Origin of the sequence: Plantibacter sp. 2H11-2, from assembly GCF_050031945.1 — a bacterium.
Taxonomy (GTDB): Bacteria; Actinomycetota; Actinomycetes; order Actinomycetales; family Microbacteriaceae; genus Plantibacter; species Plantibacter auratus.
Genome location: NZ_JBNBBL010000001.1, coordinates 172579 through 229295 on the forward strand (window position 1 = coordinate 172579; position 56717 = coordinate 229295).

General features: G+C 69.2%; 52 protein-coding genes and 3 tRNA genes (2 of these 55 only partly in view). 21 read left to right on the top strand and 34 right to left on the bottom strand.

Annotated elements, in window-relative coordinates; translation table 11 throughout:
- The 4 genes in view from cydC to ACQG07_RS00760 are tightly spaced (at most 9 nt apart) and all read right to left on the bottom strand, a layout consistent with a single transcriptional unit that may run on beyond the window.
- Nucleotides 1-341: the start of a thiol reductant ABC exporter subunit CydC gene (gene cydC, locus ACQG07_RS00745; RefSeq protein WP_274499816.1), read on the bottom strand. Its footprint begins 1330 nt before the window's first position; 341 of the gene's 1671 nt are visible here — the first part of the coding sequence; it begins with the start codon at nt 339-341; its stop codon lies beyond the left edge, outside the window.
- Complete coding sequence (gene cydD / locus ACQG07_RS00750) at nt 334-2040, bottom strand: thiol reductant ABC exporter subunit CydD (RefSeq protein ID WP_426736897.1); 1707 nt, start codon at nt 2038-2040, stop codon at nt 334-336. Before cydD ends, cydC begins: the two co-directional genes overlap by 8 nt.
- 9 nt (nt 2041-2049) lie before the next feature.
- Nucleotides 2050-3054 carry a cytochrome d ubiquinol oxidase subunit II gene (gene cydB / locus ACQG07_RS00755; RefSeq protein ID WP_202939270.1) on the bottom strand — a complete coding sequence of 335 codons (1005 nt, stop codon included), beginning with the start codon at nt 3052-3054 and terminating at the stop codon, nt 2050-2052.
- 9 nt (nt 3055-3063) lie between these two features.
- Nucleotides 3064-4485 carry a cytochrome ubiquinol oxidase subunit I gene (locus tag ACQG07_RS00760; protein ID WP_426736898.1) on the bottom strand — a complete coding sequence of 474 codons (1422 nt, stop codon included), beginning with the start codon at nt 4483-4485 and terminating at the stop codon, nt 3064-3066.
- A gap of 201 nt (nt 4486-4686) precedes the next feature.
- On the opposite strand from ACQG07_RS00760, the gene ACQG07_RS00765 reads away from it, so the two are divergent.
- The 3 genes from ACQG07_RS00765 (at nt 4687) to ACQG07_RS00775 (ending at nt 7515) form a co-directional block, all read left to right on the top strand.
- Nucleotides 4687-5367 carry a DedA family protein gene (locus tag ACQG07_RS00765; RefSeq protein ID WP_124769201.1) on the top strand — a complete coding sequence of 227 codons (681 nt, stop codon included), beginning with the start codon at nt 4687-4689 and terminating at the stop codon, nt 5365-5367.
- Nucleotides 5368-5500: 133 nt separating this feature from the next.
- Nucleotides 5501-6466: an App1 family protein gene (locus ACQG07_RS00770; protein WP_079706285.1), complete on the top strand. Its 966-nt coding sequence runs from the start codon at nt 5501-5503 to the stop codon at nt 6464-6466.
- 8 nt (nt 6467-6474) lie between these two features.
- Complete coding sequence (locus tag ACQG07_RS00775) at nt 6475-7515, top strand: FUSC family protein (protein WP_124769200.1); 1041 nt, start codon at nt 6475-6477, stop codon at nt 7513-7515.
- 62 nt (nt 7516-7577) lie between these two features.
- Here the strand turns inward: ACQG07_RS00775 and ACQG07_RS00780 are convergent, their stop codons facing one another.
- On the bottom strand, nt 7578-8132 hold the full coding sequence (locus ACQG07_RS00780; protein ID WP_079705738.1) for a YceI family protein: 555 nt from the start codon (nt 8130-8132) through the stop codon (nt 7578-7580).
- 105 nt (nt 8133-8237) lie between these two features.
- Complete coding sequence (locus ACQG07_RS00785; protein WP_426736899.1) at nt 8238-9410, bottom strand: glycoside hydrolase family 3 N-terminal domain-containing protein; 1173 nt, start codon at nt 9408-9410, stop codon at nt 8238-8240.
- A gap of 116 nt (nt 9411-9526) precedes the next feature.
- Between ACQG07_RS00785 and ACQG07_RS00790 the strand changes: the two genes are divergently transcribed.
- Nucleotides 9527-10696, top strand: coding sequence for a hypothetical protein (locus tag ACQG07_RS00790; protein ID WP_274499813.1), 1170 nt, complete (start codon nt 9527-9529; stop codon nt 10694-10696).
- Between the two features lie 8 nt (nt 10697-10704).
- Here the strand turns inward: ACQG07_RS00790 and ACQG07_RS00795 are convergent, their stop codons facing one another.
- Nucleotides 10705-11562, bottom strand: a complete 858-nt coding sequence (locus ACQG07_RS00795) for a UbiA family prenyltransferase (RefSeq protein WP_079706284.1) — start codon at nt 11560-11562, stop codon at nt 10705-10707.
- 55 nt (nt 11563-11617) lie between these two features.
- Between ACQG07_RS00795 and ACQG07_RS00800 the strand changes: the two genes are divergently transcribed.
- Genes ACQG07_RS00800 through ACQG07_RS00810 form a run of 3 tightly spaced genes read left to right on the top strand, consistent with a single transcriptional unit; the run spans nt 11618 to nt 14615 of the window.
- Nucleotides 11618-12745 carry a type III polyketide synthase gene (locus tag ACQG07_RS00800; RefSeq protein WP_124769198.1) on the top strand — a complete coding sequence of 376 codons (1128 nt, stop codon included), beginning with the start codon at nt 11618-11620 and terminating at the stop codon, nt 12743-12745.
- Nucleotides 12745-13461: a class I SAM-dependent methyltransferase gene (locus ACQG07_RS00805; RefSeq protein WP_124769197.1), complete on the top strand. Its 717-nt coding sequence runs from the start codon at nt 12745-12747 to the stop codon at nt 13459-13461. The genes ACQG07_RS00800 and ACQG07_RS00805 overlap by 1 nt, the downstream gene beginning before the upstream one ends.
- Nucleotides 13458-14615, top strand: coding sequence for an FAD-dependent oxidoreductase (locus ACQG07_RS00810; RefSeq protein ID WP_426736902.1), 1158 nt, complete (start codon nt 13458-13460; stop codon nt 14613-14615). The genes ACQG07_RS00805 and ACQG07_RS00810 overlap by 4 nt, the downstream gene beginning before the upstream one ends.
- A gap of 21 nt (nt 14616-14636) precedes the next feature.
- Here ACQG07_RS00810 and ACQG07_RS00815 read toward each other — a convergent pair whose 3' ends face one another.
- Nucleotides 14637-16127 (bottom strand): DHA2 family efflux MFS transporter permease subunit, encoded by a 1491-nt coding sequence (locus tag ACQG07_RS00815; protein WP_274499810.1) that lies wholly within the window; start codon nt 16125-16127, stop codon nt 14637-14639.
- Nucleotides 16128-16289: 162 nt separating this feature from the next.
- Between ACQG07_RS00815 and ACQG07_RS00820 the strand changes: the two genes are divergently transcribed.
- Nucleotides 16290-17117 carry an aldo/keto reductase gene (locus ACQG07_RS00820; RefSeq protein ID WP_137241817.1) on the top strand — a complete coding sequence of 276 codons (828 nt, stop codon included), beginning with the start codon at nt 16290-16292 and terminating at the stop codon, nt 17115-17117.
- An 86-nt stretch (nt 17118-17203) separates the two neighbouring features.
- Here the strand turns inward: ACQG07_RS00820 and ACQG07_RS00825 are convergent.
- From ACQG07_RS00825 to rplU, 10 genes are all read right to left on the bottom strand, one after another.
- Nucleotides 17204-17276, bottom strand: a tRNA-Ala gene (locus tag ACQG07_RS00825).
- Between the two features lie 107 nt (nt 17277-17383).
- Entirely contained in the window at nt 17384-17761 is a 378-nt protein-coding gene (gene rsfS / locus ACQG07_RS00830; protein WP_079002329.1) for a ribosome silencing factor, read from the bottom strand.
- A gap of 55 nt (nt 17762-17816) precedes the next feature.
- The gene (locus tag ACQG07_RS00835) at nt 17817-18692 is read right to left on the bottom strand and encodes a hypothetical protein (protein WP_426736903.1); all 876 of its coding nucleotides are present in this window, start codon (nt 18690-18692) and stop codon (nt 17817-17819) included.
- A 398-nt stretch (nt 18693-19090) separates the two neighbouring features.
- Nucleotides 19091-19768 carry a nicotinate-nucleotide adenylyltransferase gene (gene nadD / locus ACQG07_RS00840; protein ID WP_426736904.1) on the bottom strand — a complete coding sequence of 226 codons (678 nt, stop codon included), beginning with the start codon at nt 19766-19768 and terminating at the stop codon, nt 19091-19093.
- Nucleotides 19719-19928, bottom strand: a complete 210-nt coding sequence (locus ACQG07_RS00845) for a hypothetical protein (protein ID WP_124769192.1) — start codon at nt 19926-19928, stop codon at nt 19719-19721. The genes nadD and ACQG07_RS00845 overlap by 50 nt, the downstream gene beginning before the upstream one ends.
- A 49-nt stretch (nt 19929-19977) precedes the next feature.
- Nucleotides 19978-21246, bottom strand: coding sequence for a glutamate-5-semialdehyde dehydrogenase (locus ACQG07_RS00850; protein WP_274499808.1), 1269 nt, complete (start codon nt 21244-21246; stop codon nt 19978-19980).
- 42 nt (nt 21247-21288) lie between these two features.
- A complete protein-coding gene (gene proB, locus ACQG07_RS00855) occupies nt 21289-22068 on the bottom strand; it encodes a glutamate 5-kinase (protein WP_079002325.1) in 780 nt (259 codons plus the stop codon).
- The gene (obgE, locus tag ACQG07_RS00860) at nt 22065-23639 is read right to left on the bottom strand and encodes a GTPase ObgE (protein ID WP_079705726.1); all 1575 of its coding nucleotides are present in this window, start codon (nt 23637-23639) and stop codon (nt 22065-22067) included. Before obgE ends, proB begins: the two co-directional genes overlap by 4 nt.
- A gap of 91 nt (nt 23640-23730) precedes the next feature.
- Nucleotides 23731-23988: a 50S ribosomal protein L27 gene (gene rpmA / locus ACQG07_RS00865; protein WP_056006626.1), complete on the bottom strand. Its 258-nt coding sequence runs from the start codon at nt 23986-23988 to the stop codon at nt 23731-23733.
- 20 nt (nt 23989-24008) lie between these two features.
- Nucleotides 24009-24317 (bottom strand): 50S ribosomal protein L21, encoded by a 309-nt coding sequence (gene rplU, locus ACQG07_RS00870; protein WP_079002324.1) that lies wholly within the window; start codon nt 24315-24317, stop codon nt 24009-24011.
- A gap of 335 nt (nt 24318-24652) precedes the next feature.
- Between rplU and ACQG07_RS00875 the strand changes: the two genes are divergently transcribed.
- Entirely contained in the window at nt 24653-24943 is a 291-nt protein-coding gene (locus ACQG07_RS00875) for a DUF4031 domain-containing protein (RefSeq protein WP_064295598.1), read from the top strand.
- A 10-nt stretch (nt 24944-24953) separates the two neighbouring features.
- Here the strand turns inward: ACQG07_RS00875 and ACQG07_RS00880 are convergent, their stop codons facing one another.
- Entirely contained in the window at nt 24954-27368 is a 2415-nt protein-coding gene (locus ACQG07_RS00880) for an Rne/Rng family ribonuclease (protein WP_426736905.1), read from the bottom strand.
- 312 nt (nt 27369-27680) lie between these two features.
- Between ACQG07_RS00880 and ACQG07_RS00885 the strand changes: the two genes are divergently transcribed.
- A complete protein-coding gene (locus tag ACQG07_RS00885) occupies nt 27681-28280 on the top strand; it encodes a vitamin K epoxide reductase family protein (protein ID WP_159878484.1) in 600 nt (199 codons plus the stop codon).
- A gap of 87 nt (nt 28281-28367) precedes the next feature.
- On the opposite strand, the gene ndk is transcribed toward ACQG07_RS00885, so the two are convergent.
- The 5 genes from ndk to ACQG07_RS00910 form a co-directional block, all read right to left on the bottom strand.
- Nucleotides 28368-28784 (bottom strand): nucleoside-diphosphate kinase, encoded by a 417-nt coding sequence (gene ndk, locus ACQG07_RS00890; protein WP_079705723.1) that lies wholly within the window; start codon nt 28782-28784, stop codon nt 28368-28370.
- A gap of 2 nt (nt 28785-28786) precedes the next feature.
- Complete coding sequence (locus tag ACQG07_RS00895) at nt 28787-29161, bottom strand: DUF4233 domain-containing protein (protein ID WP_064295611.1); 375 nt, start codon at nt 29159-29161, stop codon at nt 28787-28789.
- A complete protein-coding gene (locus ACQG07_RS00900; RefSeq protein ID WP_426736906.1) occupies nt 29158-30537 on the bottom strand; it encodes a bifunctional folylpolyglutamate synthase/dihydrofolate synthase in 1380 nt (459 codons plus the stop codon). The genes ACQG07_RS00895 and ACQG07_RS00900 overlap by 4 nt, the downstream gene beginning before the upstream one ends.
- On the bottom strand, nt 30527-33895 hold the full coding sequence (gene ileS / locus ACQG07_RS00905; RefSeq protein WP_426736907.1) for an isoleucine--tRNA ligase: 3369 nt from the start codon (nt 33893-33895) through the stop codon (nt 30527-30529). Before ileS ends, ACQG07_RS00900 begins: the two co-directional genes overlap by 11 nt.
- Nucleotides 33896-34134: 239 nt before the next feature.
- Nucleotides 34135-34785 carry a TetR/AcrR family transcriptional regulator gene (locus ACQG07_RS00910; protein WP_079705719.1) on the bottom strand — a complete coding sequence of 217 codons (651 nt, stop codon included), beginning with the start codon at nt 34783-34785 and terminating at the stop codon, nt 34135-34137.
- Between the two features lie 208 nt (nt 34786-34993).
- On the opposite strand from ACQG07_RS00910, the gene ACQG07_RS00915 reads away from it, so the two are divergent.
- From ACQG07_RS00915 to ACQG07_RS00930, 4 genes are read left to right on the top strand one after another with little or no spacing between them, the layout of a single operon-like run.
- Entirely contained in the window at nt 34994-36613 is a 1620-nt protein-coding gene (locus ACQG07_RS00915; RefSeq protein ID WP_241160870.1) for an ABC transporter substrate-binding protein, read from the top strand.
- Nucleotides 36610-37587 (top strand): ABC transporter permease, encoded by a 978-nt coding sequence (locus ACQG07_RS00920; protein WP_274499804.1) that lies wholly within the window; start codon nt 36610-36612, stop codon nt 37585-37587. The genes ACQG07_RS00915 and ACQG07_RS00920 overlap by 4 nt, the downstream gene beginning before the upstream one ends.
- Nucleotides 37584-38462 carry an ABC transporter permease gene (locus ACQG07_RS00925; RefSeq protein WP_124769182.1) on the top strand — a complete coding sequence of 293 codons (879 nt, stop codon included), beginning with the start codon at nt 37584-37586 and terminating at the stop codon, nt 38460-38462. The genes ACQG07_RS00920 and ACQG07_RS00925 overlap by 4 nt, the downstream gene beginning before the upstream one ends.
- Nucleotides 38459-40132 (top strand): dipeptide ABC transporter ATP-binding protein, encoded by a 1674-nt coding sequence (locus ACQG07_RS00930; RefSeq protein WP_426736908.1) that lies wholly within the window; start codon nt 38459-38461, stop codon nt 40130-40132. The genes ACQG07_RS00925 and ACQG07_RS00930 overlap by 4 nt, the downstream gene beginning before the upstream one ends.
- On the opposite strand, the gene ACQG07_RS00935 is transcribed toward ACQG07_RS00930, so the two are convergent.
- Nucleotides 40112-42316, bottom strand: coding sequence for an acyltransferase family protein (locus ACQG07_RS00935; RefSeq protein ID WP_426736909.1), 2205 nt, complete (start codon nt 42314-42316; stop codon nt 40112-40114). The two genes, ACQG07_RS00930 and ACQG07_RS00935, sit on opposite strands and share 21 nt — an antisense overlap.
- 132 nt (nt 42317-42448) lie before the next feature.
- On the opposite strand from ACQG07_RS00935, the gene valS reads away from it, so the two are divergent.
- The 4 genes from valS to ACQG07_RS00955 are packed head-to-tail and all read left to right on the top strand — an operon-like array spanning nt 42449 to nt 47814.
- Nucleotides 42449-45046, top strand: a complete 2598-nt coding sequence (gene valS / locus ACQG07_RS00940; protein ID WP_426736910.1) for a valine--tRNA ligase — start codon at nt 42449-42451, stop codon at nt 45044-45046.
- Nucleotides 45043-45489, top strand: a complete 447-nt coding sequence (locus tag ACQG07_RS00945) for an N-acetyltransferase family protein (RefSeq protein ID WP_426736911.1) — start codon at nt 45043-45045, stop codon at nt 45487-45489. The genes valS and ACQG07_RS00945 overlap by 4 nt, the downstream gene beginning before the upstream one ends.
- Complete coding sequence (locus tag ACQG07_RS00950) at nt 45489-45746, top strand: hypothetical protein (RefSeq protein ID WP_426736912.1); 258 nt, start codon at nt 45489-45491, stop codon at nt 45744-45746. The genes ACQG07_RS00945 and ACQG07_RS00950 overlap by 1 nt, the downstream gene beginning before the upstream one ends.
- Before the next feature lie 34 nt (nt 45747-45780).
- Nucleotides 45781-47814, top strand: coding sequence for a M3 family metallopeptidase (locus ACQG07_RS00955; RefSeq protein ID WP_426736914.1), 2034 nt, complete (start codon nt 45781-45783; stop codon nt 47812-47814).
- A gap of 72 nt (nt 47815-47886) precedes the next feature.
- Here ACQG07_RS00955 and clpX read toward each other — a convergent pair whose 3' ends face one another.
- The 6 genes from clpX to ACQG07_RS00985 all read right to left on the bottom strand — a co-directional run bounded on the left by clpX (nt 47887) and on the right by ACQG07_RS00985 (nt 52914).
- A complete protein-coding gene (gene clpX / locus ACQG07_RS00960) occupies nt 47887-49164 on the bottom strand; it encodes an ATP-dependent Clp protease ATP-binding subunit ClpX (RefSeq protein WP_064295154.1) in 1278 nt (425 codons plus the stop codon).
- Nucleotides 49165-49275: 111 nt separating this feature from the next.
- Nucleotides 49276-49944: an ATP-dependent Clp protease proteolytic subunit gene (locus ACQG07_RS00965; protein ID WP_071260849.1), complete on the bottom strand. Its 669-nt coding sequence runs from the start codon at nt 49942-49944 to the stop codon at nt 49276-49278.
- Nucleotides 49945-49974: 30 nt separating this feature from the next.
- On the bottom strand, nt 49975-50568 hold the full coding sequence (locus ACQG07_RS00970) for an ATP-dependent Clp protease proteolytic subunit (RefSeq protein ID WP_056006680.1): 594 nt from the start codon (nt 50566-50568) through the stop codon (nt 49975-49977).
- A gap of 144 nt (nt 50569-50712) precedes the next feature.
- Complete coding sequence (locus ACQG07_RS00975) at nt 50713-51219, bottom strand: tetratricopeptide repeat protein (protein ID WP_426736915.1); 507 nt, start codon at nt 51217-51219, stop codon at nt 50713-50715.
- An 84-nt stretch (nt 51220-51303) separates the two neighbouring features.
- Complete coding sequence (tig, locus tag ACQG07_RS00980) at nt 51304-52785, bottom strand: trigger factor (protein ID WP_426736916.1); 1482 nt, start codon at nt 52783-52785, stop codon at nt 51304-51306.
- A gap of 55 nt (nt 52786-52840) precedes the next feature.
- Nucleotides 52841-52914, bottom strand: a tRNA-Pro gene (locus tag ACQG07_RS00985).
- A gap of 193 nt (nt 52915-53107) precedes the next feature.
- On the opposite strand from ACQG07_RS00985, the gene ACQG07_RS00990 reads away from it, so the two are divergent.
- Together ACQG07_RS00990 and ACQG07_RS00995 are read left to right on the top strand one after the other, a co-directional pair.
- A tRNA-Gly gene (locus tag ACQG07_RS00990) sits at nt 53108-53178 on the top strand.
- Nucleotides 53179-53377: 199 nt separating this feature from the next.
- On the top strand, nt 53378-53569 hold the full coding sequence (locus ACQG07_RS00995) for a hypothetical protein (RefSeq protein WP_079705708.1): 192 nt from the start codon (nt 53378-53380) through the stop codon (nt 53567-53569).
- Here ACQG07_RS00995 and ACQG07_RS01000 read toward each other — a convergent pair.
- Complete coding sequence (locus ACQG07_RS01000) at nt 53566-54102, bottom strand: gamma carbonic anhydrase family protein (protein ID WP_426736917.1); 537 nt, start codon at nt 54100-54102, stop codon at nt 53566-53568. The genes ACQG07_RS00995 and ACQG07_RS01000 overlap by 4 nt on opposite strands.
- 215 nt (nt 54103-54317) lie before the next feature.
- Between ACQG07_RS01000 and ACQG07_RS01005 the strand changes: the two genes are divergently transcribed.
- Nucleotides 54318-54806, top strand: a complete 489-nt coding sequence (locus tag ACQG07_RS01005) for a Dps family protein (RefSeq protein WP_064295149.1) — start codon at nt 54318-54320, stop codon at nt 54804-54806.
- 81 nt (nt 54807-54887) lie between these two features.
- Here ACQG07_RS01005 and ACQG07_RS01010 read toward each other — a convergent pair whose 3' ends face one another.
- Together ACQG07_RS01010 and ACQG07_RS01015 are read right to left on the bottom strand one after the other, a co-directional pair.
- Nucleotides 54888-55484, bottom strand: a complete 597-nt coding sequence (locus ACQG07_RS01010) for a response regulator (protein WP_426737330.1) — start codon at nt 55482-55484, stop codon at nt 54888-54890.
- Between the two features lie 85 nt (nt 55485-55569).
- Nucleotides 55570-56717 carry the 3' portion of a sensor histidine kinase gene (locus ACQG07_RS01015; protein WP_426736919.1) on the bottom strand. It continues 226 nt past the right edge of the window, so only the last 1148 of its 1374 coding nucleotides appear in the window; its start codon lies off the right edge, out of view; its stop codon occupies nt 55570-55572.

Consider the following 56717-nt stretch of genomic DNA (forward strand, 5'->3'; position numbering starts at 1 on the left):
CCCCGGCCGGTCAGCTGCAGTCCGTCGGGAGCCACCGGGATGACGCGTTCGATCATGCCGGCGCGCAGCTGCGCCAATTGACGGAATGCAGCATCGTGGCTCAGCAGGCGTTCGAGGTACCGGAAGGACGCCCGGGCCAGCGCGAACGCGCGCACCCCGACGACGGCGACACCCAGCTCCACGATCGAGGGCTGCTCGGCTGCCTTCGTGATGAGGAACGCGCTCGAAGCGAGGAGGGCGACGGCGGCACCCGCGGAGAGGATGCCGGCCAGGAGTCCAGGGACGAAGCGGCGCGCCGGCGGCTGCGCCAGTCGGATGATCTGTCGGACGCGGTCATCCATGGAGCATCACCTCGTCGCCCTGGACGCGTTCCGACCGCACGCGGATCTCGAGCACGGCATCCGCGTGTTCGACGATCGACGGTCGGTGGGTGATGACGATGACGGCCGCCCCGGCCCGAGCGGCGTCGCGCGCAGCGTCGATGACGAGCGCCTCGGACGCGGCGTCGAGCGCCGAACTCGGTTCGTCGAGCAGCAGCACCGGCGTTCCGGCATTCGCCGGGGTGCGCCGCAACCGGTAGAGGGCCCTCGCGATCGCGATCCGTTGCGCCTGCCCACCGCTCACGCCGTCGCCGACCGCGCCGATGGGGTGCCCGAGCGGCAGCGCGGACAGCCCGAGTGCCGACAACGCCTCGACGATGAGCGCCTCGTCGGGTGCGTCATCGCCCAGCGCGACGTTGCTGCCGACCGTCCCCGCGATGAGGACCGGACGCTGCGGCGCCCACGACAGCCAGCGTCGTCCACCAGGCGTGGGCGACATGCGTCCTCCGTCGTGCAGGATCGATCCGGTGGCGTCCACGAATCCGAGGATCGCCGACGCCATGCTCGTCTTCCCGGCTCCGCTGGCGCCGACGACAGCCGTCACCACGCCGGCCGGGAACGTTGCGTCGAGGTCGTCCAACACCCGCAGCTCGTCGTATTGCACGCCGAGACCGTCGAGCACCAGGCCAGACGTCCGGCGAACGGAGTCGCCTGCTGTCGCCGGTGCGCCGAGCTGATCAGGAACGGACGGGGATTCGCGGACGGCCTTCGCCTCATCGAGGATCTCGAAGACCTCGTCGGCGGCGGTGACCCCCTCCGCGGCAGCGTGGTAGTTCGCGCCGACGTTCCGCAGTGGCAGGAAGGCCTCCGGGGCCAGGATCAGGACGAAGAGCCCCGTTCCGAGGAGGAGCGAGCCGTCGAGGAGCCGGAGGCCGATGCCGACCGCGACCACGGCGACGGCGAGACTCGACAGCAGTTCGAGGGCGAAGCCGCTCACGAACGAGAACCGCAGGACCTTCATGGTCTCGACGCGGTACTCCTCGGTGACGGTTCGGACCCGCTGCACCTGCCGGTGCTGCCGACCGAACAGCTTGAGGGTCGCCATGCCCGCGACGAGCTCGAGGAACCCGCGCGACAGATGGGCCAGGGTCTCCCACTGGCGCCGCTGCACCGCCTGGGTCGCGAATCCGATGAGGATCATGAAGACGGGGATCAGCGGGAGTGTCACGATCACCGTGATGCCGCTGAGCGGGTCCTGGATGAAGATCACCGCAGCGATGATCGGCATGGCGATCGCCGTGAGGATGAGCTGCGGGACATAGCGACCGAAGTACGCGTCCAGGGCGTCGAGCCCGCGGCCAGCCACGGTCGTCAGGGCGGCAGAGCTCCGACGCGAGACCCAACCCGGCCCGAGCGTCTCGAACGCGCCCGCGAGGGCCCGCCGCAACTGACTGCGGACGATCGCGGAGCCACGGGCGTTCACCGAGTCGGATGCCAGGACGGTCCCGGCACGCAGCACCACGATGCCGATCAGCAGCCAGAGCGACGGCAGGAGCTCCTCGACCGGATCCCCCGCGATCGACCGGGACACGAGCTGGGCCACGAACCAGGCGAACCCGAGCGTGCAGGCGGTCTGGACGAGCGCGATGACCGCGCCGAGTCCGAGGATCGACCGGGCTCCGCGGGCATAGCGGAGCAGTCGCGGATCGAGGGGGCGCACGATGACAGGTTAGTGCGCGGCGGCTTCGATGTGCTTCCGCGTGATGCGCTTGCGGAACACCCAGTACGTCCATCCCTGGTAGGCGAGGATCAGCGGCAGGAAGATCAGGGCGGTCCACGACATCACCGTGAGGGTGTACTCCGTCGAGGAGGCGTTCGCGATCGTCAGGCTGTTCGCCGGGTCGTTGCTCGCCGGCATCACCGCTGGGAAGAGCGCGGTGAACAGGGTGAGCACGGCCGCGGCGACGGTCACGGCCATGAGCGCGAACGCACGGCCTTCCAGCCCACGGCTGTTCGCGAACCAGGCGCTGATGAGCGAGACCGCTGCGATGGCCGCGAGGATCAACACCGGGAGCGAGAAGTGCGCCAGGACGGTCCACCCGAGGAACGACGCGGCGAGCAGGATGGCGACGAGCCCGGCGCGGCCCGCGAGGCGGCGAGCGCGCTCGCGGATGTCGCCCTCGGTCTTCAGCGAGGCGAACACGGCTCCGTGGGCGAAGAAGAGCACGAGCGTCGTGAGACCGCCGAGGATGCCGTACGGGTTGAGCAGGGTGAAGAGCGTACCGGTGAAGTTGTGGTCGGCATCGAGCGGGACGCCCTGGACGATGTTCGCGAAGGCGACGCCCCAGAGGAAGGCCGGCAGGGCCGAGCCCACGATGATCATGAGGTCGAAGCGCCGTTTCCAGGAGGCTTCCGGCCGCTGGTGCCGGTACTCGAACGACACCCCTCTGATGATGAGCGCAAGGAGGATGAACAGCAGCGGGAGGTAGAAGCCGCTGAACAGGGTCGCGTACCACTCGGGGAAGGCGGCGAAGAGGCTCGCACCGGCGACGATCAGCCAGGTCTCGTTGAGGTCCCAGACCGGCCCGATGGTGTTGATGAGCATCCGGCGGTCAGTCTCGTCCTTCCCGAGGAAGGGGATCGTCATGCCGACGCCGAAGTCGAAGCCGTCCAGGACGAAGTAGCCGACGAACAGTGCGGCGATGATCCAGAACCAGAGAATCGTGAGGTCCATGATGTGCTCCTAGTAGACCGTGGTCGCGGGGGCGGCGGGCTTCTGCACGCCGTCCTCGTCGGGTTCGGACAGCTCGATCGGGTCGGGCCCGGCCTTGATCGTCTTCTTCAGGAGACCGAACTCGACGACGAGCAGCGATCCGTAGACGACGGTGAAGGCGATCAACGAGATCAGGACGTCGAGGCCGGTGGTGTTCGGCGAGACCGCGTCCTCCGTCTTCAACAGGCTGAAGACGATCCACGGCTGGCGGCCCATCTCGGTGAAGACCCAGCCCATGGTCATGGCGAGGAACGGCATCGGGACCGCCCAGACCGCGACGCGCCACATCCAGCGCTTCGGCTCGCGGCCCTTGCGGGTGAACCAGAGACCGGCTGCCGCGACGAGCATCGAGGCGAGGCCGAGGCCGATCATCCAGCGGAACGCCCAGTAGGTGACCCAGATGACGGGCGAGTAGTCGCCCGGACCATAGAGCTGGGTGTGCTGCGCCTGCAGGTCGTTGATGCCCTCCACCGTGCCGTCGAAGGTGTGGGTCGAGAGGAACGACAGGAGGTACGGGATGCGGATCGAGAAGAGCTCGTGGACGCCATCGGGCGTGCCGAGGGTGAAGATCGAGAACGAGGCGTCGGCACCGCTCGCCGTGTTGTACATCGCCTCCGCAGCCGCCATCTTCATCGGCTGGGTCTCGACCATGGCGAGGCTGAGCTGGTCGCCGGCGAGCATGGTGGCACCACCCGCGAGGAGCATGCTCCACGCACCGACCTTGAGCGCCGGGCGCATCGCCTCGACGTGCTGGCCCCGGGCGAGGTGCCAGGCGGCAGCAGTGATGATGACGGCTGCGGAGACCATGAAGCACGCGAAGATCGTGTGAGGGAAGGCGGCCAGGGCGACCTTGTTGGTCAGCAGCTCCCAGATGTTCGTGAGCTCGGCGCGGCCTCGCTCCTCGTTGATCCGGAAGGCGACCGGGTTCTGCATGAAGGCGTTCGCCGCGATGATGAAGTAGGCCGACAGCACGGTGCCGAGCGCCACGATCCAGATGGTGGCGAGGTGGAGCTTCGGTGACAGCTTGTCCCAGCCGAAGATCCAGAGTCCGATGAACGTCGCCTCGAGGAAGAACGCGAGCAGGCCCTCGAGTGCCAGCGGTGCGCCGAAGACGTCGCCGACGAACCTGGAGTAGGTGGACCAGTTCATGCCGAACTGGAACTCCTGGACGATGCCCGTCACGACGCCCATGGCGAAGTTGATGAGGAAGATCTTCCCGAAGAACCGCGTGAGCTGCAGGTAGTGCAACTTGCCGGTCCGGACCCAGGCGGTCTGGAACCCGGCGACCGTCACGGCCATGCCGATGGTCAGCGGCACGAAGATGAAGTGGTAGACGGTGGTGAGGCCGAACTGCCAGCGGGACAGCAGTAGCGGGTCGAGTAGGTCGTTCACGATGAACACTCCATTTTTCGCGGCATCCAGGGAAGGCGGCGCAGGTGCGGCCCGATCGGGGTGGTCATCCCCGTGGCTTCGATCCATGTCGTCGACACCAATCGTACCCGAATTCGCGCCTGTGGTCAGACCACACATCCAAGGGTGTCCTAACAGGGGTTTCGGAGCCCGTCCCACACCTGCCGCACTAGGCTTCGATCCGTGAACGACGTGCTCGGCTGGCTCCTCGACCTGGTGCAGAGCGTCGACCCCGTGACGCGCACGATCCTCGCCGGCGTCGGCATCATGCTCGAGACCTCGGTCCTCGTCGGCCTCGTCGTCCCGGGCGACACGGTCGTCATCGTCGCCAGCACCGCCGTCGTCGGACCCGTCCAGTGGATCTCGATGATCCTCGTCGTCATCACCGGAGCGCTCATCGGCGAGTCCGTCGGGTTCGCGCTCGGCCGCTTATTCGGCCCGCGCATCCGTACCAGCAGACTCGGCCGCCGCATCGGCGAGCGGCACTGGGCCCGTGCTGAGCGCTATCTCGACCGGCGGGGCGGCATCGCCGTCTTCATCTCGCGGTTCCTCCCGGTCCTGCACTCACTCATCCCCCTCACGGTCGGGATGAGCACGATGAGCTACCGACGCTTCATCTCCTGGACGCTGCCCGCCTGCGTCATCTGGTCCTCGGCCTACGTCTCCGTCGGCGCATTGGCCGCGGGCAGCTATCGCGAGCTGTCGGACCGCCTCCACTGGGCGGGCTACGTCTTCGTCGGCATCATCGTCGTCTTCGCCGTCGTGGTCCTCGTCGTGAAGCGACTCCTCCAGCGGAGCGAGGAGCGACACATGCTGGCCCAGGAGGACGCGACACCACCCGACGACGGCTCGACGCCCCAGTAGCAGACGACCGTCATCGCCGCGAGACGGCGGGCCGGACGCACCGGCATGACAGACTGAACGCGTGAAGGCATCCGACGATCGTCCAACGGCCTCCTCCGACGCCGCCGAGCAGATCCGGCACTTCGCCGCACGGATGGAGGACGCCGTCCAGTTGCGCCGCCAGCGTCGTGCGAGGCGGCACGGGCGCGAGGCGGCGGTCATCCCCTTCACCGGCTACGGATCGACGTCCTGGATCCGTGTCCTGGCCAGGGTCGTCCTGGCGGAACCGGGCAAGACCACCGTCCAACCGCAGCAGAAGGTGCGCGGCTGGAAGAGCTTCTTCGCGCTGAGCATCGCCGACCCGACGGTCGAGGTGGAGGTCGACGGACAGCGTCACACGGTGACGGGCGACCGGGGCGGAGTGGTCGACGCGGTGGTCCAGGTGTCACTCACCCCCGGCTGGCACACCCTCCGCCTGAGTTCGGAGGGCAGCGACCCGGTCGAAGCGCCGGTCTTCATCGTCGCCGACGACATCGAGTTCGGCATCGTGTCCGACATCGACGACACCGTGATGGTGACGGCGCTCCCCCGCCCACTCGTCGCGGCCTGGAACACCTTCGTCCTCGACGAGCACGCCAGGACACCGGTGCCCGGCATGGCGGTCTTCCTCGAGCGCACGGCCCGCGAACACCCGGGCTCCCCGATCATCTACCTCTCCACCGGCGCCTGGAACGTCGCCCCGACGCTCACCCGGTTCCTCTCGCGCAACCTCTACCCCGCCGGCGCCCTCCTCCTCACCGACTGGGGTCCGACGCACGACCGCTTCTTCCGCAGCGGTCGCGAGCACAAGCGCAACAACCTCGACCGGTTCGCCGAGGACTTCCCGCGTCTGCGGTGGCTGCTCGTCGGCGACGACGGACAGCACGACGAAGCCCTCTACCGGAGCTTCGAGGAACGCCACCCCGACCGCGTCGCCGCCGTGGCGATCCGTCAGCTCTCCCCCGGTGAGGCGGTCCTCGCCGGTGGGCGCTCGAAGGTCGGTGCCCAGCACGAGGGCGCCCCCTGGGTCTACGCGGGGAACGGCGCAGAACTGCTCGACCAGCTCCACGACAAGCTCTGACGGCACCGATGTCCGTCGTCCCCGTCCTGCGCATCAGATCGCGGCTGCCCCTGCTCCAGGTACTGAAGACGGCGCTGGCCGCCGTCGCGTCCTGGATCGTCGCGATCACGATCATCCCGGGCCAGCTCCCGGTCTTCGCCGCCATCGCGGCGATCCTCGTGGTGCAGCCGAGCGTCAACCAGTCGTTCGGGAAGGCGCTCGAGCGCAGCCTCGGGGTCATCACGGGCGTCATCCTCGCGACGGCCATCGGGATCGTCTTCGGACACTCCGCCTGGATCGTGCTCCTGGCCATCGTCATCTCCATCCTGCTCGGATGGGTCCTCCGCCTCGGGCCCGGATCCGCCAACCAGATCCCGATCAGCGCGATGCTGGTGCTGTCGATCGGCGCTGCGACCCCGGACTACGCGGTCGCGCGGATCGTCGAGACCGTGCTCGGCGCGGGCATCGGACTCCTCGTCAACGTCGTCCTCGTCGCACCGGTCCTCCTCGCTCCCGCGAAGGAGGCGGTGACCACCCTCGCGCTCGCGTGCGCCGACACCCTGGACCATCTCGCCACCTCACTCACGCGTGCGAACACGGACGCGGAGCTCGTGGCGCTGCTCCAGGAGGCCCGGGCGTTGAAGCCCCTGCGAGACCGGGCGATCGCCGCGGTGAAGGAAGGCGATGACAGCCTGCTGCTCAACCCTCGTCGATCGAGGCACCGTGACGAGCTCGACCGTCAGCGCCTGCTGCTGCGTCGACTGGAGCCGGTCGTCACGAGGACGCTGGGCATGGCGCGCTCGGTGCACGATCACGACGACCCGACCCTGCATGAGGAGCCGACGGTGGCGGACATCGCCGTCGAACTGACGCGGGCGGCCCACGATCTCAGGCTGCTGGTGAACGGTCGTGCCGCGTCCGACGAGCCGCCGACCGAGACCGCGGAGATCCCGGCGCTGACCGCTCCCCTCGTGATCGCCCGCCCGCACCCCCAGCACTGGATCCTCATCGGATCACTCATGGAGGACCTCCGTCGCGTGCGCGACGAGATCGTCGGCGAGCCGACCTGAGCCGGCCGGATACACGAAGGGCCGGTGGAGCGATGCTCCACCGGCCCTTCGACGTCCTGGGGCTACGCCTGGTGCGCGGCCTGCAGTTCGATGGTGATCGTGACGTCGTTGCCGAGCAGCACGCCGCCGGTCTCGAGCGCCGCGTTGTAGGTGAGGCCGAAGTCCTCGCGGTTGATCTTGGTGGTCGCCGTGGCGCCGAACTTGTAGTTGCCGTAGGGGTCGGTCGCGAAGCCGCCGAACTCGACGGTGAAGGTGACGGGCTTGGTCACGCCCTTGATCGTGAGGTCGCCGTCCACCAGGAAGTCGTCGCCCTTGGCGCGGGCGCCGGTCGAGACGAAGTCGATCGTCGGGTAGGTCTCGGCGTCGAAGAAGTCGCCGGTGCGGAGGTGACCGTCGCGGTCGGCCTGGTTCGTGTTGATCGATGCGACCTCGGCGGACGCGGTGATCTTCGTCTCGAGGGGGTTCTCCGGCGTGACGAACGTCGCGTTGAAGCGCTCGAACTTGCCCTTGACCTTCGAGACCATGATGTGGCGGATGCTGAAGCCGACCTCGCTGTGCGTGGCGTCGACCTCCCAGGTGCCAACCTTGTAGCCGGGAATCGTCAGGGTGTCGGTCATGCGGTACTCCTTGCGTCGATGTGCGGCGCGCTCGCGCCACGTTCTATTCAAACGCACGGACCTGGGAGCTATTCCCGCATCCCCGAGAAATTCTCCTCACCGACATCAGCGCGACATCGGCCGGAGCGACGGCAGGCCGAGCCGGACGCGCAGCAGTCGGTGCGCCGCGTCGGCGACCGTCGACTCCGGAATCCTCCCGGACCTGACCGCGGCGGCGATGTCGGCGACGAGCACGGCCGGATCGACACCGGTCGACGACGGCTCCGCCCCGAGGACGTAGAGCAGCATCGTGTTGCCGGCGGCCACGGCGCGGATCGCGTTCTCCGAGGGATTCTGGTACTCCGGCAGACCCGTGTGCTGCAGCATGAGCATGTCGTCGGTGATCGTGACACCGGTGAAGCCGAGGTCGTTCCGGAGGCGCTCGTGCCAGGCCGCCGACAGCGTCGCCGGTACGGCGTCGACCGCCGAGTAGACCAGATGGCCGAACATCACGACCTCGGCCCCGGCGTCGATACCGGCGACGAACGGCAGGGCATCGGTCGCAGCCCAGTCCGCGGCACCGATGGCGGTCGTCGGGACCGTCGAGTGCGAGTCTCCCGGCGCCTGGCCATGGCCGGGGAAGTGTTTCAGCGTGCTGAGCACCGCACCCCGCTCACCACGGACGGCCGCGGCAACCCGCTCCGCCGAGGCGTCCGGCGTCGTCCCGAGGGCACGGTCGTAGATGAAGGAGGTCGGATCGGCGGTCTCGTCCGCGACGATGCCGAAGTTCACGGTGCAGCCGGCACCGGCGAGCATCACAGCGCGTTGGCGGAACGCCTCCTCGCTCGCAGCGGCCGGTTGCGACTTCAGGGTGTCGGCAGCGGCGAAGACGTCCTCGTCGATGCGCCGGACATCGCCGCCCTCCTGGTCGATGCCGATGAGCAGCGGCATGGTCGGGTCGGGGCTGAGGGCGCTCGTCACCGCGGGCAGCCCCGCGAGACCCGGCACGTTGTCGCCCATGATGATGAACCCGCCCGGCTGATACCGCTCGACGAACGCCCGGAGCGTGCCCGGGTCGGTGCCCGGGGCATGGAGCATCAACATGGATGCGATTCGCTGCTCGAGGGTCATCGCGGCGAGTTCAGCGGCCGCACGCTGGTCGGCGACAGCCGGAGTCGTGCTGGTGGGACGGCTCGACGGCTTCGGGGATCCGGGCTCCGTGCACCCGGACAGGCCGAGGACGGCACCCGCCGCCATCGAGGCGCCGATTGCGAGAAACCCTCGTCGTCCCAGCTGCACCGACCCACTCTAGGCTCGGATCTTCCACACAGGCTGGGCGTCGCTCCCGGTGTGGCAGGAGTGACGAATGTGACATCGGCGGCTACACTTGCGTGGGTGACCGCCAGGATGGACGCATGCGCAAGCCGCTGACAGCCCTCTCGCCCCGCTCGAGGGGCGTCTCGCGAGCCGCCGCCCTCGGCGCCGCGCTCGTCATCGCGGTGTCGGTCGCAAGCCCGGCGGCCGCCGTGACCCCCACCTCGTTCCGGACCGCCGACTACCCGAGCTGGGACGACGTCCAGGCGGCCAAGGCGAACGAATCGACCGCGCAGGCCGAAGCCGACCGGATCGTGTCCCTCCTCGACGGACTGCGCGACGAATCCGCCCGGCTCGGCGATGAAGCCGTCCGCCAGGGTGCGGCGGCAGGTGAGGCCAAGGCGGCGTTCGACGCGCAGGCCGCCGTCGCCGACACGATCAGTGCGCAGGCGACCGCAGCAGCTTCGGCAGCGACATCGAGCAAGCGTCAGGCCGGAGCGGTCATCGCCCAGATGACCCGCACCGGCGGTGTCGACCCGACGCTCTCCCTCGTCCTCTCCGGCGCGGCCGACGACGACCTCCTCTCCAAGCTCAGCGCGATCAGCAAGCTGAGCGAGACCTCGGCTCAAGACCTCGCGTCCGCGACCGCCGCGAGCAACACGGCGACCGCGCTCGCCGAACAGGCGACTGCGGCCGAGACCGAACGTCAGCGACTCTCGGAGGCGGCGGACGCCAGCTACGAGACGGCGCAGTCTGCGAGCGACGCCGCCGATGCGGCGGTCGCCGAGCAGCAGGCCAACCGCGACCGGTTGTACCAGCAGCTCGCCGTCCTCAAGAACACCACCGCGGCGGTCGAACAGGCCTACGCGCAGAGCCAGGAGGCGATCGCCGCAGAAGAGCAGCGACGCAACGAGGCGACCGGTGGCGAGGGATCCACGAGCGCCCCGCCGCCGGACCTCGCAGCCGACCCGGCCGGCGCGAAGGCGTACGCGCAGTCCGCGATCGGCGCCTACGGCTGGGGCAGCGGAGAATTCCAGTGCCTGCTGCAGCTCTGGACCCGGGAGTCGAGCTGGCGCGTCAACGCCTACAACGAGTCCAGCGGCGCCTACGGCATCCCACAGTCCCTGCCCGGGAGCAAGATGGCCAGCTCCGGCGACGACTGGCGCACCAATGCGGCGACGCAGATCAACTGGGGCCTGAACTACATCGACAGCCGGTACGGCTCCCCCTGCAGCGCGTGGGCGCACTCGGAAGCGACCAACTGGTACTGACGCCCGTCTCAACCGACCTCGGCCGCGCCGAGATTCGTCCCGGCCACCGCCAGCACCACGGTGACGAGCAGGGCGGCCCCGATGATGAGCCGGAACAGCAGACGGTCCGGCGCTCGGGTTCCGACGAGCACGAGCCCCCATACGACGAGCGCGAGGACACCGACGGCGCCCACCACCCCGACGATCGGCGGTGCGGTCGGCCTGCCGACGAAGATCCCGCTCTGTCCGAGGACGGCGACCACACCTGAGACGCCGAGGGCGACGAAGGCCGTCCGACCGGCGGTCCGCGCGCCGAGCCGGTGCGGCAGACCACGGACGCCGGTCCGTAGGTCGTCCTCGAGATCGGGCAGGGCGTTCGTGAAGTGGATCGCCACACCGAACAGACCACCGACAGCGAGCGTCCACGCGGCCGGCACGATCGGCGGGACGGCAGCGAAGGTGACCACGGCGGGCAGTGCGCCGAACCCCACGATGAACGGGACGACCGACCAGGCCGTCGCCTTGAGACCCAGGTTGTAGGCCCATCCGCAGACGAGGAACAGCAGGTGCGAGGCCGCCGACGCCCAGCCGAGTGATGCCGAGAGCGGAATGCTCGCCGCACCGGCCAGCAGCGCCGCCGCCCGGACTGCCGAGACGCTGAGGTCGCCGCGCGCGACCGGCTTGTCCTGTCGTCCCGAGCGACGATCCCGCCTGGCGTCGAGCCAGTCGTTGGACCAGCCGATCGAGAGTTGCCCGACGAACACCACCACGCCGAGCAGGGCCGTCCGGAGGGGTGGCAGGCCGACGGCCGATCCGAGCACGACCGCGAGAACGGTCACCGCGACGGTCGGCCCGGGATGCGAGGACGCGAACAGACGACGGACCATGGAGAACACCGCCTCAGCTTAGGGTGACACCCGGGCCACGGCGGTACACTGCAGCATGACCGTCTCCGTGAGGGCGATCGGCGTGGCCGTTCCTCAGACCATCCTCCATCAAGACGAGATCAGGGATGTGTTCCGCGACCAACCCGGGCGGACCCGGCTCGCCCAGCGTCTCATCGGCGCCGCCTTCGACGCGTCCGCGATCGACACCAGGCACACCGTCATCGACGCCTTCGACCATGAGGTCGAGACGACCACGGCCGCCTTCTACGACGCGGCGCAGCGGCAGGTGCTCTCCCCGCCCACCGGCGTGCGGAACGACGCCTACATCGAGCACGCTCCCCCGCTGCTCCTCGAGGCCGCACGGCGGGCACTGGACGCCGCCCCCGGCCTGTCGGCGGCGGACGTCACCCACGTCGTGACCGCGTCCTGCACCGGGTTCTTCGCGCCCGGCCCGGAATACCTCCTCGTGCGCGACCTCGGGCTGGACCCGGGCACGGAGCGCTACCACCTGGGGTTCCAGGGGTGTTTCGCCGCGTTCCCCGCCCTTCGCGCCGCAGAGGCGTTCTGTACAGCCGACCCCGACGCCGTCGTCCTCGTGGTCTGCATCGAGCTCTGCTCCATCCACCTCCGTTCCTCCGACGACCCCGACGTGATCCTCGGTTCCTCGGTGTTCGCCGACGGTGCTGCGGCCGCCGTCGTGACCGGTCGGGACACCGGATCCTCCGCGCCCGCGCTCGAGTTCGACGGCTGGTCCACCGCGCTCGTGCCGGACGGCGAGACGGAGATGGCCTGGACGATCGGCGATCACGGGTTCGAGATGGTCCTGAGCGGCGCGGTGCCCAAGCTGATCGGCGAGCACCTCGAGATCGCCCTCCGCCCACTCCTCGCCGCAGCCGACGACGCCCCGGTCTCATCGATCGACCGGTGGGCGATCCATCCCGGTGGCCGGAGCATCCTCGACCGGGTCCAGCGCGGATTCGGGCTCGACGACGAACTGCTGGCTCCGTCGCGCACGGTGCTCCGCGAGTACGGCAACATGTCGAGCGCGACCGTGCTCTTCATCCTCCAGCGCCTGCTCGACGGCGCGCCGACCGATGCCGATGAACGAGTGTGCGCCCTCGCCTTCGGTCCGGGACTGACGATCGAGAGCGCGCTGCTCCGGCTCCGGGCCGGCCGAGCCTGATGCTGCCCGACCTCGGCCGCCGTGCGACGGATCTCCTCGAACTGATGGACGATCCCGACTGCGATCCCGCGCTGCTGGACGCCACCTACGCCAGGTTCGCGACGGTGAACCGGCTCGTCTCGGGCTGGCGTGGTCTGTACCGGTCGCGCATCCGTCCACTCCTCCACCCGTCCCGGACCACGACGATCCTCGACATCGGCTTCGGTGGTGGCGATGTCGCCGTGGCCATCGCCGACTGGGCGCACGCCGACCACCTCCCCGTGCAGGTGGTCGGGATCGATCCCGACGAGCGGTCCGTGGCCTTCGCCCGTCGCCGGTACCCGGATGGCCCCGTCGCCTTCCGTCCGGCGCACAGCAGTGACCTCGTCGCCGCTGGCGAGGAGGCCGACATCGTCCTGTCCAACCACGTGCTCCACCACCTCGATCCCGCGGGCCTGTCGAGCCTGCTCGCCGACAGTTCACGGATCGCCAGACGACTCGTCCTGCACAGCGACCTCGAGCGCAACCGACTCGCGTACGCGGTCTACGGGCTCGCCACCCGTGCAGGACGAAGGCGTTCCTTCCTGCACGTCGACGGGCTCCGCTCGATCCGTCGCAGCTATCGCCAGGAGGAGCTGCAGCGCGTCGTGCCCGACGACTGGACCGTCGAGCGCAGCTTCCCCATGCGACTTCTGCTCTCGCAGACCGTCTCGTCGGCAGCGGACGGCCCACGATGACCGAGGTGCTCGTCATCGGTGGCGGACCGGTCGGCCTCGTGTCGGCGATCCTCCTCGCTCAGGCCGGCGTCGACGTGACCGTCTGGGAGCGACGGTCGGACTCCCCCTCCGGAACCCGGGCGATCGGGATCCACCCGCCGTCGCTCGACCTGTTCGAGCATCTCTGTGTCCTCGACGAGATCCGCCGCGACGCGGTCCGGATCGACCAGGGCGAAGCCTGGAACGCCGGACGACGCCTCGGGGCGGTCGTGTTCCGTGATCGGCCCGTCCCGCACCCCTACGTCGCCGCGCTCGAGCAATGGCGGACCGAACGGATCCTCCGTGCTCGACTCGAGGCCGTCGCGCCGGGATCGCTCCGGACGGGGACGAGCTGTACGCGGTTGACGCCGGCCGAGGACGGCGTCCTCGTGTCCGGCAGTGACGCCGATGGAACGGTGAGCACCCGCGCAGCCGTCGTGGTCGTCGCAGCAGGAGGACGCGCCACCGTCGACGGGATGCCGGCTCCAGGCCCCCTGCACCGATACCGGGACCGGTACCTCATGGGCGACGTCGCGGATCGGAGTGGGGCAGGTTCCATCGCCAGGGTGCACCTGCACCACCGAGGGGTCGTGGAGTCCTTCCCGCTCCCCCATGGCATGCGACGATACGTCGTGCACACCGGGTACTCGGACGATCAGGACGCCGCCCGCCCGGAACCCACCGCGTCCGACCTCGCGGCCCTCGTCGCCGACCGGACCGGCGACGACGTCGATCCGGCGACGAACACCATGCTCAGCGCGTTCGGCGTGCTTCGTCGACGACGGAAGCGCGTCGTCGACGGTCGGGTCGTCTATCTGGGCGACGCCGCCCACGAGATCAGCCCGATCGGCGGCCAGGGCATGAACCTCGGCTGGTCCGACGCACGGGTCTTCGCGCCACTGATCGCCCGCATGACCACCGGGCATCTCTCGACACAGCACGACGTGGCCGCGGCCGTCTCCCGCCAACAGCGCGCGATCCGTCGGGCCTCATGGCAGGCGGAGCTCAACATGCGCTTGGGGCGTCCGTTGCCGGGCCCGCTCGTCGGGATCCGGGACCTCGCGCTGCGGACCGCACTCAACGGCCCCGCGATGCCGATCCTCGCCGACGCCTACACGATGCGCTGGCTGCGCTGACGCCGTCCGAGGTCGTGCGTCTCAGTGACCGACGTGCACGCCCGCCGAACCCTGGTCCGTCCGCCGGATGAGGAACGACGCACCGATCGCCAGCAGCGAGAGCACGGCGCCGCACATGAACGCAGCCTGCACGCCGGCTGCCGTCGCGTCGACCGCGGAACTCCCGACCGCCGCACGAGCCGCCGCGGTGGTCGACATCATGGTGATGAACAACGCCGTCCCCGCTGCACCGGCCAGTTGCTGGACCGTGCCGACGATGGCGCTGCCGTGCGGGTAGAGCTCGGGCCGCAGTGAACCGAGCGCCGAGGTGAGGAGCGGTGTGAACATGAACGCGAGACCGGCGCTCAGCAGCACGTGCACGGCGATGATCATGACGATGGCGCTGTCGACGCCGAGCATCGTCAGCAGCCAGAGCGCAGCACTCACGGCGAAGGCCCCGGGGATCACCAGCGGACGCGGACCGAACCGGTCGAACAGCGACCCGACCAGCGGCGCCAGAGCGGCCATCGTCAGGCCGCCCGGCAGCAGCATGAGGCCCGTGGTCAGGGTGTCGACCTGGAGGACGGTCTGCAGGTAGATCGGCAGGATGATCAGCGAGCCGAACAACGCCATCATCACGATGGCCACGAGGATGATCGAGACGGTGAACGAACGGTTCGCGAACGTGCGCAGGTCCATGAACGCTCGATCGTCGCGCGCCAGCCCGCGCTGCCGGAGGACGAACCCCAGGAGGGCCAGGACGCCCACCGCGAGCGGGATCCAGACGGGCATGAGCGCGTGTCCCTCGGCGGACTCGCCGATACTGCTGAGACCGAAGATGAGGCCACCGAACGCGAAGGCGGAGAGGACGAGCGACAGCACGTCGAAGCGGACCCGACGCGGCTCGGTCACGTTCCGCACGAGGACAGCGCCGAGCACCAGCGAGGCGACGGCGATGGGGAGGACGATCCAGAACATCCAGCGCCAGTCGAGCACGCTGAGGATGAGGCCGGAGACGGTCGGCCCGACCGCCGGCGCGACCGAGATGACGATCGAGATCGCACCCATCGTCCGGCCGCGTGCCGAGACCGGCACGACGTTGAGCACGGTCGTCATGAGCAGCGGCATCATGATGGCGGTACCGCTGGCCTGGACGACGCGACCGAGCAGGAGGGTGCCGAATCCCGGGGACAGCGCGGCGATGAGCGTACCGAGGCTGAACAGCACCATCGCGGTGATGAACATCGTCCGGAGGGAGAACCGCTCCAGGAGGAACCCGGTCGCGGGGATCACGACGGCCATGGTGAGCATGAAGCCGGTGGTCAGCCACTGGGCGGAACTCGCCGTGATGTCGAGGTCCTCCATGAGTCGCGGCAGGGCGACGCTCATGATCGTCTCGTTGAGGATGACGACGAAGGCCGACACGAGGAGCAGCCCGATCAGGAGCTTGGACCCGGGTGGAAGGCGGTCGTCCGAGGGCTTCCCGGTCGTCGGGACGGAACCGGTCGGATTCGGCACGGTTTCAGTCGTCATAGCGGTGTCATCCTTCTCAGGCCTCGGCCGTCGTACGGGCAGACGCCTGCCCTCTCGAAAGACAAGCGCCGTGTCGCCGCGGGTATTCCCATGCGTGTCGACCGGTTACGCGCAGGGCGAAGACCCGTTCCGGACGGACGGTTCCGGTGCCAGCATGAGGACATGACAGTTCCCACCATCACCCTGAACGACGGCCACACCATCCCTCAGCTCGGCTTCGGCGTCTTCCTCGTCGACCCGCAGGAGGCTGAGCGCATCGTCTCCGACGCGCTCGAGGTCGGCTACCGCCACATCGACACCGCTGCCATCTACAAGAACGAGGAGGGCGTCGGCGCCGCCATCGCGAAGTCGGGCATCCCCCGCGACGAACTCTTCATCACCACGAAGCTCTGGAACGACCGCCACCAGAAGGCGTCCGCGCACACCGCCATCGACGAGAGCCTCGACAAGCTCGGGCTCGACCACGTCGACCTGTACCTGACCCACTGGCCGACCCCGGCCAAGGACGACTACCTCGAAGCGTGGCTCGCCCTCGAGGAGATCAAGGCGGCCGGCAAGGCGCGTTCGATCGGCGTGTCGAACCACCAGGTCGAGCACCTCGAGAAGCTGATCGCGGGTTCCGAGACGGTCCCTGCGGTCAACCAGATCGAACTCCACCCGGCGTTCGCCCAGCGCGAGCTGCGCGCCTTCGGTGCCGAGCACGGCATCCACATCGAGTCCTGGGGCCCGCTCGGTCAGGGCAAGTACGACCTCTTCGGCGAGCAGGCCGTCTCCGCTGCAGCCGAGGCGCACGGCGTCACTCCGGCGCAGGTCGTCATCCGGTGGCACCTGCAGAACGGGCTCATCGTCTTCCCGAAGTCGAACTCGCGCGAGCGCATCGCCCAGAACTTCGACGTCTTCGGCTTCGAGCTGTCCGCCGACGAGATCGCGTCCATCGACGCCCTCGACTCGGGCAAGCGCGTCGGCAGCCACCCCGACGAGGTGAACTGACCTCACGGCCTCGCCCAACCTAGAGTCTCAACAACGCAGAAGTCCCCGTCAGCTGTTCGGCTGACGGGGACTTCTCGGTGTTCGGGTGGATCTGAGGGGACTCGAACCCCTGACCCCCTGCATGCCATGCAGGTGCGCTACCAGCTGCGCCACAGACCCGTATTCAACTTGATTCCCCCTGCTGTTTCAGCGGAAGCAACTTGAATAGGTTACTACATCTTGAGAGCGGTTGTGACCACTTTCGGTGCTCGGCACCGACGGGATGGTCAGTTCGCGGGCTGCGGTGCGGACGAGACCAGCGGAATCACCGGGCAGTCCTTCCACAGACGCTCCAGCGAGTAGTACATCCGCTCCTCCTCGTGGAAGACGTGGACGACGACCTCGCCGAAGTCGAGCAGGATCCACCGCCCCTCGGACTTGCCTTCGCGTCGCAGCGTCTTCACGCCGCTCGCGTTCAGGCGGTCTTCGACCTCGCCGGCGATGGCGACGACGTTGCGCTCACTCCGACCGGTGACGAGGAGGAAGGCGTCGACGAACGGCAACGGACCGGAGACATCGAGCGCGACGAGATCCTCGCCGCCTTTGGACTCGGCTGCGGTCGCTGCGAGCTGGACGGCGTCCAGTGTGGTGTCGGACAGGGTCATGTGGTGTACTCCTCTGGCGATCGCATGGTGCGCGATCGGATGAATGTCGGCAGGGCTAGAACGCTCCGCCGAAGAAACCGATGATGAGCACCGCGATCACGCCGGCGGCGAGCACCGCGGCGGCGATCGCGAGCGTCATCAGCAGCTTGTTGCTCTGGTTGGTGGTGGCCGGGACGACGTCGCGGGTGGAACCGTGGCTACTGACCGCGCGGCTGGCCGCGACCGGGGACGCTGCGGTGACCGAGGCCGGCAGCTCATCGCCCTCGATCAGTCGGTCGATCCCTGCACCGTCGAAATGGTTCGGGTCTTGACCGGCGGAACCCAGTCCGCGGGGCAGATCGATGGTTCCGGTGATGAGGATCTCGCCCGTGGAGTTGGATGTGGCACCCGCCTCAGCCTGCGCCGGAGCGACGGGGATGATGAGCGAGCTCGTGGTGATCTGCCCCGTGCTCGTCATGCCGCTTCCGAGGAGGTCTTCGAACGCGACCTCGTTGTCGGCCTGCGAAGCCTTCTCGGCTTCGAGTGCCGCGACGAGCATGGAGTCACGCCCGAACCCCTTCGACAGGGTCGACGCGGGGTCCTCGGAGATGTCGTCGCGGTCGGAGACGTCGAAAAGCGAACCGGTGGCCACCGGTGTCGTGGCGGCGGGGGTCACGGGAGGCGTCGGCGCCTCGGCGGACCGGGCCTTGGCTGCGCGCTCGTCGGCGGCGGCCCGCTCAGCGGCCTTGCGTTCAGCCGCCTTGCGTTCCTCAGCCTGCTGTTCTTCGGCCTTGCGCTCGGCGGCCTTGCGCTGCTCAGCCTGCTTGGTGGCCTCGGCCTCGCGACGTTCCTGCTCAGCTGCAGCGGCAGCCTTGGCGTCCGCTTCCTGCTGAGCGAGCTTCGAGGCCTGCTGACGGGCCGCCTTGTTCTGCTTCTGGGGTGGAGCGACCACCTGGTCTGGCGTCCGCGGCGGCAGGGCGACCGAAGGGACCGGCTGTTCGACCGGAGGAGCGACCGGCGCTGCCGGGGAGCCCACCTGCTCGATCGATCCGGTGCGCTCGAGTTCTCGCAACTGACGGCGCGTGAGTCCACCGGTCGGGGTCGGAGCAGGTGCACCGGATGCCGGAGCACTCGACGACGGCGCGGGTGACGTGGACGAAGGCGTTGGAACACTCTCGTCGCGCGACGTGGCCTGCTCGGGGATCGCCCCCCCGGCGACGGGTTCGGATGTCGACGCGCGTCGTGTCCGTGGTGCAGCAGCGTCCGGCGTCGCTTCGTCAGCGGACGTCGACGGCTGCTGGCTCGCTCGAGCCTGTCGCCTGGTCAGGGGCGCATCCTCTGGCAACGCGGTCATGTGGCTTCACTCCGATACAGGTGGTGCTTGGTGATGTACTGCACGACACCGTCGGGAACCAGATACCAGACCGGAAAGCCTTTGCTCACCCGGCTCCGGCAATCCGTCGACGATATCGCTAGGGCCGGAACTTCCAACAAGCTTACGTCGTGCTGTGGTAATCCGGAAACGTTCAAATCGTGTCCCGGTCTACTCACAGCGACGAAGTGAGCGAGGTCCCAGACCTCTCTGACGTCTTTCCAACTGAGGATCTGGGCGATCGCGTCCGCACCAGTGATGAAGAACAGCTCGGCATCGGGACGCTTGCGGCGCAGATCGCGCAGCGTGTCGATCGTGTACGTCGGTCCGGCTCGGTCGATGTCGACCCGGCTGACGGTGAAGCGGGGGTTCGCTGCGGTGGCGATCACGGTCATGAGGTAGCGGTGCTCGCTGTCGCTCACGCCCGACTTCCGGTACGGCATGCCGGTCGGGACGAAGACGACCTCATCGAGGTCGAAGTGCTGCGCGACCTCCGAGGCGGCGACGAGGTGCCCGTGGTGGATCGGGTCGAACGTCCCGCCCATGACCCCGATCCGAGGACGACGGGTGGTCGTCTCGGTGACGGGCGCGCTCACGCCGGACAGCTTAGTGGCCGTGCTCGCCGTGGGCGGCGGCCGACTCGCCCTTGTCGGCATGGCGGTTGGCGACGTCGCGGTAGCTGAAGGTCACGGCGCCGAGGATGGCGAACAGCACGAGGGCGACCGCGCCGAACACCCAGGTCGGTGCGGCGAGTTCGACGGCGTGCTCCGATTCAGCCAGGACGGCGGTGGCCAAGACGGACGCGGCAATCGACATGATCTCTCCTTCTATGCGACGCCTCGTGACGCCCATACCAGTCTAGCGACTACCGACGGGTGTGGCCCGAACCACGCACGAGCCACTTCGTACTCGTGAGTTCCGGCAGTCCCATCGGTCCCCGGGCATGGAGCTTCTGCGTCGAGATGCCGACCTCGGCGCCGAATCCGAACTCGGCGCCGTCGGTGAAGCGGGTCGAGGCGTTGACCATGACGACGGCCGAATCGACCTCGGCGAGGAACCGGTCGGCGTTCACCACGTCGTTCGTGATGATCGCGTCGGTGTGTCCGGTGGAGTATCGGTCGATGTGCTCGAGCGCGGCGTCGAGGTCGTCGACCACGCGCACCGAGAGCTCGAGCGACATGTGTTCGGTGGACCAGTCCTCCTCGACGGCGGGCACGACGTCGGCGAAGACCTCGCTGGCACGTTCGTCCGCGTGGATGAGCACCCCGTGCTCGCGCAGGTCGCCGAGCACGGCGGGCAGCACGCGCGCAGCCGCCGCGCGGTGGACGAGGATCGTCTCCAGCGCGTTGCAGACCGATGGGCGCTGCACCTTGGCGTTGCGCACGATCTCGACGGCCCAGTCGAGTTCGGCACTCTCGTCGAGGAACACGTGGACGACGCCGGCGCCGGTCTCGATCACGGGGACCGTCGACTCTCTGACGACCGTCTCGATGAGTGACGCGCTCCCCCGCGGGATGAGGACGTCGATCAGACCCCTGGCGTTCATGAGCTGCTTCGCACCGTCGCGACCGAACTCATCGATGGTCTGTACCGCGTCCCCGGGAAGGCCGACGGACTCGAGCGCCGACCGCAGCAGCCCCACGAGGACCACGTTCGAGTGTTCCGCCGCGGACCCGCCGCGGAGCACCACGGCGTTGCCGCTCTTGATCGCGAGGGCGGCGATGTCGACAGTCACGTTCGGGCGCGCCTCGTAGATCGCGCCGACCACGCCGAACGGGACGCGTACCTGCTCGAGCTTCACCCCGTCCGGAGTGTTGCTCCCGCGGACCACCTGGCCGACCGGGTCGACGATCGCGACGACGTCGCGTACCGCCACCGCGAGCCCGTCGATGCGGCCCCGGTCGAGGCGAAGACGATCTTGCAGGCCGACACTGATGCCCTGCTCGCGTCCCGCGACGAGGTCGCGCTCGTTGGCGGCGATGACCGCATCCGCGCCCTCGACGATCGCGACGGCGATGGCCTCGAGGGCCCGGTTCTTCTGCGCGGTGGTCGCCTGGGCGAGGACCCGGGAGGCACGCTTCGCAGCGGTGAGACGATCCGCGAGTGGCAGCACGGTGGTGATTGGCGACGACATGCGTCGATTCTACTCAGCGGCGTCTGGTGGACGCTCTCCGCGTCACGCTGGTTGGAACCAGGTGCCGAGGTGCTCACCGCGGAGGGCGGACGCGACGTTCGTGGTCGACGTCACGAGGACGGACGTCCCCGCCTCGGCGGCCAACCGGGCGGCCGACACCTTCGTGCCCGCTCCCCCGGTGCCGACGCCCGCGGAGCCGATGTCGCCGAAGGTGACGCCCGAGAGGGTGTCTCCGAACGGGACCTCCTCGATCCGCTCGGCACCCGCTTCGTGCGGAGGGCGGGTGTACAGCGCATCGACGTCACTCAGCAGGACGAGGACGTCGGCCGCGACGAGGACCGACACGAGGGCGGCAAGGCGGTCGTTGTCGCCGAACCGGATCTCGTGCGTCGCGACGGTGTCGTTCTCGTTGACGATCGGCAGGATGCGCAACCCGAGGAGGCGTTCCATCGCCCGCTGGGCATTGCTCCGGTGACTGGGGTTCTCGAGGTCGCCGGCGGTGAGCAGTACCTGGCCCGCGACGATGCCGAACCGGTCGAGGCTGTCCTGGTACCGGTAGATCAGCACGTTCTGCCCGACGGCGGCAGCCGCCTGCTGCGTCGCCAAGTCGCTCGGACGGGCGTCGAGGCGGAGGTAGGGCATCCCAGTCGCGATGGCGCCCGAGGACACGAGGATGACCTCGGTGCCTCGGGCGTGCGCCTCGGCCAGAGCCTCGACCAGCGCAGTGATCTGCCCGGCGTTGTCGCCACTGATCGAGGAGGACCCGACCTTCACGACGATGCGTCGCGCCGACGGGATGCCACTGCGCTGGTGGATGGTCACCGGTCGTCGTCCTCCGTCGTGACACCCTCGTCCTGCTGTGCGTCGGCCGGCACGGAGCCGACCTCGAAGCCCTCGTCGTCGTTCCAGAGACCGGCCGCACGTTCGCGGAGCAGCTCGGCACGGGCCTCGGCCTTGGCGTCCATGCGCTCGAAGTACTCGTCGCGACGCTGGTTGCGCGTCGGGCGGTGGCTCGCGTCGAGACGCGGGTCCGTCCCACGCGGCTGCGTCAGCAGTTCCGCAGTGCTCGTGAGTGTGGGCTCCCAGTCGAAGACCACACCGCCACCCGCGCCGATCATCACGGTCGCGCCGGCGACGGCACCGGCCTTGAAGAGCGCCTCTTCGACGCCGAGCTTCGCCAGGCGGTCCGCGAGGAACCCGACGGCCTCCTCGTTGTTGAAGTCCGTCTGCTGCACCCAGCGTTCCGGCTTCGCGCCGAGGATGCGGTAGAGGTTGCCGTAGGTGCCACCCTCGACCGTGACGGTGAACTTGGAGTCGTCGACCGGCTTCGGGCGCAGCACGATCCGAGGCTTGGCGGCCTCGAGGGCTGCGCGGGCGCGGCTCTCCTCGACGAGCTCGCTCAACGCGAACGAGAGCTGTCGGAGGCCTTCGCGCGAAACCGTCGAGATCTCGAAGACCTTGTAGCCGCGCGCCTCGAGGTCGGGACGCAGGAACTCGGCGAGCTCCCTCGCCTCCGGGACGTCGATCTTGTTGAGCGCGATGAGCTGCGGACGCTCGACCAGCGGCGTCTGCCCCTCCGGCACCGGGTAGGCGGCGAGCTCGGCCAGGATGATGTCGAGGTCGCTGATCGGGTCGCGTCCCGGTTCGAGCGTCGCGCAGTCCAGCACGTGCAGGAGCGCGGAGCAGCGCTCGACGTGACGCAGGAACTCGAGACCGAGGCCCTTGCCCTCACTGGCGCCCTCGATGAGCCCGGGGACGTCCGCCATGGTGTAGCGGACCTCGCCGGCCTCGACGACGCCGAGGTTCGGGTGCAGGGTGGTGAACGGGTAGTCCGCGATCTTGGGCTTCGCCGCGGACATCGCCGCGATGAGGCTGGACTTGCCGGCGGAGGGGTACCCGACGAGCGCGACGTCGGCGACGGTCTTCAGCTCGAGGAGGACGTCGCCTTCCCAGCCGGGCGTGCCGAGCAGCGCGAAGCCTGGTGCCTTGCGCTTGGTCGAGGAGAGCGCCGCGTTCCCGAGGCCGCCCTGGCCGCCGGGAGCGACGACGAACTCCATGCCGGGCTCGACGAAGTCGACGAGTTCGACGCCGTCGACGTCCTTGACGACCGTCCCGACAGGGACCGGCAGGATGAGCGTCTCGCCCTGGAACCCGTTGCGGTGGTCGCCCATGCCGAAGCCGCCGGTGTCGGAGCTCCGGTGCGGTGACCGGTGGTACCCGAGCAGCGTCGTGATCTGAGGATCGGACACGAGCACGATGTCACCACCGTGTCCGCCGTTGCCGCCGTCGGGGCCGGCCAGCGGCTTGAACTTCTCGCGCTTCACGGAGACGCAGCCGTTGCCGCCGCCGCCCGCTCGCAGGTGCAGTGTGACCCGGTCGACGAATGTGACCATGGACGCTCAGCCCCTCTCTGGATCATGGAACTCGGTTGTACGACAGCAGGGGGCGGGCCGAAGCCCGCCCCCTGCTGGAAAGACGTTGTTGCTACTCTGCAGCAGCGACGATGTTGACGACCTTGCGGCCGCCCTTGTTGCCGAACTGCACGGAGCCGGCCTCGAGGGCGAACAGCGTGTCGTCGCCGCCACGACCGACGTTGGCGCCGGGGTGGAAGTGCGTGCCGCGCTGACGGACGAGGATCTCGCCCGCGAGGACGACCTGGCCGCCGAAGCGCTTCACACCGAGACGCTGTGCGTTGGAGTCACGACCGTTGCGAGTGGAACTCGCACCCTTCTTGTGTGCCATCTCTTCTTCTCCTCGATGCCTTACTTGATGCCGGTGATCTTGACGCGCGTGAGCTCCTGACGGTGCCCCTGACGCTTCTTGTAACCGGTCTTGTTCTTGAACTTCTGGATGATGATCTTCGGACCGCGGAGGTTCTCGAGCACCTCGGCCGTCACCGTGATCTTCGCGAGCGACTTCGCGTCGGAGATGATCTTCTCACCGTCGACGTGGAGCACCGCGGGAAGCTCGATGTTGCCATCCTTGTCGGCCTTGACCCGGTCCATCGTGACGATGGTTCCGATCTCGACCTTCTCCTGCCGTCCTCCGGCGCGCACAACTGCGTAAACCACTACGTACCCGTTCTTTGGGGAGCGAAACGCTCCGACTGACTGTTGCTGGAAGTTACTGCTCGGAAAGGCTCGAACACGTGGGACACCTTGATGGCAGAAAACCGTTGGGCGTGGCATTGAAAACTCAATGCACACCAACGGTCGAGTTTACTTCATCGTGCAGTCCAGGTCAAACCAGTGGGCACAGAACCTCGTGACCGAGGCTGTTCCTCACGGCTCCCACACCGGACGCACTCGACCAGTGTACCCCGGGGGCTCCTGAACGCCGGCCGGGTGCCCGGCGCGTCCGACCACGGACGGGAATCGCGCGAGAGGCTCGATGGTTGGATGGAGGCATGACGGTGCTCATCGATCCCCCGCTGTGGCCGGCGCACGGCACGCTCTGGTCCCACGTGGTGAGCGACAGCTCCCTGGAGGAGTTGCACGCCTTCGCCGGACGCACCGGGCTCCCGCCGCGATCGTTCGACCTCGACCATTACGACGTCCCCGCCGAGCGCCATGCGTCGCTCGTGGCGGCCGGCGCTGTCGCGGTGACCGGCGGCGAACTCGTCCGTCGACTCATCGCCAGCGGCTTGCGCATCACCGCACGCGAACGGCGCGCCTCCCGAGGAGACGCGCCGTCCTGATGCGACCGGACTATTCGGCCTGACGCTGCGCGCCGTCCGAACCGACGGCCTGTCCGCCCGCGAGTGAAGCTGTCGACACCCGGCGGCTGCGGCCGCGACCCTGACCCGGCTGCTTCGGCTCGGGGAGCGCGTCGAGGACGGACTCGAGCAGGTGCTCGGGGTCCGCGACGGCCGCGCGACGCGGCTTGTCGGCGACGGGTGCGATCGGCAGGTCGAGCAAGGCCAGCGCCGGGGCCGCGGATTCGCTTGGCGCCTCGGTGGGGCGTTCCTCCGAAGAACCCCGGCGGGACCCGTCACCGCCGCGACGGCGCGGTTCGCGCTTCTCGCGCCGGCTCCGACGACCGTCGTGCGACCCGGACTGATCCTCCGGTGACGTCGTGGACTCGTCCGCGACCGACTCTTCGGAACCCTGCGCCTCGGTGTGCTGCGACTGCGTGTGCTGCGCCTCGGCCACGACGGCGTCGGCCACGGCCTCGGCGGCGGCGAGCTCCTCGTGGTGCAGCGTGCGCGCCGCGATCAGGGCGAGCGCGTTCTTCGCGTCGTCGGTGATCCCGTGCGTCTGTCCGGCCGGCTTCTGCTGGGCGCTCTGGCCGTTCGAGGACGGCTGCCCGCCCTGTGACCCACCCTTGCCGCGCCGGCGCTGCTGCTCCGGCTGCGGCGTCTGGCGGTGCTTCACGACGGGGTCGTGGTGCACGACGACGCCGCGTCCGGCGCAGACCTCGCAGGGCTCGCTGAACGTCTCGAGCAGGCCGAGACCGAGCTTCTTGCGCGTCATCTGCACGAGACCGAGCGAGGTGACCTCGGCGACCTGGTGCTTCGTGCGGTCGCGGCTGAGGCACTCCACGAGGCGGCGCAGCACGAGGTCGCGGTTCGACTCGAGCACCATGTCGATGAAGTCGACGACGATGATCCCGCCGATGTCGCGCAGCCGCAGCTGACGCACGACCTCCTCAGCGGCCTCGAGGTTGTTCTTGGTGACCGTCTCCTCGAGGTTGCCGCCGGAACCGACGAACTTCCCCGTGTTGACGTCGACGACCGTCATGGCCTCGGTGCGGTCGATCACGAGGGATCCGCCGGACGGCAGCCAGACCTTGCGGTCGAGCGCCTTCTCGATCTGCTCGGCGATGCGGTAGTCCACGAAGGAGTCGCCCGAGCCGTCGTACGGCTCGACCCGCTCGAGCAGGTCGGGGGCGACGCCGCGCAGGTAGCTCTGGATGTCCTGCAGCGCATCCGAGCCCTGGATGACGAGCTTGTGGAAGTCCTCGTTGAAGACGTCGCGGATGATCTTGATGAGCAGGTCGGGCTCGCTGTGCAGCAGTGCCGGCGACTGGACCGTCTCGATCTGACGGGAGATCTCCGACCACTGCGACTTCAGTCGCGTGACATCGAGCGTGAGCTGCTCCTCGGTCGCGCCCTCGGCGGCCGTGCGGACGATGACGCCGACGTTCTCCGGGAGGACCTCCTTGAGGATCTTCTTCAGGCGGGCGCGCTCCGTGTCGGGCAGCTTGCGCGAGATGCCGTTCATCGAGCCGTTCGGCACGTAGACGAGGTACCGACCGGGGAGCGAGACCTGACTCGTCAGGCGCGCACCCTTGTGCCCGACCGGGTCCTTCGTGACCTGGACGAGGACCTTGTCGCCACCCTTGAGCGCGAGCTCGATCCGGCGAGGCTGGTTGCCCGTCTCCACGGAGTCCCAGTCGACCTCGCCGGAGTAGAGCACCGCGTTGCGTCCGCGACCGATGTCGACGAACGCCGCCTCCATGCTGGGCAGGACGTTCTGCACGCGGCCGAGGTAGACGTTGCCGATGAGCGACGCCTCCTGGCTCCTGGCGACGTAGTGCTCCACGAGCACGCCGTCCTCCAGCACGCCGATCTGCGTCTTGCCGTTCTTGGAGCGGACGACCATGACACGGTCGACCGATTCGCGGCGGGCGAGGAACTCGGCCTCGGTGACGACCGGACGACGACGACCGGCGTCGCGTCCGTCACGGCGACGCTGCTTCTTGGCCTCGAGCCTCGTCGAGCCGCGCACCTTCTGCGGTTCGGTGATGAGTTCCGGCTCACGCGGCGTGCGGACCTTGACCACGTTGCGGGTGTCGGGGCGCGAGTCGCCACCCCGCTCGGCCTGCTCCGGTCCGTCCTCGCCGGCACGACGACGCGTGCGACGCCTCGACGAGCTGAGCTCCGCCTCGAGCGGTTCGTCATCGCGGTGGACGATCGGCGGCAGGTCGGGCGCCTGGAACAGCAGCATGGTGGTCGGTGGACGCACCGGTGCGGCAGGTGCCGACTGCTCGTCGGGCCCGGCCGCCTGGGCGTCCGTCTCGGTGCTGGCCGACTCGTCCGCCGTCTCAGGCGTCGTGAGGTGCTGGTCGGTCGGTTCGTGCTCGGTCCCCGGCGTGGCCGGATCCTCGGTGTGCTCTTTCACCATTCCTGGTGTACTCCCCTATGCCGGGTCGGTGGCCGCGCCACCCTCCGGTTCTTCGTCTCGTGCGTGCGGCCGCGGGTGCAGCCGTTCGCAAATCCTGTGTGATCGCTGGCTCTCGGAGCTCTCACGATCGTGCCGGCACGTGCCGGCGGGTCCTGGGCTCTCATTGCCCAACAAGCCTGTTGTGTCGTGCGGTCGAGCGCGGCTCGGGCACCACCCCACGATTATCGCACGAACAGGGCCGACGGTCCTGAGTACGGACCACCCGGGCATGTCCCGCCGCCGTTCAGGCGGGCGTGCGAGAATCAGGGCGTGTCAACTCCGGTCATCGACGCGCGCCCCAAGGGCCTCGCCATCTTCCTCATCGTCGCAGGTGTCATCGGGTGGATCGCGGCGTTCGCGCTCACCCTCGACAAGTTCCAGCTCCTGCAGGATCCGAACGCCCAGCTCGGCTGCAATCTGAGCATCCTCGTGCAGTGCGGGGTCAACCTGAACTCCTGGCAGGGTGCCATCCTCGGATTCCCGAACCCGATCATCGGTCTCGCCGCCTGGATCGCCCCGATCGCCGTCGGCGTCGCGGTCCTCGCCGGAGCGCAGTTCGCGCGGTGGTTCTGGATCGCCTTCAACATCGGGTTCCTCGGCGCCCTGGGATTCGTCATCTGGCTGATCTCGCAGAGCATCTTCGTCCTCGGCACGCTGTGCCCGTGGTGCATGGTCACCTGGTCGGTGACGATCCCCTCGTTCATCGCGGTGACCGCGTTCACCCTGCGGAACGGCATCATCCCGGCGTCCCCCGCCGTCCGCCGCGTCGCCGGGGTCGTGTCCTCCTGGATCGTGGTGGTGACGCTCGGGTGCTACCTCGTGGTGGCGGTCATCGCCCAGCTTCGCCTCGACGTCCTGTCCTACCTGTAGCCGGTGGCGGCCCGAACGGCCGCGGACGCGTACGACGAAGCCCGCCCCCGGAATCGGAGGCGGGCTTCGTCGTGCGGAGTCGGTGCGTCAGGCGAACCAGAGCGCGAGCTCACGGGAGGCGGACTCGGCGCTGTCCGAGCCGTGGACGAGGTTCTGCTGGACCTTGAGACCCCAGTCGCGGCCGAAGTCGCCGCGGATGGTTCCGGGCGCAGCGGTGGTCGGGTCGGTCGTGCCGGCGAGCGAGCGGAAGCCCTCGATGACGCGGTTGCCGGCGACGCGGATCGCGACGACGGGACCGCTCAGCATGAACTCGACGAGGGGCTCGTAGAACGGCTTGCCCTCGTGCTCGGCGTAGTGCGCGGCAAGGAGCTCGCGGTCCGGCTCGACCATGCGCAGGTCCACGAGCGAATAGCCCTTCGCCTCGATCCGACGGAGGATCTCGCCGGTCAGGTTGCGTGCGACGCCGTCAGGCTTCACGAGTACCAGGGTTTCTTCAACAGCCACGGTCAATCCTTCGCTTCTCGGTAGAGCGCCTGCTGACGCTCGATCTTGTCGCCTTGGACCATCGCATAGGTCCAGACGGCTGCGGCCATCCCGCCGACGAGGAACATCATCGGCACGAGCAGGCCGGTAGCCACGATAGCGGCTTGCACCGCCCAGCCCAGCCAATACCCCCAGCGGAATCGCAGGAGCGGGATCGTCGCGACGATGATCAGACACAGCACCGCTCCGCCGATCAACGCGACCGGGGCCGGGAGGGCCTTCAGCCCGAAGATGACGAGCGCGCCGAGGAACATGACGATCATCTCGAAGCCGAGGATGATCGATCCGAGGGTCTGCTTGATGCTCCGTGGAGCCCGACTCCGTGCCATGCCGCTCATGCGGTCGCCTTCCATTCCCGGTCGTCGGCGACCTCGATCGCCTCGCCCACGAGGGTGATCGAGCCGGTGATCACCACCAACCGGCGCGGCGCCTCCTCGGCCCAGCGCCGTGCGTCCTCAGCGGCCTCGTCGAGCGTGTCGGCGAAGGTCGACGCCGGCAGGTCGAGCGACGCGGCGAGGCGCGAGAGCTCCTCGGCGGGGATCGCCCGCTCCGACTCCGACTGGGTGAAGAAGAAGCCGGATGCGGCGGGCGCCAGGGTCGTCAGGATACCGGCGGCGTCCTTGTCCTGGAGGATGCCGACCACGAAGGCGATCTCGTCGACGTCGAAGTAGCTGCCGAGTGCGGCAACCAAGGACGCGGCACCGTGCGGGTTGTGCGCAGCGTCGACGAGCACGGTCGGCTCGGTGCCGATGAGCTGCAGACGCCCCGGGGAGGCGACCTCGGTGAGGCCCTCCGCGAGGACGTCCTCCGCGATCGGCTGGGTCGCTCCGCCGAGGAACGCCTCGACCGCGGCGATCGCGAGCGTCGCGTTCCGTCCCTGGTGGTCTCCGTAGAGCGGGAGGTACAGCTCCGGGTAGGTGCCGGCGCGCCCTCGGACGGTGATGAGCTGTCCGCCCACCGCCACGGCGTCCTGCACGAGGGCGAACTCCTCACCTTCGAACACGGCCGGATCGTCGACCGCCGCGGCGGCGTCGACGATCGCCTGACGCGCGTCGGGGTGCTGCGCGGCCGAGACCACCTGCGCCCCGGGCTTGATGATGCCGGCCTTGGTGCGCGCGATCTCGGCGATCGTCTTGCCGAGACGCTGCACGTGGTCGAGGTCGATGGGTGTGAAGACGGCGACCTCGGCATCGGCGGCGTTCGTCGAGTCCCAGGCACCGCCCATCCCCACCTCGACGACGGCGACGTCGACGGGGGCGTCGCCGAAGCAGGCGAATCCCAGGACGGTGAGCGCCTCGAAGAAGGTCAGCGCGGGCTCACCGGCCGCCGTGAGCTCGGCGTCGACCATCGCCAGATACGGCTTGATGTCGTCCCAGTTCCTGGCGACGGCCTCGTCCGAGATCCGCTCGCCGTCGATCCCGATGCGCTCGGTGAACCGGACGAGGTGCGGACTCGTGAAGAGACCGGTGCGGAGCCCGTGGGCGCGGAGGATGCTCTCGATCATGCGGGCCGTGCTCGTCTTGCCGTTCGTTCCGGCGATCTGGATGATCGCGAAGGACGACTCCGGGTTGCCGAGGAGCTCGAGCGCCCGCTTGGTGGCACCGAGACGCGGCTGCGGCTGTGCCTCCCCCAGCCGTTCCAGGAGCTCGCGGTACACGGCGTCGGCGGCATCGGCCGAGGACAGCTCGTCTCCGGGGATCAGGTCATCGGACATCGGCGGTCTCCTCTGCACGCGCGACGGTCACGGTGAAGGCTCCGGCGTTGCCGAACTTCCCGGCCGCGAACGACTGGGCGAAGCCCGACGCTCCAGCCTGGGCCTCGTCGTCGGACCAGGTCAGGGACGTCGCCAGGGTGTCGCCGGCGAGGTCGACCACGTCGAGAGCACTGCGCACCGCGCGTTCGTCGGCGTCGTCCTCGAATCGGAGCTGCAGCCGGATCCGGTCGCTCACCTGCAGGTCCGCCGCCTTCCGGGTGTCCTGCACAGCACGGATGACGTCGCGGGCGAGTCCCTCCGCTTCGAGCTCGGGCGTCAGCGTGGTCTCGAGCAGGGCGAAGCCACCCGAGGGCAGGAGCGCGAGCGCAACGCCACCGGCGGCGCCCGAGGACGCCTCCATGACGAGCTCGTACTCGCCGTCGACGAGCTCGATGCCGCCGGCCGTGACCGTGCCGTCGACCTCGGACCAGTCGCCGCTCCGAGCGCCCTTGATCGCCTGCTGCACCGTCTTGCCGAGGCGCGGGCCTGCCGCGCGGGCGTTGATCGAGAGGCGCGAGGTGACGCCGAACTCGGTGCCGCTGGTGTCGGTCAACTCGGCGAAGGAGACGGCCTTGAGGTTGAGCTCCTCGCGGAGGATCGCCTCGAACGGAGCGAGCGACGCGGGGTCGGGCGTGACCACGGTGAGCGATGCGAGCGGCAACCGGACACGGAGACCGGCCTGCTTGCGGAGGGCGAGGGTGACACCGGAGACCTCGCGGACCCGGTCCATCGCCTCGACGAGTGCCGCGTCCTCCGGGAACGCCTCGGGCTCCGGCCAGTCAGTGAGGTGCACGCTGCGCTCGCCCGTCAGGCCGGTCCAGATCTGCTCCGTGATGAGCGGCAGGAGTGGAGCAGCGACCCGGCAGTACGTCTCGAGGACGGTGTAGAGCGTGTCGAAGGCGTCGCGGTCGAAGGCGCCACCGTCGGTCGACCAGAAGCGGTCGCGGGAGCGACGCACGTACCAGTTGGTCAGGACGTCCGCGAAGTCCCGCAGCGAGGCCGCCGCGAGGGTCGCGTCGAACGCCTCGAGGTGGTCGGTCACCGTGACGACGAGCTCACGCGTCTTGGCGAGGATGTAGCGGTCGAGGACGTCGGTGGAGTCCGTGCGCCACTCGGCGTCGTAGCCACCAGGCACCGCCGTGTTCGCGTACAGCGAGAAGAAGTACCAGGTGTTCCACAACGGCAGCATCACCTGGCGGACGCCCTCACGGATGCCCTCCTCCGTCACGACGAGGTTGCCGCCGCGCAGCACCGAGCTCGACATGAGGAACCAGCGCATGGCGTCGGAGCCGTCGCGGTCGAAGACCTCGTTGACGTCCGGGTAGTTGCGCAGCGACTTCGACATCTTCTGGCCGTCGCTGCCGAGGACGATGCCGTGGCTCACGACGCTCGTGAACGCCGGCCGGTCGAACAGCGCGGTCGACAGCACGTGCAGGAGGTAGAACCACCCACGCGTCTGGCCGATGTACTCGACGATGAAGTCCGCGGGGCTGTGCGAGTCGAACCACTCGCGGTTCTCGAACGGGTAGTGCACCTGGGCGAACGGCATCGATCCGGAGTCGAACCAGACGTCGAGGACGTCGGTGATGCGGCGCATCGTCGACCGGCCGGTCGGGTCGTCGGGGTTCGGCCGCGTGAGCTCGTCGATGTACGGGCGGTGCAGATCGGTCGGGCGCACGCCGAAGTCGGCCTCGAGCTCGTCCAGCGAGCCGTACACGTCGATGCGCGGGTAGGCCGGGTCGTCGCTCTTCCACACGGGGATCGGCGAACCCCAGTACCGGTTGCGGCTGATCGACCAGTCGCGCGCACCTGCGAGCCACTTGCCGAACTGTCCGTCCTTCACGTTCTCCGGCACCCAGGTGATCTCCTGGTTGAGCTCCTCCATGCGGTCGCGGAACTCGGGCACGCGGACGAACCAGCTCGACACCGCCTTGTAGATGAGCGGCTGCTTGCAGCGCCAGCAGTGCGGGTAGGAGTGCTCGTAGCTCGCCTGACGCAGGAGGCGTCCCTGTGCCTTCAACAGCTGGGTGAGCGGCTTGTTGGCGTCGAAGACTTGGAGACCGGCGACGTCGGACACCTCGGGGAGGAACTTCCCGCCGTCGTCGACGGAGACGATCACCGGGATGCCGGCGGCCTCGCACACCTTCTGGTCCTCTTCACCGTAGGCGGGGGCCTGGTGCACGATGCCGGTGCCGTCCTCGGTCGACACGTAGTCGGCGACGAGGATGCGCCAGGCCTGCTCCATGCCCCACTCGGCGTCGGCGTAGTAGTCCCAGAGGCGGTCGTAGGAGACGCCTTCGAGCTCGCGCCCGACGATCGTCCGGGAGACGGCGGCCTGCGCCTCGGCCGCGGAGTCGTAGCCGAGGTCCTTCGCGTAGTTGCCGAGCAGCGCCGAGGCGATGAGGTACTCGCCGCCGAGGACCTCGGTGTCGGCGTGGGCGGAGCCCTCCTCGCGGAGCACCGTGGCGTCGGGGGTGCCGTTCGGACCGGCCGGGACGACCGCGTACTCGATGTCGGGCCCGACGGCGAGCGCGGCGTTCGTCGGCAGGGTCCAGGGCGTGGTCGTCCAGGCGAGCGCGCGGACGGCGGTCAGTCCGAGGCTCTCGGCCTTCGGACCGATCAGCGGGAAGGTGACCGTGACGGTCTGGTCCTGACGGGAACGGTAGACGTCGTCGTCCATCCGCAGCTCGTGGTTGGAGAGCGGCGTCTGGTCGCGCCAGCAGTAGGGCAGCACCCGGTAGCCCTCGTAGGCGAGGCCCTTGTCGTGGAGCTGCTTGAAGGCCCAGATGACCGACTCCATGTAGGTCACGTCGAGGGTCTTGTAGTCGTGCTCGAAGTCGACCCAGCGCGCCTGGCGCGTCACGTAGTCCTGCCATTCCTCCGTGTAGCGGAGGACGGAGTCGCGTGCGACCTGGTTGAAGGCGGCGAGCCCCATCTCGTCGATCTGTCGCTTGTCGGTGATGCCGAGCTGGCGCTCCGCCTCGAGCTCGGCGGGGAGGCCGTGGGTGTCCCAGCCGAACCGGCGGTGCACCTGCTTGCCGCGCATCGTCTGGAACCGGGGGAAGAGGTCCTTGGCGTAGCCCGTGAGGAGGTGACCGTAGTGCGGGAGGCCGTTCGCGAAGGGCGGGCCGTCGTAGAACACCCATTCCGGAGCGCCCTCGCGCTGGTCGATGGAGGCCTGGAAGGTACCGTCGGCGGCCCAACGGGCGAGCACCCCCTCCTCGATCGAGGGGAAGCTGGGCGACGGCGTCACGCCGAACGCCGCGCCGTTCGATCCCGACTCGGCTGGGGTCGGTTCCTGGGACTTCGGGTAGCTCATCGTTCTCCTGGCAGGTCTCGTGGGTCCTGCGAGGACGCCGGCGTTGCCGACGCGGTACCACCCCGCTTGCCGCTCCACTGGAACGGCCGCTCTGCATCGGCTGTGACGGGCCTGACCCGCTCGGTTCTACTGGGCTCCCGCTGAGCGGTCGCTGTTCTGCCGAGGACTCCCCGGTGATGGCCGGATCGATGTCGATGGTCCCATCGTACAGCCTGCGGAGCGACTCCGAGGAGGGTCGGCTACGAGGAGCTCGGCCCGTCGATCCGGGCGAGGGCGCGGCCGTACCCGTCCACCACCGGAGCGATCGCGCGGCGGAGGTAGTCGCCGAGCTCGCCCCGGCCGACACCTGCGGCCGCCCATGCCCCGGCGCCGGCGACGATCGCGCCGGCGAGCGCCGCTGCGGCGGACCGGATGGTCAGCTCGTCGGCGCGGACGGCGAGGCGCGCGAGCGAGACCCGGAGCACGGCTTGGAGACGCAGCAGACGTTCGAGGCCGGACGCTTGCAGCTCCCACGCGGTGTCCATCAGTTCGATCTGCGTGAGCGCCCAGGGCACGGCGCCGTTCGAGCGCTCCTCGGCGATGCCCAGGAGCGCGGCTTGCAGTGACGGCATGGCGTCGGCGACATCCGTCGCAGGGGCGTCCCCGGCTGCGGCGAGCGCCCGTTCGAGTCCGGCGAGCGCGGCGTCGACGTCGACCCAGAGGACGTCGCTCTTGGAGCCGAAGTAGTTGAAGAAGGTGTTGCGGCTGACGCCGGCGCGGCTCGCGATCTGGTCGACGGTGGTGCCGGGGTATCCCTGTTCGAGGAAGAGTTCGGCGGCCGCCTCCTCGAGGACGCGTCGGGAGGATCGTCGGGGTCTGCCGACGGCGTTCCGTGCCGGTGGTCGTGCCATGTGGGCTCCTTCCGCCGCCTGTGAGCCTAGCCGTCGTGTGAGGGGTCGGGGCGTGGTGCCGAGGCTCTATGCTGGTTCCGAGACGGCGTCCAATAATTCGTCCGACGCCGCCACCGGGCCCTCAGCACCCGGTCGATCGCCTTCTGGAGTCCCTGTGCCCGCATCCCCCTCCCCTGCCCGTCGATGCCCTGCGTCCTCGCGTCGTCCGTTGCGCGTCGCCGCGGCGCTCGTTCCGCTCGCGGTCCTGCTCGCAGCGTGTGCACCGGGGACGCCGGCCGCGTCGAGCACGCCGAAGGCCGGTGGGACCCTCGTCTACGCCAGCGGGGACGCCGAGCCCACGTGTCTCGATCCGCACGTCGGCGGCAACTACCCGCAGGCCCTGTTGAGTGCACAGTTCCTCGAGCCGCTCGTCTCCCGAGACGCGAAGGGTGAGATCATCCCGTGGCTCGCCGAGTCCTGGACGACGTCGGAGGACGGTCTGACCTGGGAGTTCACGCTCCGGTCGGACGTGACGTTCACCGACGGCACCCCGTTCGACGCGGCGGCGGTCAAGGCGAACATCGAGCACCTGCAGGACCCGGCGACGAAGTCGTCCACGGGCTACCTCGCGGTGGGCAAGGTCGCGTCGGTCGAGGCGGTCGACGCCACGACGGCCAGGTTCATCCTCTCCGCTCCCGACAGCGCGCTCCTGGAGTCGTTGTCGCAGCCGTGGACGGCGATGGAGTCTCCGACGGGGATCGCCCGCGGTGAAGCCGCGAACTGCGATGCGCCGGTCGGTACCGGACCGTTCGTCGTGGACGAGTGGGTGAAGCAGGACCACGTCTCGCTCGTCCGGAACGACGCCTACGACTCGGCACCGGGCGACGCCGCGAACGACGGGCCGGCGTACCTCGACGGCATCACGTGGCGCTTCATCCCCGACTCCGCGTCGCGCTTCGCGGCACTCCAGAGCGGCGACGTCGACATCATCGACAACGCGCAGCCCGACACGATCGCGCAGGCGAAGGACTCGAAGACGATCGTCGACCTGGACGCACCCCGCCCCGGTGCCTCGAACCGCATCGAGCTGAACGCGGGACAGGCGCCGTTCGACGACCAGCGCGTGCGTGAGGCCTTCGTGCGGTCGACGGACGTGAACGCCGGCATCGAGTCCCTGTTCTTCGGCACGGCGAAGCGTTCCTACTCACCACTGTCGAGTGCGGAGGCCACCGCCTACTCCGACGAGAGCCTGTTCGGCTACGACCTCGATGCGGCGAACAAGCTCCTGGACGAGGCAGGCTGGACCGAGAAGGACGAGGACGGCGTGCGGACGAAGGACGGCGTCCGGCTGACCGTACGGTTCCCCGTCAGCACGAACCAGTCGATCCCGGCCGAGCAGTCGCTCTTCGAGCAGATCCAGGCCGGAGCCGGCGACGCCGGCTTCGACGTGCAGCTCGAGCTGCTCGACCTCTCGAGCTGGTACGAGGCGCTCGGATCCAACGCCTACGAGGCCGTCAGCGCTCCGTACACGAAGGTGGGACCGGACGTCCTCCGGGTGCTCTACGACTCCTCGGGCATCGTTCCGGCGCCGAGCGGCTACTTCGCGAACCACGCCCAGCTGGACGACCCCGCGCTCGACGAGATCCTGAAGCAGGCGAGCGACACCCTCGATCCCGAGGAACGGGCGTTCCTCTACGAGCAGGCGCAGCAGATCATCCTCGACGGCTACTACATCCTGCCGCTCTACGACCAGCAGAACCACTTCCTGCTGAGCACCTCGCTGCAGGGCGTCCGCGCGCTGCCGACGGTGTCGACGCCGGTCTTCGGGGACGCCTGGCTCGTGGAGTGAGCTCCGTCGGCCGCTCTGGACGCGACCTCCGCCGCCTGGCCGGGCGGATCGGGGCACGTCTGGCCGGTGCGGTGTTCGTGCTCTGGGCGGTCGCGACGGTCACCTTCTTCGCCGTCCGGCTGATCCCCGGCGACCCGGCGCAGGCCTATCTCGGCGGCCCCGGCTCCCAGGCGTCGGCTGAAGCGCTCGAGCGGGTGCGCGAGCAGTACGGCCTGGACCAGCCGCTCCTCGTGCAGTACCTCGCGCAACTAGTCCGACTGGTCCAGGGGGATCTCGGCGAGTCGGCGTCCCTCCGCACGCCGGTGGCCCAGGTGCTCGCCGAACAGCTCGGCGGGACGCTGGTACTGGCGACGGCGTCGCTCGCCATCGCCTGGCTCCTGGCGCTCGGCCTCGCGGTCTGGTCGACCCGCGGTGGGCGGGTGTCCGCGGCCCTCGGATCGGCCGTCGAGCTCGTGGCGGCATCGCTCCCGCAGTTCTGGCTCGCGACCGTCCTCATCACGCTCTTCAGCACCTGGCTCGGATGGCTCCCACCGGTGAGCACGGGTGATGCGGTCGGACTCATCCTCCCGGTGCTGACCCTGGCCATCCCGGTCGCCGGGTTCCTGGCCCAGGTGATGCGGGAACCGTTGCTCGACGCTGGGAGCGCGCCGTTCGCCGTCTCAGCGGCCGCCCGCGGTGAATCGACGACCGGCCTGCTGCTCAGACACGGCCTACGTCATGCCGCCGTCCCTGCAGTGAACCTGTCGGGATGGGCCTTCGGGTACCTCATCAGCGGCGCGGTGGTGGTGGAGACCATCTTCGCCCGGCCTGGCCTCGGGCGGACGCTGCTCCAGGCGGTGACCGTCCGCGATGTCCCGGTGGTCACCGGCGTGGTGCTGAGCTCGGCGGTGGCGTACGTCGTCGTCATGTTCCTCGCGGACCTCGCGGCGGAGCTGCTCGACCCACGCGACCGGATCCGGCGGTCCGGTTCATGAGCGGGCTCGCGATCACGCCGGCGTCCGGAAGCGCCGACGCCCGGGTCCGCCGCGGATGGCGCCGGTCGTCGGGATTCGGCGCACCCGAGATCGTCGCTGCTGTAGTGGTGCTGTTCCTGCTCGGCTGTGCGCTCGCCCCCCAGCTGTTCGCGACAGCGTCACCGACGGCGGTCGACCCGCGGGCCGCGTTCTCGCCGCCCTCCCTCACGCACTGGTTCGGCACGGACGAGTCCGGCCGTGACGTCTGGAGCCGGGTCGTGCACGGTGCGGGGACCTCGCTCCTCATCGGCGTCGCCGCGACGGCCATCGGACTGATCCTCGGAGCAGTCCTCGCGACGATCGCCGCAGTCGGCGGGCGGATCGCGGACTTCGCCGTGGGCCGCGTCCTCGAGGTGCTCTTCGCGTTCCCCGGCCTGTTGCTCGCGCTCCTCGTGATCGTCATCGCGGGGCCCGGTCCCGTCACGGCGACGATCGCGGTCGGCCTGTCGACGGCGCCGGGCTATGCGCGCCTCATCCGCGGTCAGCTGCTCCAGGTCCGCTCCTCCGACTTCGTCGAGGCCGCGCGAGTGCTCGGGCATGGGCCGGCCCGGATCCTGTTCCGACACATCCTCCCGAACGCCGTCGCCCCGCTGTTCGTCCTCGCGACCCTCGGCATCGGACAGGCGGTCGTCTGGGCGTCCGCCCTGAGCTACCTCGGGCTCGGGGCGCAACCACCCGCGCCGGAGTGGGGTGCCATGCTCGCCGCAGCACGCACCTATCTCGCGACGGCGTGGTGGCTCACGGCGTTCCCGGGTCTGATGATCGTCGCGACCGCCCTGTCCACCACGGTCCTCGGCCGGGGTCTCCAGCGCCGATCTCGGGAGGATGGCCGATGAGCGACACCAGTCCACTGCTCCAGGTGGAAGCACTGACGGTCGGATTCGGCAGCGGGGACGCCGTCGTCTCCGGCGTCTCCTTCCAGGTCGAGCGCGGCACCTGCGTCGCGATCGTCGGCGAGTCGGGCTCCGGCAAGAGCGTGACCGCCAGAACGCTCCTGGGCCTCGCCGGCGCATCGGCGCGGGTGACGGCCGCTCGACTCGACTTCGACGGCATCGACCTCCGCGGACTCGGAGCATCGGCCTGGCGACGCCTGCGCGGGCGTCGCATCGGACTCGTCCTCCAGGACGCCCTCGTGTCACTCGACCCCCTGCGACCGATCGGGCACGAGATCGACGACGCACTCCGACTCGGCACCGACCTCGACCGGACCGCCCGCACCCGGCGGGTGCTCGAACTCCTCGAATCCGTCGGCATGCCCGACCCGGCTTCCCGCATCGGCCAACGTTCCGGTGAACTCTCCGGCGGGCTCCGTCAGCGCGCGCTCATCGCGTCGGCGATCGCACTGGACCCCGACCTCCTCATCGCCGACGAACCGACGACCGCGCTCGACGTCACCGTCCAAGCACGTGTCATCGGCCTCCTCGACGACGTCAAGCGGCGCGGGGCGGGCCTCCTCCTGATCAGCCACGACCTCGCCGTCGTCTCGTCGATCGCCGACCACCTCGTCGTGATGCAGCACGGTGTCGTCGTCGAGCAAGGGCCGGCCGAACAGCTGCTGACCAGGCCGACACACCCGTACACGCGAGCCCTCATCGCCGCGGTCCCCACCGACCGCGCTCGAGGGACCCGCCTCAGCGCAGACCAGCCGGTCGACGCGGCCCCGGTGGCCGAACAGCCGGCGACGGGCACCCGTCCGACGACGCAGACCGGATCGGACGCACCCGCGCTCGAGTTCCGATCCGTCACCCGGAGCTTCGAGCGTGGCCGCGGCGCATCGGCGATCCTGGCGGTCGACGACGTCTCGCTCCGCCTGGAACCGGGGACGACCCTGGGCGTGGTCGGCGAGTCCGGTTCGGGCAAGACCACGCTCGCCCGCATCGCACTCGGCCTCACCGCGCCGCAGTCGGGAACCGTGCTCCTCGAGGGCGAACCGTGGTCGGAGCTCCCCGAGCGAGCGCGTCGTCCACGACGGAACCGTCTGGGCTGGGTCTCGCAGGATCCGCTGAGTTCCTTCGATCCACGCTGGCGCGTCGACGCCATCCTCGCCGACGCCGTTCGTGGACGCGAAAGCGCACCTCGCGACATCACCCGTCTCCTCGCGGACGTCGGCCTCGATCCCTCGTTGGCTCGCGCGCGCCCGCGGACGCTCTCCGGCGGGCAGCGGCAACGCGTGGCGATCGCGCGGGCACTCGCGAGTCGACCGTCGACGCTCATCCTCGACGAACCCGTCTCCGCGCTCGACGTCACCGTCCAGGCCAGGATCCTGGACCTCCTCGACGAGCTGCAGCGACGCCACGGCCTGAGCTACCTGCTGATCTCCCACGACCTCGGCGTCATCCGGCACATGAGCGACCGGGTCGCCGTGATGCAGGACGGGCGGGTGGTCGAGCATGGCGACGCCGAGCAGGTCTTCACCGCGCCGGCCCACCCCTACACCGCCCGACTCGCAGCCGACGCTCCGCGCCTCATCGCGCCCGGTGCGGCATCAGGGCGCGACGGCGCCTGACGTCGGCGTCGGGATGCGGTCGAGCACCGCCTGGACGACGGGCGCGAGGGTCTCGGCGTACACCCAGCTCAGGTGGTGATGGTCGCGGTACGCGAGGACACCGCCGATCACCGGCGAGCACCGATCGGACGTGCACAGGGCGTCCGAGAGGTCGACGGGTCGGACCCGTGGGTCGGTGCTCGCGAGGGCGGCGTCGTACTGCGGATCCTCCGTGAGCGCGTCGCTCCGGTCCCGGGCGCACCCGTCCTCCGGATCAGCGTCGTCGCGGACGCACTCCAGCACGTCGTCCGACATCGTCGGGGTGTCGCGCAGGACGACGATCTGCTCGATCGTCGCTGGCACGAGCGCCCAGCGCTCCGCATAGGCTTCCGCAGCCACCTCCCGCCAGTCGCGGTCCCCCTCGGCGACGACCGGGTTCCGGGCGCGCGCCGAGAGGACGAGCGTGTCGATCTCCGGTTCGTCCTGCAGCAGCTCAAGGGCGTCGCGGTTCCAGCTCAGGCACCCGGCGCGCATCTCGGCGAGCACCGCCGCGCTCGTACCGGGCTCCGTGCGCTCGGCGTCGCTGAACGGGCAGGAGCTCTTCGCCGCGACGAGGAGCCGCCACCCGTTCGTCTCGGCAGCCGTCGCGAACGCCGGCAACCACTGCTCGGCGTGGGAGTCCCCGATGAGCGCAACCGTCCTCGTCGCCTGCTCCGCGCCGGCGCCGTAGGCGCAGACCTCGAACGCGGCAGCTCGGATGTCGGTGATGCAGCGGTCCGGCGGCAGGTCGGCGAGCGACGCATCAGGAATGACGACCCCGCGGGCCTCGTCCCCGGGAGACGCCGAGGAACCGTCGCGCGAGGTCTCGCCACCGGAGCCCTCCGTGCCGTCCGATGACGCCCCGTCGTCGCGCGGACACGCTGCAGCATCGACGAGCTCCGCGGCGCCGAGGCAGTTCGACGGAGTCGCGACCAGGGTCTCGATGCGCTGCTGTTCGGCGGCGATGCGCGCCTCGGCACCGGGGAGCACCCCGATCGAGGCGATCAACAGGACGCTCATCGCGAGGGCGGTCGCGCCGATGACCCGTCGTGGCCGCCAACCGGCCATCCGCCCGAACCGGATCGGGCGCTCCACGAACCGCGTCGTCACCTCCGCGAGGACGCCCGTGATGACAAGGAGGACGAGCTGCTCGGGGACGGTCGCCGACCGAGCGAGCACGATCCCGCCGAACACGATGAGGGGCCAGTGCCACAGGTAGACGGCGTAGGAGCGGTCGCCGAGCCACTGGATCGGCGCCCGGACGAGCAGCGCGGTCGGCGACCACCGGACGTCCGGGGCCCAGGCCGCCATCACGGCGATCGTCCCGCCCACCGGCAGCGCCGCGGTCAACGCCGGGAAGGGCGTCTCCCCCGAATACCAGACGGCAGCCGCCCCGATCGCGGCGAACCCGAGCCAGGCGACGACCGTGCGCCCACCCGCCCGCAACGCCCACCCGCGCCGGGCTCCCTCGGCCACCAGGATCGCCGTCAGTCCCCCGGCGGCGAACTCCCAGGCCCTCGTCGTCGTGGCGAAGTAGGCCGGAGACGGGTCCTGCGCGGTGAAGACGACCGACCAGGCCGCCGACGCAATGCAGACGAGTCCGATCGCGATCGCGACGCCCCGACGCCGCACCGTCGTCTCAGCCGAGCGTCGGGCGAACCGCACGGCGAGCCAGCCGGCGACGAGGACCAGGATCGGCCAGACGAGGTAGAACTGCTCCTCGACCGACAGCGACCAGAAGTGCTGCACGGGCGACGGAGCGTCCTCCGCCGCGAGGTAGTCGATCGCGGATCCGGCGAGCGCCCAGTTCTCGATGTACAGGCCCGACCACGCGATCTCGTGCAGGAACCGGGGCAGGTCCCCGAGTGGCGCGAGGTACCAGCTCGCGACGAGGGTCGCGGTGAGGACGGTGAGCGCGGCGGGGAGCAGACGTCGTGCGCGCCGGGCCCAGAACCGCCCGAGTCGGACCGAACCGGATCGCTCGACCTCGGCGAGGAGGTGCGCCGTGATGAGGAACCCGGAGATCGCGAAGAACACGTCGACGCCAACGAACCCGCCCGGCACGAGCCCCGGCCAGAGATGGAACACCACGACGAGCGAGACCGCCACGGCGCGAAGGCCTTGGAGGTCGGCTCTCACGGGGCCGGAGGCGGCTCTGGTCGACACGGTCCGATGCTATCGGCGGAGGATGACGGTCTGCGGTCCGGCGTCCTCCCGGTCCCCTGCGATAGCATGGGATGTTCCCACACACTCAGGCACGCAGACACGGTGCCGCACATATCAGCAGGAGATCGCCTCATGACCGCTGCCAGCATCCCGGACAAGCCGGCCCTCGAAGGTCTCGAGCAGAAGTGGGGCTCCTCCTGGGAGTCCGCGGGGACCTACCGGTTCGAGCGCGACGGCGCCACGCGTGAGTGCATCTACTCGATCGACACCCCGCCGCCGACCGCATCCGGCTCCCTCCACATCGGTCACGTCTTCAGCTACACGCACACCGACGTCATCGCCCGATACCAGCGGATGACCGGCAAGCGCGTCTTCTACCCCATGGGCTGGGACGACAATGGCCTGCCGACCGAACGCCGCGTCCAGAACTACTACGGCGTCCGATGCGACCCGACGCTCCCCTACGACGCCGACTTCACCCCGCCGTTCGAGGGTGGCGACAACAAGAGCACCAAGGCCGCCGACCAGATCCCGATCTCGCGTCGCAACTTCATCGAGCTGTGCGAGCGCCTCACCGTCGAGGACGAGCAGCAGTTCGAGGCCGTCTGGCGCGCACTCGGCCTCTCCGTGGACTGGACGCAGAGCTACCGCACCATCGGCGACGAGTCGATCACGGCGAGCCAGCTCGCGTTCCTGCGCAACCTGGACCGCGGCGAGGCCTACCAGGCCATGGCGCCGACCCTCTGGGACATCACCTTCCGCACGGCGGTCGCCCAGGCGGAGCTCGAGGACAAGGAGCAGCCGGGTACCTACCGCCGACTCTCCTTCCACCGCCCAGACGGCGGCACCATCGAGATCGAGACCACACGACCGGAGCTCCTCCCCGCCTGCGTCGCCCTCGTCGCCCACCCCGACGACGAGCGCTTCAAGCCGCTGTTCGGCACGACCGTGACCACGCCCGTGTTCGGCGTCGAGGTGCCCGTGCTCGCCCACCACCTCGCCCAGCCCGACAAGGGTGCCGGCATCGCGATGGTGTGCACCTTCGGCGACATCACCGACATCGTGTGGTGGCGCGAACTCGACCTCCCCAACCGCGCGATCCTCGGCTTCGACGGCCGCGTCATCTCGGAGGCCCCTGAGGCGATCACCTCCGAAGCCGGTCTCGAGGCATACGCGCAGCTCGCCGGGAAGACCGTCTTCAGCGCCAAGCAGACCGTCGTCGACCTCCTCGCAGCCTCGGGCGACCTGATCGGCGAGCCGAAGCAGATCACCCACCCGGTGAAGTTCTTCGAGAAGGGCGACAAGCCGCTCGAGATCGTCTCGACCCGCCAGTGGTACATCCGCAACGGCGCCCGCGACGAGCAGCTCCGCAGCCGCCTCCTCGAACTCGGCTCGGAGCTCGAGTGGCACCCCGACTTCATGCGCGTGCGCTACGAGAACTGGGTCGGTGGCCTATCCGGCGACTGGCTGATCTCCCGCCAGCGCTTCTTCGGTGTGCCGATCCCCCTCTGGTACCCGCTCGACGCCGACGGCAACCCGGTCTACGACCAGCCGATCGCGCCAGACCACGCCACCCTGCCCGTCGACCCGTCCAGCGATGCCGCACCCGGTTACGACGAGTCGCAGCGCGGCGTGCCCGGCGGGTTCATGGGCGAGGTCGACGTCATGGACACCTGGGCCACGTCGAGCCTCACCCCGCAGCTCGCCGGCGGCTGGGAGCGCGACCCCGAGCTCTGGGACCTCGTTTTCCCGTACTCGCTGCGCCCGCAGGGTCAGGACATCATCCGCACCTGGCTGTTCTCCACCATGCTCCGCAGCGTCCTCGAGTACGACCAGAAGCCATGGGAGCACGCCTCCGTGTCCGGCTTCATCGTCGACCCCGACCGCAAGAAGATGTCGAAGTCGAAGGGCAACGTCGTCACGCCGGCGGCCATGCTCGAGCAGCACGGTTCGGACGCCGTCCGCTACTGGGCGGCCTCGAGCCGTCTCGGCACCGACGCCGCCTTCGACCCGCAGAACCCGACGCAGATCAAGATCGGCCGGCGCCTGGCGATCAAGGTGCTCAACGCCTCGAAGTTCATCCTCGGGTTCACCGGTCGTGAAGACGCCCCGGTGACGGAGGCCGTCGACCTCGCCATGCTGAGCGTGCTCCGCAAGACCGTCGCCGACGCCAGCAGTGCGCTGGCCGGTTACGACCACGCGCGCGCCCTCGAGCTCACCGAGGCGTTCTTCTGGACGTTCTGCGACGACTACCTCGAGCTCGTCAAGGAGCGGGCCTACGGCGAAGAGAGCCCTGAGCAGGCTTCGGCGGTGGCCGCGCTGCGGATCGCGCTCTCCACCCTGCTCCGCCTGTTCGCCCCGTTCATCCCGTTCGCGGCCGAGGAAGCCTGGTCCTGGACGCACGACGGCTCCGTGCACCGTGCCAGCTGGCCGACCGACGAGGAGTTCGCAGGACTCGCGGCGGGCGAACCGCAGGTGCTGCAGCTCGCGAGCGAGGCGCTCACAGGCATCCGGCGCGCGAAGACCGACGCCAAGGCTTCCCAGAAGACCCCGGTGGACTCCGCGGTCATCGCCGGACCCGCCGCATCGATCGAGCTGCTCGAGCTCGTCGCAGACGACCTCCGCGCCGTCGGACGCATCGAGTCCCTCGAGTTCCGCACCGCCGACGTCCTGTCGGTCGGCGACATCGTCTTCACGCCGGCGGCCGACGCCGAGGAGGCACGCGCATGAGCGTCACCATCCGTCCCGCCGTCGAGAGCGACCTGTTCGCCTGGCACGCGCTGTACTCCGGCTACGGGGAGTTCTACGGCAACCACCTGACCGACGAGAAGGCCGTGCTCGTGTGGGGCTGGCTCAGCGACCCGACCCATCCGTTGACCGCGCTCGTCGCTGAGGACGCACAGGGCGCCCTCGTCGGGCTCGCCCACTATCGCGTGTTCCCCCGTGCCCTCGCCGGTGGGACCGGGCTCTACCTCGACGACCTCTTCGTCGCCGAGGACGCCCGCACCGGCGGGGTCGGGACCGCGCTGATCGAGCACGTCCGCGACCTCGCGAAGGCGGACGGTCACAGCGTCGTCCGGTGGATCACCGCCGCCGACAACGAGCGCGCCCAGGCCGTGTACGACAAGCTGGCGACCCGCACGAGCTGGGTCACCTACGACCTGGAGCCGTGATGCAACTCGGAACCCGCTGGGCCGTCGGCGCCAAGCCACCGGAGAACGTGCCGACGCCGGTGCGGACGGCCATCGCCGCTGAGGAGCAGGAGTTGCTCGCGCAGGGCGTCGACACGTCCTCGTGGCGCTGGACCCTCACCTGGCTCGAACGCCGGCCCGTGGTCGAGCTCGACGACGGTACGACCATCCGTCAGCACGCGGACGGATCCGTCAGCCTCACCCGGCCGGACGACGACCACGACGACGACGAGGACTGAGCCTCCTCCCCCGGCACGCTGGATAGGGTGAGGTATGGAATCACACACGAATCCGTTCCTCCAGCCGAGCACACTCCCCTATCAGCTGCCGCCGTTCGGCGAGATCCGCGAGGAGCACTTCCGCCCCGCCTTCACCGCCGGGTTCGCGCAGCAACTCGACGAGATCGCGGCGATCACCGCGCAGGACGACGCGCCGACCTTCGAGAACACGCTGATCCCACTCGAACGGAGCGGCGCGATCCTCCGGCGGGTCGCAGCGGTCTTCTTCAATCAGAGTTCGGCGGACAGCTCCGCGTTCACCAATGAACTCGAGGAGGAGCTCGCTCCGCAGCTGGCCGCCCACGAGGACGCGATCAGGCTCGACCCCGCGCTGTACGCGCGGATCGCGGCGGTCCACGCGAATCTCGACGACCTCCAGCTGACCGCCGAGGCGGTCTACCTGGTCCGACGCGTGTACAGCGAACACACGCTCGCGGGCGCAGGTCTCGACGCCGAGGAGAAGCAGCGGCTCTCCGACCTCAATCTCCGCCTCTCGACACTGACCACCCGGTTCGAGAAGCAGCTCCTGGCCGACACCAACGAGCTCGCCGTCCACCTCACCGATGCCGCGGAGCTTGACGGCCTGAGTGCGGGCGAGATCTCCGCCGCGGCCCAGGCGGCCGCCGAGCGAGGCCTCGACGGCTGGCTCGTCACCCTCGTCCTCCCGACCGGCCATCCGGCGCTGTCGTCGTTGACGCACCGTGGCGTCCGCGAGCGGATCATGACGGCCTCCCGTGCTCGCGGCACACACGGCGGACCGAACGACAACCGCGCCCTCGTCCTCGAGATCACCCGCCTCCGCGCTGAGCGTGCCGCACTTCTGGGATTCCCGTCGCACGCCGCAGTGGTCACCGCGGACCAGACCGCGGGGACCCCGGAGGCCGTCGCAGCGCTCCTCTCCCGTCTGGCGATCCCCGCCGCGCGCAATGCGGATCGGGAACAGCGCGAGCTCGAGCGGGTCACCGGCCTCGAGACCGTCGAGGCCTGGGACTGGCCGTTCGCGACCGAACAGGTCAGGATCGACCGGTTCGATGTCGACACCAGCGTGATGCGCCCCTACTTCGAAGCGGAGCGGGTCCTCTTCGACGGCGTGTTCGCCGCAGCGACCAAGCTCTACGGCATCACCTTCGCCGAACGGACCGATCTCCGGGGCTACCACCCCGACGTCCGTGTCTTCGAGGTCTGGAACGAGGACGGCTCCGGCCTCGGCCTGTACCTCCTGGACCTGTACACCCGCGACAGCAAGCGCGGCGGCGCCTGGATGAACGCGCTCATCTCCCAGAACCGCCTGCTCGACCAGCCCACCGTCGTGGTCAACAACCTGAACGTCCCGAAGCCGGCCGAGGGCGAGCCGACCCTGCTGAGTCTCGACGAGGTCACGACCTTCTTCCATGAGTTCGGCCACGCGCTGCACGGTCTCTTCGCGGAGGTCGAGTACCCGCGGTTCTCCGGTACGAACGTCTTCCGGGACTTCGTCGAGTTCCCGAGCCAGGTGAACGAGATGTGGATGCTGTGGCCCGAGGTGCTCGCCGGCTACGCCAGGCACGTCGAGACCGGTGAGCCGATGCCGCAGGAACTGGTGGCGAAGCTCCAGGCGTCCGAGGGCTTCAACGAGGGCTTCTCGACGAGCGAGTACCTCGCTGCGGCGATGCTCGACCAGGCATGGCACAGCATCGGTGCAGATGACCGGGTCGACGACGTCGAGGCGTTCGAGGCGGCGGCACTCCGGTCCGCCGGTCTCGACAATCCGGCCGTCCCACCCCGGTACGCGAGCACCTACTTCGCCCACACCTTCTCGGGCGGATACGACGCCGGCTACTACTCCTACATCTGGAGCGAGGTGCTCGACGCGGACACCGTCGACTGGTTCACGGAGAACGGCGGACTGACGAGGGAGAACGGCGACCGATTCCGCACCAAGCTCCTCGGGGTCGGCGGTTCGAAGGATCCTCTGGAGGCCTACCGCGACTTCCGTGGGCGCGACGCGGTCATCGAGCCGCTCCTCCGACGCCGCGGGCTCGAGGACTGAACGACGAAGCCCGCCGCAGCCCCTCCGGAGGATCCGGGGTGCTGCGGCGGGCTGATGACCGCCGGGCGTCGTCTAGGCCGACTTCTCCTGGCGGCGAGCCGCACGCGGGACGATCGTCGGGGCCGCGTTCTCGACGACGGACTCCCGGGTGATGACGACGCGAGCGACCTCGTCGGTGGAGGGCACCTCGAACATGATCGGCCCGAGCACCTCTTCCATGATGGCTCGGAGCCCTCGGGCACCGGTCTTGCGGAGGACGGCCAGGTCGGCGATCGCTTCCAGTGCCGCCTGGTCGAACTCCAGCTCGACGCCGTCGATCTCGAACATGCGCTGGTACTGACGCACGAGCGCGTTCTTCGGGACCGTGAGGATCTCCATGAGCGCGTGCTGGTCGAGCGGCGTGACCGTCGTGACGACCGGCAGCCGGCCGATGAACTCAGGGATGAGGCCGAACTTGTGGAGGTCTTCCGGCAGGACCTCACCGAAGAGGTTCACGTCGTCGCCCTTGCTGTGCAGGGGGGCTCCGAAGCCGATGCCCTTCTTGCCCGCGCGGGAGGAGATGATCTCCTCCAGCCCGGCGAAGGCGCCGGCCACGATGAACAGGACGTTCGTCGTGTCGATCTGGATGAACTCCTGGTGCGGGTGCTTCCGGCCGCCCTGCGGGGGTACCGAGGCGACGGTTCCCTCGAGGATCTTGAGGAGCGCCTGCTGGACGCCCTCGCCGGAGACGTCGCGCGTGATGGAGGGGTTCTCCGCCTTGCGGGCGATCTTGTCGACCTCGTCGATGTAGATGATGCCGGTCTCCGCACGCTTGACGTCGTAGTCGGCGGCCTGGATGAGCTTGAGGAGGATGTTCTCGACGTCCTCGCCGACGTAGCCGGCCTCGGTCAGTGCGGTCGCATCGGCGACGGCGAAGGGGACGTTGAGTCGCTTCGCGAGGGTCTGCGCCAGATACGTCTTGCCGCAACCAGTCGGTCCGATGAGGAGGATGTTGCTCTTCGCGATCTCGATGTCGTCGTGCACCGTCTCGGCGGGAGCCAGCGTGGCGCGTGACCGGACGCGCTTGTAGTGGTTGTACACCGCGACCGAGAGCGCCTTCTTCGCGGCCTCCTGGCCGATGACGTACTCCTCGAGGAACGCGAAGATCTCCTTCGGCTTCGGGAGGTCGAACTCGCTCACCGTCTCCTCGCTCGCTTCAGCGAGTCGCTCGGCGATGATCTCGTTGCACAACTCGACGCACTCGTCGCAGATGTACACGCCGGGACCAGCGATCAGCTGCTGGACCTGCTTCTGGCTCTTGCCGCAGAACGAGCACTTGAGCAGATCGGCGCTTTCGCCTATCCGTGCCATGTCTTTCCCTCTCCCTGGAGATTCGGTGCTCCGAGCCTAACCTGTCCCTGCGACAACTCGGCGCGCCACCCCGCTGGGATGACGCGCCGAGTCGTGAGCACGGGAACCGGGTCAGGCCGTGATGGCCGCGATCGGGTTCTTCCGTGAGGTGAGCACCTGGTCGATGAGACCGTACTCGAGCGCCTCGGCGGCCGAGAGGATCTTGTCGCGGTCGATGTCCTTGTTGACCTGCTCCACCGAACGGTTGGAGTGGTGTGCGAGGGTCGACTCGAGCCAGCCGCGCATCCGGAGGATCTCGGCCGCCTGGATCTCGATGTCCGAAGCCTGTCCGTGGCCGGCCTCGCCGACGGCGGGCTGGTGGATCAGGATGCGGGCGTTCGGGAGGGCCAGGCGCTTGCCCGGCGTACCGGCGGCGGTGAGCACGGCAGCGGCGGAGGCCGCCTGTCCGAGGACCACCGTCATGACGTGCGGACGGATGTACTGCATCGTGTCGTAGATCGCCGTCATCGCGGTGAACGAGCCACCGGGTGAGTTGATGTACATGACGATGTCACGGTCGGGGTCCATGCTCTCGAGCACGAGCAGCTGGGCCATGATGTCGTCGGCCGATGCGTCGTCGACCTGCACGCCGAGGAAGATGATGCGGTCCTCGAAGAGCTTCGCGTACGGGTCCTGGCGCTTGTAGCCGTAGGCCGTGCGCTCTTCGAAGCTCGGGAGGATGTAGCGAGCACCCGGCATCTGCAGCGAGCGGCCCGCCGCACTGAACGTTGGAGTCTCCATGTGTTGCATTCCTGTCTGGTCGAAGCCGGGTTACTTGTCGCTGTCGACGGTTCCGCCGCCGCCGGCCACGTCGAGCGCGGACTCACGGAGGTGGTCGACGAAACCGTATTCGAGCGCCTCTTCGGCGTTGAACCAGCGGTCGCGGTCGCCATCGGCGTTGATCTGCTCGACGCTCTTGCCGGTCTGCGCCGCGGTGATCTCGGCGAGACGGCGCTTCATGTCGAGGATGAGCTGCGCCTGGGTCTGGATGTCGCTCGACGTCCCGCCGAATCCGCCGTGCGGCTGGTGGAGGAGCACGCGGGCGTTCGGGGTGATGTAGCGCTTGCCCTTGGTGCCGGCCGTGAGGAGGAGCTGACCCATCGACGCGGCCATGCCGATACCGACCGTGACGATGTCGTTCGGCACGAACTGCATGGTGTCGTAGATGGCCATGCCGGCCGTGATGGAGCCACCGGGCGAGTTGATGTAGAGGTAGATGTCGCGCTTCGGGTCGTCCGCGGCGAGGAGCAGCAGCTTAGCCGCGATCTCGTTCGCGTTCTCGTCGCGGACCTCGGCGCCCAGCCAGATGATCCGGTCCTTCAGCAGGCGGTCAAAGACACTGGGCGAGAACTGTGGTTCGGCCATTATCGCTCCGTTTCGGTTGTGCAGTGGTTCGAATCTATCGGAGGCGACGCACGACCAACGCCCTGTTCGCCCTCGGCAGACTCCCGGGCGACGGGGTTCGCCGGCAGCGGACGGCGAGCGGACGGAAGGCGCGACCGTCGGGGCTCAGCGGAGCGGATCCGTCTCGAGTTCGTCGGCGTAGGCGCGGACGGAGCGGTGGTATCGCGGCAGGTGCGGTACGAGAGCGCGGAGGGCGACCGCGGTCGCTCGGCGAGGGTCCCCCGAGCTGGCGAGCGCCAGGGCCAGGAAGGCCGCGGTCGCGTCCGCGTACGGACCGGTCGGATCGTCCGCGAGCTGCTGTTCGAGCAGGACGACGCTCTCAGCGATCCGGCCGAGGTTGCGGAGGGTGCTGGCCAGTTGGATGATCGCCTGCGGACGGTGCTCCTCGTCGAGCCCGGCCTCGAGCGCTGCGCGATAGCAGACCTCGGCCTCGACCTCGTGGCCGGCGGAGTCGCGCGCACCGGCTGCCTCGAATGCGGCTCGGGCGTCACCCGCCGGACGCTCGGCGGCCAGGGCGTCGATGGCCGCGATGCGCTGCTCGTCGTCGATGGTCTCGTCGGCCCAGACGGCTGCGACCCGGTCGTCCCAGCCTGTTGCGTCGGTCGTCGTCATGATGGCTCCCATTCGGCTGACGTGTCCGGAGACGACGACAGGGGCGGAATCGCTTCCGCCCCTGTCGTCACTGCTGGTGCTGTCCTACTCGGCAGCGGCCTCGTCGGCAGCGGCCTCGTCGGCAGCGGCCTTCTTGGCCGGTGCCTTCTTGGCGGGCGCCTTCTTCGCAGGTGCCTTCTTGGCGGCGGCCTTCTTCGGCTCTGCCTCGGCCGGAGTCTCGTCGGCGGCGTCCTCAGCCGGAGCCTCGGTCGTCTCGTCGGCTGCAGTCTCGGTGGCGGCGTCCTCGTCCTCGACCACGGCGACGAAGTCGCTCAGGTCGACAGGCTTGCCGTTGGAGTCGACGACCTCGGCCTTGCCGAGCGCGATGGCGATGGCCTTGTTGCGGGCGACCTCGCCGACCATGGCGGGGATCTGACCCTGCTGGCCGAGTGCCTCGATGAACTCACCGGGCTCCATGCCGTACTGCGACGCGCTCTGGATGAGGTACTCGGTGAGCTCGTTCTGGTTCACCTGGACGTTGAGCGACTCAGCGAGGGCGTCGAGGAGGAGCTGCGTGCGCAGTGCCTTCTCGCTGGACTCGGTGACCTCGGCGCGGTGCTCGTCGTCCTCGAGGCGGTTCTCGCCCTCGAGGTGACGGTGCACCTCGTCCTCGATGACGCTCTCGGGCACGGGGATCTGCGCGGCCTCGAGCATGGCGTCGACGAGCGCGGTGCGTGCGTCGCGGCCCTGGGTGATGACCTGCTGGCGCTCGACGACCTCACGCAGCTGCGCCTTGAACTCGTCGATGGTGTCGAACTCGCTCGCGATCTGAGCGAAGTCGTCGTCGGCCTCGGGAAGCTCGCGCTCCTTGACGGCGGTCAGCGTGACGGTGACCTCGGCATCCTCGCCCTCGTGCTCGCCACCGAGCAGCGGCGAGGTGAAGGTGGTGGTCTCACCGGCGGTGAGGGAGTCGAGTGCCTCGTCGATGCCGGTGAGCAGCTCGCCCGAACCGATCTCGTAGGAGACGCCGCTCGCGCGGTCGACCTCGGCGTCGTTGATCTTGGCGACCAGGTCGAGCTGGGCGAAGTCGCCCGTCTTGGCCGGGCGGTCGACGGTCACGAGCGTGCCGAAGCGTGCACGGATGCGGTCGAGCTCGTCCTGGACGTCGGCTTCGCCGGCTTCCTGGGCGTCGACGGTGAGCTTGAGGCCCTCGTAAGCGGGAAGCGTGATCTCGGGACGGACGTCGACCTCGATGTTCACGAGCAGGTCGCCCGAGAAGTCCTTCTCGTTCGGCCACTCGACGATGTCGGCCTGCGGGCGGCCGAGCGGACGAAGTTCGTTCTCCTCGAGTGCCTTGCGGAAGAAGCCGTCGAGGCCTTCGTTGACGGCGTGCTCGATCACGGCGCCCTTGCCGACGCGCTGGTCGATGATCGCCGGTGGCACCTTGCCCTTACGGAAGCCGGGGACGTTGATGTCCTCGGCGATGTGTCCGTAGGCGTGGGTGATGCTCGGCTTGAGCTCCTCGGGCGTCACCGCGATGGCGAGCTTGACGCGAGTGGGGCTCAGCTTCTCGACCGTGGTCTTCACGTGATTACTTCTCCTGTGTCGGGGATTCTGCCTCAGTTGAGGACGCAAAACGGAGTCGGGGCGACAGGATTCGAACCTGCGACCTCCCGGTCCCAAACCGGGCGCTCTACCAAGCTGAGCTACGCCCCGGATCGGCGACAATCCGGCCAGCCGGCCCGACCGACGAGCGGTGGGCGAAATGGCCTCGGTCAGTCTAGCCCAGAATCTGTGCGGCCCCTGTGCGGTTTCCGGGGCGGAACCGGCCCCGGGACTCGGAGCTGCACGGATGGGCGCTCGGGATGCAGTAGCATTACCTGGTGAGTTCGTCGCACTGCGACGCCTCGGGGATGTAGCTCAATGGTAGAGCCTCAGTCTTCCAAACTGATTACGCGGGTTCGATTCCCGTCATCCCCTCTCCATTCCTCAGAACCAGGCAGCGCCGCGAAGGCAGGCGCGACGGTCCGGCTACCGCGCAGGTACTTCCTGGCGCCGCGCCCTTCGACAGGCTCAGGGACCGGAAGAGGATCGCCGGAGCGAGAGGTCCGCCGCTGAGCGCTTCGACAGGTCCGGGCGGGGGCGGAGCACAGGATGCGCGACGCCCTAGGCTGAGCGCATGCGACTCGACGCGATCTGGCCCCACATCTGGACGGTGGCCGGTGCGCTCGTCTTCTTCGTCGGGGTGTACGCACTCGCGACCGGGCGACTCGGCGTCGGACTCATCTGCATGATCGGCTGCGTCGTCTGTCTGTCCGGCTCGCTCGCCGCGCAGCGTCGCCTCAGGAAGCGCGACGCACGCCGCCGCTAACCCTCGTCGACGGCTGCGGCGTGGACCGCTCTGAGGGCGACGTAGTGTGCGGCGTTCTGTCGGATCGCCTCCTGCTCGTCGGCCGTCAGCTCCCGCCGCACCTTGGCCGGGACCCCCGCGACGAGCGAACCGGGCGGCACGATCATGCCCTCGAGGACCACCGCTCCCCCGGCGACGAGCGACCCGGCACCGATCACGGCGCCACTCAGGACCACGGAACCCATCCCGATGAGGCAGTCGTCCTCGACCGTGCAGCCGTGGACGACCGCGTTGTGCCCGACGGAGACGTTGCATCCGATGACCGTCGGGTGGCCGCTGTCCGTGTGCACGGCGACCCCGTCCTGGATGTTGGACCCTGTGCCGAGCGTGATCGAGTCGGAGTCCGCGCGGAGGACGGCGTTGTACCAGACGCTCGAATCCGCGGCGAGCGTCACGGCGCCCACCAGCACGGAGCCCGGCGCCGTGTAGGCACTCGGGTCGATCTGGGGCGAGCGTCCGTCTGAGAGTTTCCTGACCGTACCGTGCAGCGTCATACCGGCCACGCTATCGCAGGCGGCCCCAGCCGTCGGGAACCCGCGTCGTTCCGGGGTGAATCGCCGGTACGGTCAGGCTTTCCTTGCTGAGTGCACCCTTCGTAAGCCGAGCCTCGACTTCCTTGCGGAATGTCTGCGGCTGAGTACCGTTGCATTCAAGCAGACCGACGAATCCGCCCGACCAGGGCCTCACTCGTCAACGAAGGGGAAACACCATGACCGACATCACCACCTCCATTCCGCAGGCCGTCGCCAACCCGGACGTCGCAGCAGGCACCGCGCAGTTCCTCAGCCCCGTCGTCGTCGACCTCACCGCCATCGTCGTCAACGGCAAGCAGGCCCACTGGCACGTGCGTGGCGCGAACTTCATCGGCGTCCACGAGCTGCTCGACGACATCGTCGACCACGCGCAGGAGTGGGCCGACCTCGCCGCAGAGCGCATCGTCGCCCTCGGACTCCCGGTCGACGCACGCCTCAGCACCGTCGCCGCGAAGACCAGCACGCCCGAGCTGAGCGAGGGCTTCCAGCAGTCCGACCGCACCATCGCCGAGGTCATCGCCCTCATCGACGCGGCCTCCGCCTCGGTCAACACCGCGGTCGACGAGCTCGACGAGCTCGACCAGACCAGCCAGGACATCGCGATCGAGATCGCCCGCGGCCTCGACAAGGACCGCTGGTTCCTCTTCGCCCACCTCAGCCGGTAGCACCCCGGCGGGGCGACCCGCCAGCATCACCCACGAAGGGGCAGTCATCCGTGACTGCCCCTTCGTCGCGCGTGTCACCCATCAATCGTTGCGCTGGAGCAGGGCGAGGACCGCGAGGACCCGTCGGTGGTCGCTCCCGGAGTCCTCGAGACCGAGCTTCTGGAAGATGGCCGAGATGTGCTTCTCGACCGCACCGACACCGACCCGCAGGCGTTCGGCGATCGCCGTGTTCGTGCGCCCCTCCGCCATGGCGGAGAGCACCTCCGTCTCACGTGGGGTCAGGCCGGCCAACGGGTCGCGCTGTGCTGCGAACAGGGTGCGGACCACGTCGGGGTCGAGGACGGTCCCTCCCTCGACCAACCGGTGGATGGCGTCCTGCACCTCCTCCAACGAGGCGACCCGGTCCTTGAGCAGGTAGCCGATCCCACGCCCGCCGTCCGCGAGCAGCTCCCGGGCGTAGACGGTCTCGACGTACTGGCTGAGCAGCAGGACGGGGAGGTCGGGATGCTCGGCACGCAGCGCTATCGCTGCGCGGACCCCTTCGTCCCGGAACGTGGGCGGCATGCGGACGTCCATGACGATGAGGTCCGGTCGGTCCGCCGCGAGCCCGCGCTGGAGCGCCTCCCCATCGGCGTAGGCGGCGACCGTGATGAAGCCGGCCTCGTCGAACAGCCGCATCAAGCCCTCGCGGAGGAGTGTCGAATCCTCGGCGATCACGATGCGGAGCGGTCCTCCACCGGCACGGTCAGGGCTGATCACGCGTTCAGCCTACGGGGAGCGAGATCGAGACGGCGCTGCCACGTGCGACGCCGTCCCCCACCGGGGCCGGCTCGATCACCAGTCTCCCGCCGAGGCCCTGCGCGCGTTCCGTCAGGCCTTCGAGACCGTGGCCCGGTTCCAGGTACGCGCCGCCCCGACCGTCATCGGTCACGCGGAGGGTGAGCCGCGAACCCAGCTGCTGGTCCACCGTCACGTGGGCCTCGACGCCGGCGCGCCGCGCATCCGCATGCTTCGAGACGTTGGTCAGGAGTTCGGCGACGATGAAGTAGATCCCACGTTCCGTCTCACGAGGCAGCGTCACCGATGAGACGACCGCCAGCTCCGTCCTCGTCGGCACCGGACACCGCGCGGCGAGGTCGTCGAGTGCGGCGACGAGGCCGCGGTCCTGCAGCAGTGGCGGCATCAGGCCCTTCGAGAGTGCACGGAGTTCGTCGAGCGTCTCGGCGGCCTGGGCGCGCGCCTCGCCCAGGAGCGAGCGTGCGGAGGCGGGGTCCGTGTCGAGGCGTCGTTCGGCAGCCGCGAGATCCATCTGCAGCCGGACGAGTCGCTGCTGCGGACCATCGTGGATGTCCCGTTCGAGCCGCCGCACCGCGCCCGCCTCAGCCGAGACGGCGGCACCGCGTGCACGCCGCTCCGCCAGGAGCTCGGCTCGCAGCTCCTCCTGTGGCCGCGCACCGAACAGCCCGGAGGCGATGGCGTGGTGCAGCAGCACCAGCACCCGGAGGACCAGCGGGAGCGTCACGAGGAACACGACACCGAGCGCGAGGTTCCAGAGCTTGTCGGCGAGCAACGCGTCCGACGGGTCCAGCGTGGGAGCCAGCAGCTCCGCGAAGCCCGAGGAGGAACCAGCCGAGAGCCGGTCCGCCCAGATCCAGTACGTCGTGCCGGCGACGGCACCCACGGTCCAGGTGATGGTCAGTCCCCAGGTGACGCCCCCGACGATCGGGTTCACGAGGACCGTGTGCAGGGCCGCGAGCCACCAACGCGGTCCGGCGAGTGGAGCGAGCACGGCACCCAGTGTCGTCTCGGTCCCGATGGACGACCGCCAGGCTCCTCCTCGGATCGGCGGGAGACCCGTCGTGCGGAGACGCGCGACCTCGAGCTCCACGAACGCCCGCGAGACCCAGAGGC

What these genes read in the sequence shown, in the direction of transcription:
- ACQG07_RS00930 (WP_426736908.1), top strand. Translation starts at nt 38,459, where the DNA reads ATGAGCGACACCAGTCCACTGCTCCAGGTGGAAGCACTGACGGTCGGA.
- ACQG07_RS01000 (WP_426736917.1), bottom strand. Translation starts at nt 54,102, where the DNA reads ATGACGCTGCACGGTACGGTCAGGAAACTCTCAGACGGACGCTCGCCC.
- ACQG07_RS00910 (WP_079705719.1), bottom strand. Translation starts at nt 34,785, where the DNA reads ATGGCACGACCACCGGCACGGAACGCCGTCGGCAGACCCCGACGATCC.
- ACQG07_RS01005 (WP_064295149.1), top strand. Translation starts at nt 54,318, where the DNA reads ATGACCGACATCACCACCTCCATTCCGCAGGCCGTCGCCAACCCGGAC.
- ACQG07_RS00945 (WP_426736911.1), top strand. Translation starts at nt 45,043, where the DNA reads ATGAGCGTCACCATCCGTCCCGCCGTCGAGAGCGACCTGTTCGCCTGG.
- ACQG07_RS00850 (WP_274499808.1), bottom strand. Translation starts at nt 21,246, where the DNA reads ATGTCGTCGCCAATCACCACCGTGCTGCCACTCGCGGATCGTCTCACC.
- rsfS (WP_079002329.1), bottom strand. Translation starts at nt 17,761, where the DNA reads ATGACCCTGTCCGACACCACACTGGACGCCGTCCAGCTCGCAGCGACC.
- ACQG07_RS00950 (WP_426736912.1), top strand. Translation starts at nt 45,489, where the DNA reads ATGCAACTCGGAACCCGCTGGGCCGTCGGCGCCAAGCCACCGGAGAAC.
- ACQG07_RS00770 (WP_079706285.1), top strand. Translation starts at nt 5,501, where the DNA reads ATGGAGGACGCCGTCCAGTTGCGCCGCCAGCGTCGTGCGAGGCGGCAC.
- ACQG07_RS00955 (WP_426736914.1), top strand. Translation starts at nt 45,781, where the DNA reads ATGGAATCACACACGAATCCGTTCCTCCAGCCGAGCACACTCCCCTAT.
- nadD (WP_426736904.1), bottom strand. Translation starts at nt 19,768, where the DNA reads ATGCCGACAAGGGCGAGTCGGCCGCCGCCCACGGCGAGCACGGCCACT.
- ACQG07_RS00895 (WP_064295611.1), bottom strand. Translation starts at nt 29,161, where the DNA reads ATGAGCGGCATGGCACGGAGTCGGGCTCCACGGAGCATCAAGCAGACC.
- ACQG07_RS00975 (WP_426736915.1), bottom strand. Translation starts at nt 51,219, where the DNA reads ATGACGACGACCGACGCAACAGGCTGGGACGACCGGGTCGCAGCCGTC.
- ACQG07_RS00815 (WP_274499810.1), bottom strand. Translation starts at nt 16,127, where the DNA reads ATGACGACTGAAACCGTGCCGAATCCGACCGGTTCCGTCCCGACGACC.
- ACQG07_RS00805 (WP_124769197.1), top strand. Translation starts at nt 12,745, where the DNA reads ATGCTGCCCGACCTCGGCCGCCGTGCGACGGATCTCCTCGAACTGATG.
- ACQG07_RS01010 (WP_426737330.1), bottom strand. Translation starts at nt 55,484, where the DNA reads ATGCGGCTGTTCGACGAGGCCGGCTTCATCACGGTCGCCGCCTACGCC.
- ACQG07_RS00780 (WP_079705738.1), bottom strand. Translation starts at nt 8,132, where the DNA reads ATGACCGACACCCTGACGATTCCCGGCTACAAGGTTGGCACCTGGGAG.
- ileS (WP_426736907.1), bottom strand. Translation starts at nt 33,895, where the DNA reads ATGAGCTACCCGAAGTCCCAGGAACCGACCCCAGCCGAGTCGGGATCG.
- ACQG07_RS00900 (WP_426736906.1), bottom strand. Translation starts at nt 30,537, where the DNA reads ATGTCCGATGACCTGATCCCCGGAGACGAGCTGTCCTCGGCCGATGCC.
- rpmA (WP_056006626.1), bottom strand. Translation starts at nt 23,988, where the DNA reads ATGGCACACAAGAAGGGTGCGAGTTCCACTCGCAACGGTCGTGACTCC.
- ACQG07_RS00995 (WP_079705708.1), top strand. Translation starts at nt 53,378, where the DNA reads ATGCGACTCGACGCGATCTGGCCCCACATCTGGACGGTGGCCGGTGCG.
- ACQG07_RS00820 (WP_137241817.1), top strand. Translation starts at nt 16,290, where the DNA reads ATGACAGTTCCCACCATCACCCTGAACGACGGCCACACCATCCCTCAG.
- obgE (WP_079705726.1), bottom strand. Translation starts at nt 23,639, where the DNA reads ATGGTCACATTCGTCGACCGGGTCACACTGCACCTGCGAGCGGGCGGC.
- ACQG07_RS00965 (WP_071260849.1), bottom strand. Translation starts at nt 49,944, where the DNA reads ATGGAGACTCCAACGTTCAGTGCGGCGGGCCGCTCGCTGCAGATGCCG.
- ACQG07_RS00790 (WP_274499813.1), top strand. Translation starts at nt 9,527, where the DNA reads ATGCGCAAGCCGCTGACAGCCCTCTCGCCCCGCTCGAGGGGCGTCTCG.
- ACQG07_RS00970 (WP_056006680.1), bottom strand. Translation starts at nt 50,568, where the DNA reads ATGGCCGAACCACAGTTCTCGCCCAGTGTCTTTGACCGCCTGCTGAAG.
- valS (WP_426736910.1), top strand. Translation starts at nt 42,449, where the DNA reads ATGACCGCTGCCAGCATCCCGGACAAGCCGGCCCTCGAAGGTCTCGAG.
- ACQG07_RS00810 (WP_426736902.1), top strand. Translation starts at nt 13,458, where the DNA reads ATGACCGAGGTGCTCGTCATCGGTGGCGGACCGGTCGGCCTCGTGTCG.
- ACQG07_RS00845 (WP_124769192.1), bottom strand. Translation starts at nt 19,928, where the DNA reads ATGTCGATTGCCGCGTCCGTCTTGGCCACCGCCGTCCTGGCTGAATCG.
- ACQG07_RS00925 (WP_124769182.1), top strand. Translation starts at nt 37,584, where the DNA reads ATGAGCGGGCTCGCGATCACGCCGGCGTCCGGAAGCGCCGACGCCCGG.
- ACQG07_RS00795 (WP_079706284.1), bottom strand. Translation starts at nt 11,562, where the DNA reads ATGGTCCGTCGTCTGTTCGCGTCCTCGCATCCCGGGCCGACCGTCGCG.
- ACQG07_RS00875 (WP_064295598.1), top strand. Translation starts at nt 24,653, where the DNA reads ATGACGGTGCTCATCGATCCCCCGCTGTGGCCGGCGCACGGCACGCTC.
- ACQG07_RS00775 (WP_124769200.1), top strand. Translation starts at nt 6,475, where the DNA reads ATGTCCGTCGTCCCCGTCCTGCGCATCAGATCGCGGCTGCCCCTGCTC.
- ACQG07_RS00800 (WP_124769198.1), top strand. Translation starts at nt 11,618, where the DNA reads ATGACCGTCTCCGTGAGGGCGATCGGCGTGGCCGTTCCTCAGACCATC.
- cydB (WP_202939270.1), bottom strand. Translation starts at nt 3,054, where the DNA reads ATGGACCTCACGATTCTCTGGTTCTGGATCATCGCCGCACTGTTCGTC.
- clpX (WP_064295154.1), bottom strand. Translation starts at nt 49,164, where the DNA reads ATGGCACGGATAGGCGAAAGCGCCGATCTGCTCAAGTGCTCGTTCTGC.